53 protein-coding genes (1 of these 53 cut by a window edge) are annotated in these 56,108 nt (G+C 72.1%); 30 read left to right on the top strand and 23 right to left on the bottom strand.

What is annotated here, in order from left to right:
• Nucleotides 1–161 precede the first annotated feature (161 nt).
• Nucleotides 162–584: a DUF6153 family protein gene (locus ACGFW6_RS12375; RefSeq protein ID WP_393507417.1), complete on the top strand. Its 423-nt coding sequence runs from the start codon at nucleotides 162–164 to the stop codon at nucleotides 582–584.
• Between the two features lie 110 nt (nucleotides 585–694).
• Nucleotides 695–1,324, top strand: a complete 630-nt coding sequence (locus ACGFW6_RS12370) for a DUF305 domain-containing protein (RefSeq protein ID WP_393507415.1) — start codon at nucleotides 695–697, stop codon at nucleotides 1,322–1,324.
• Here the strand turns inward: ACGFW6_RS12370 and ACGFW6_RS12365 are convergent.
• Nucleotides 1,228–3,279 carry a right-handed parallel beta-helix repeat-containing protein gene (locus ACGFW6_RS12365; RefSeq protein ID WP_393507414.1) on the bottom strand — a complete coding sequence of 684 codons (2,052 nt, stop codon included), beginning with the start codon at nucleotides 3,277–3,279 and terminating at the stop codon, nucleotides 1,228–1,230. The two genes, ACGFW6_RS12370 and ACGFW6_RS12365, sit on opposite strands and share 97 nt — an antisense overlap.
• Before the next feature lie 269 nt (nucleotides 3,280–3,548).
• Here ACGFW6_RS12365 and ACGFW6_RS12360 point away from each other — a divergent pair, with 269 nt between their 5' ends.
• The 3 genes from ACGFW6_RS12360 (at nucleotide 3,549) to ACGFW6_RS12350 (ending at nucleotide 4,725) form a co-directional block, all read left to right on the top strand.
• A complete protein-coding gene (locus tag ACGFW6_RS12360; RefSeq protein WP_393507412.1) occupies nucleotides 3,549–3,989 on the top strand; it encodes a VOC family protein in 441 nt (146 codons plus the stop codon).
• Between the two features lie 68 nt (nucleotides 3,990–4,057).
• The gene (locus ACGFW6_RS12355) at nucleotides 4,058–4,426 is read left to right on the top strand and encodes a DUF6479 family protein (RefSeq protein ID WP_393507410.1); all 369 of its coding nucleotides are present in this window, start codon (nucleotides 4,058–4,060) and stop codon (nucleotides 4,424–4,426) included.
• 110 nt (nucleotides 4,427–4,536) lie between these two features.
• Nucleotides 4,537–4,725: a hypothetical protein gene (locus ACGFW6_RS12350; protein WP_393507408.1), complete on the top strand. Its 189-nt coding sequence runs from the start codon at nucleotides 4,537–4,539 to the stop codon at nucleotides 4,723–4,725.
• Here the strand turns inward: ACGFW6_RS12350 and ACGFW6_RS12345 are convergent.
• Entirely contained in the window at nucleotides 4,685–5,092 is a 408-nt protein-coding gene (locus ACGFW6_RS12345; RefSeq protein WP_393507406.1) for a hypothetical protein, read from the bottom strand. The two genes, ACGFW6_RS12350 and ACGFW6_RS12345, sit on opposite strands and share 41 nt — an antisense overlap.
• 391 nt (nucleotides 5,093–5,483) lie before the next feature.
• Between ACGFW6_RS12345 and ACGFW6_RS12340 the strand changes: the two genes are divergently transcribed.
• The gene (locus ACGFW6_RS12340; RefSeq protein WP_393507404.1) at nucleotides 5,484–5,897 is read left to right on the top strand and encodes an FxLYD domain-containing protein; all 414 of its coding nucleotides are present in this window, start codon (nucleotides 5,484–5,486) and stop codon (nucleotides 5,895–5,897) included.
• A 64-nt stretch (nucleotides 5,898–5,961) separates the two neighbouring features.
• On the opposite strand, the gene ACGFW6_RS12335 is transcribed toward ACGFW6_RS12340, so the two are convergent.
• The 7 genes from ACGFW6_RS12335 to ACGFW6_RS12305 all read right to left on the bottom strand — a co-directional run bounded on the left by ACGFW6_RS12335 (nucleotide 5,962) and on the right by ACGFW6_RS12305 (nucleotide 11,623).
• On the bottom strand, nucleotides 5,962–6,744 hold the full coding sequence (locus ACGFW6_RS12335; RefSeq protein WP_393507402.1) for an ABC transporter permease: 783 nt from the start codon (nucleotides 6,742–6,744) through the stop codon (nucleotides 5,962–5,964).
• On the bottom strand, nucleotides 6,741–7,727 hold the full coding sequence (locus ACGFW6_RS12330) for an ATP-binding cassette domain-containing protein (RefSeq protein ID WP_393507837.1): 987 nt from the start codon (nucleotides 7,725–7,727) through the stop codon (nucleotides 6,741–6,743). Before ACGFW6_RS12330 ends, ACGFW6_RS12335 begins: the two co-directional genes overlap by 4 nt.
• A gap of 154 nt (nucleotides 7,728–7,881) precedes the next feature.
• Entirely contained in the window at nucleotides 7,882–8,724 is an 843-nt protein-coding gene (locus ACGFW6_RS12325) for a DUF4097 domain-containing protein (RefSeq protein ID WP_393507400.1), read from the bottom strand.
• Nucleotides 8,725–8,805: 81 nt separating this feature from the next.
• A complete protein-coding gene (locus ACGFW6_RS12320; protein ID WP_393507398.1) occupies nucleotides 8,806–9,324 on the bottom strand; it encodes a toxin-antitoxin system HicB family antitoxin in 519 nt (172 codons plus the stop codon).
• A gap of 218 nt (nucleotides 9,325–9,542) precedes the next feature.
• Complete coding sequence (locus ACGFW6_RS12315; RefSeq protein ID WP_393507396.1) at nucleotides 9,543–10,349, bottom strand: carboxypeptidase regulatory-like domain-containing protein; 807 nt, start codon at nucleotides 10,347–10,349, stop codon at nucleotides 9,543–9,545.
• Nucleotides 10,350–10,509: 160 nt separating this feature from the next.
• Nucleotides 10,510–10,806: a hypothetical protein gene (locus tag ACGFW6_RS12310; protein WP_393507394.1), complete on the bottom strand. Its 297-nt coding sequence runs from the start codon at nucleotides 10,804–10,806 to the stop codon at nucleotides 10,510–10,512.
• 118 nt (nucleotides 10,807–10,924) lie between these two features.
• The gene (locus tag ACGFW6_RS12305) at nucleotides 10,925–11,623 is read right to left on the bottom strand and encodes a TetR/AcrR family transcriptional regulator C-terminal domain-containing protein (RefSeq protein ID WP_393507392.1); all 699 of its coding nucleotides are present in this window, start codon (nucleotides 11,621–11,623) and stop codon (nucleotides 10,925–10,927) included.
• Between the two features lie 154 nt (nucleotides 11,624–11,777).
• Between ACGFW6_RS12305 and ACGFW6_RS12300 the strand changes: the two genes are divergently transcribed.
• The 3 genes from ACGFW6_RS12300 to ACGFW6_RS12290 all read left to right on the top strand — a co-directional run bounded on the left by ACGFW6_RS12300 (nucleotide 11,778) and on the right by ACGFW6_RS12290 (nucleotide 14,399).
• On the top strand, nucleotides 11,778–12,713 hold the full coding sequence (locus ACGFW6_RS12300; RefSeq protein WP_393507390.1) for an ATP-binding cassette domain-containing protein: 936 nt from the start codon (nucleotides 11,778–11,780) through the stop codon (nucleotides 12,711–12,713).
• Between the two features lie 47 nt (nucleotides 12,714–12,760).
• Entirely contained in the window at nucleotides 12,761–13,570 is an 810-nt protein-coding gene (locus ACGFW6_RS12295) for an ABC transporter permease (protein ID WP_393507388.1), read from the top strand.
• A gap of 178 nt (nucleotides 13,571–13,748) precedes the next feature.
• Complete coding sequence (locus tag ACGFW6_RS12290; protein WP_393507835.1) at nucleotides 13,749–14,399, top strand: DUF4142 domain-containing protein; 651 nt, start codon at nucleotides 13,749–13,751, stop codon at nucleotides 14,397–14,399.
• A gap of 11 nt (nucleotides 14,400–14,410) precedes the next feature.
• Here ACGFW6_RS12290 and ACGFW6_RS12285 read toward each other — a convergent pair whose 3' ends face one another.
• Complete coding sequence (locus ACGFW6_RS12285) at nucleotides 14,411–16,075, bottom strand: glycoside hydrolase family 13 protein (protein WP_393507386.1); 1,665 nt, start codon at nucleotides 16,073–16,075, stop codon at nucleotides 14,411–14,413.
• A 248-nt stretch (nucleotides 16,076–16,323) separates the two neighbouring features.
• Here ACGFW6_RS12285 and ACGFW6_RS12280 point away from each other — a divergent pair, with 248 nt between their 5' ends.
• Complete coding sequence (locus ACGFW6_RS12280; RefSeq protein WP_393507384.1) at nucleotides 16,324–17,256, top strand: LAETG motif-containing sortase-dependent surface protein; 933 nt, start codon at nucleotides 16,324–16,326, stop codon at nucleotides 17,254–17,256.
• Nucleotides 17,257–17,319: 63 nt separating this feature from the next.
• Here ACGFW6_RS12280 and ACGFW6_RS12275 read toward each other — a convergent pair whose 3' ends face one another.
• The 7 genes from ACGFW6_RS12275 to ACGFW6_RS12245 form a co-directional block, all read right to left on the bottom strand.
• Entirely contained in the window at nucleotides 17,320–18,225 is a 906-nt protein-coding gene (locus ACGFW6_RS12275; RefSeq protein ID WP_393507382.1) for a hypothetical protein, read from the bottom strand.
• The gene (locus tag ACGFW6_RS12270; RefSeq protein WP_393507380.1) at nucleotides 18,222–19,136 is read right to left on the bottom strand and encodes an ABC transporter ATP-binding protein; all 915 of its coding nucleotides are present in this window, start codon (nucleotides 19,134–19,136) and stop codon (nucleotides 18,222–18,224) included. Before ACGFW6_RS12270 ends, ACGFW6_RS12275 begins: the two co-directional genes overlap by 4 nt.
• 38 nt (nucleotides 19,137–19,174) lie before the next feature.
• Nucleotides 19,175–19,447, bottom strand: coding sequence for a hypothetical protein (locus ACGFW6_RS12265; protein ID WP_393507378.1), 273 nt, complete (start codon nucleotides 19,445–19,447; stop codon nucleotides 19,175–19,177).
• Between the two features lie 82 nt (nucleotides 19,448–19,529).
• Nucleotides 19,530–19,961 (bottom strand): hypothetical protein, encoded by a 432-nt coding sequence (locus tag ACGFW6_RS12260; RefSeq protein ID WP_393507376.1) that lies wholly within the window; start codon nucleotides 19,959–19,961, stop codon nucleotides 19,530–19,532.
• A 411-nt stretch (nucleotides 19,962–20,372) separates the two neighbouring features.
• Nucleotides 20,373–21,344 carry a nucleoside hydrolase gene (locus ACGFW6_RS12255; protein WP_393507375.1) on the bottom strand — a complete coding sequence of 324 codons (972 nt, stop codon included), beginning with the start codon at nucleotides 21,342–21,344 and terminating at the stop codon, nucleotides 20,373–20,375.
• Nucleotides 21,345–21,482: 138 nt separating this feature from the next.
• Nucleotides 21,483–22,709, bottom strand: a complete 1,227-nt coding sequence (thrS, locus tag ACGFW6_RS12250) for a threonine--tRNA ligase (protein WP_393507373.1) — start codon at nucleotides 22,707–22,709, stop codon at nucleotides 21,483–21,485.
• Between the two features lie 294 nt (nucleotides 22,710–23,003).
• Entirely contained in the window at nucleotides 23,004–23,192 is a 189-nt protein-coding gene (locus tag ACGFW6_RS12245; RefSeq protein WP_393507371.1) for a hypothetical protein, read from the bottom strand.
• A 98-nt stretch (nucleotides 23,193–23,290) separates the two neighbouring features.
• On the opposite strand from ACGFW6_RS12245, the gene ACGFW6_RS12240 reads away from it, so the two are divergent.
• The 5 genes from ACGFW6_RS12240 (at nucleotide 23,291) to ACGFW6_RS12220 (ending at nucleotide 28,121) form a co-directional block, all read left to right on the top strand.
• Nucleotides 23,291–24,640 carry a tetratricopeptide repeat protein gene (locus tag ACGFW6_RS12240; protein ID WP_393507369.1) on the top strand — a complete coding sequence of 450 codons (1,350 nt, stop codon included), beginning with the start codon at nucleotides 23,291–23,293 and terminating at the stop codon, nucleotides 24,638–24,640.
• Nucleotides 24,641–24,878: 238 nt separating this feature from the next.
• Nucleotides 24,879–25,883, top strand: a complete 1,005-nt coding sequence (locus ACGFW6_RS12235) for a permease (protein ID WP_393507367.1) — start codon at nucleotides 24,879–24,881, stop codon at nucleotides 25,881–25,883.
• On the top strand, nucleotides 25,880–26,686 hold the full coding sequence (locus ACGFW6_RS12230; protein WP_393507833.1) for a TIGR03943 family putative permease subunit: 807 nt from the start codon (nucleotides 25,880–25,882) through the stop codon (nucleotides 26,684–26,686). Before ACGFW6_RS12235 ends, ACGFW6_RS12230 begins: the two co-directional genes overlap by 4 nt.
• 381 nt (nucleotides 26,687–27,067) lie before the next feature.
• Nucleotides 27,068–27,799 carry a GAF and ANTAR domain-containing protein gene (locus ACGFW6_RS12225; RefSeq protein WP_393507365.1) on the top strand — a complete coding sequence of 244 codons (732 nt, stop codon included), beginning with the start codon at nucleotides 27,068–27,070 and terminating at the stop codon, nucleotides 27,797–27,799.
• Between the two features lie 43 nt (nucleotides 27,800–27,842).
• A complete protein-coding gene (locus tag ACGFW6_RS12220) occupies nucleotides 27,843–28,121 on the top strand; it encodes a ribosomal protein L7/L12 (RefSeq protein ID WP_393507363.1) in 279 nt (92 codons plus the stop codon).
• Here ACGFW6_RS12220 and ACGFW6_RS12215 read toward each other — a convergent pair.
• Nucleotides 28,118–28,891 (bottom strand): hypothetical protein, encoded by a 774-nt coding sequence (locus tag ACGFW6_RS12215; protein ID WP_393507361.1) that lies wholly within the window; start codon nucleotides 28,889–28,891, stop codon nucleotides 28,118–28,120. The genes ACGFW6_RS12220 and ACGFW6_RS12215 overlap by 4 nt on opposite strands.
• A gap of 313 nt (nucleotides 28,892–29,204) precedes the next feature.
• On the opposite strand from ACGFW6_RS12215, the gene ACGFW6_RS12210 reads away from it, so the two are divergent.
• Nucleotides 29,205–31,202 (top strand): Ig-like domain repeat protein, encoded by a 1,998-nt coding sequence (locus ACGFW6_RS12210; RefSeq protein ID WP_393507359.1) that lies wholly within the window; start codon nucleotides 29,205–29,207, stop codon nucleotides 31,200–31,202.
• Nucleotides 31,203–31,206: 4 nt separating this feature from the next.
• Here ACGFW6_RS12210 and ACGFW6_RS12205 read toward each other — a convergent pair whose 3' ends face one another.
• Together ACGFW6_RS12205 and ACGFW6_RS12200 are read right to left on the bottom strand one after the other, a co-directional pair.
• Nucleotides 31,207–32,526 carry a hypothetical protein gene (locus ACGFW6_RS12205; protein ID WP_393507358.1) on the bottom strand — a complete coding sequence of 440 codons (1,320 nt, stop codon included), beginning with the start codon at nucleotides 32,524–32,526 and terminating at the stop codon, nucleotides 31,207–31,209.
• A gap of 70 nt (nucleotides 32,527–32,596) precedes the next feature.
• Entirely contained in the window at nucleotides 32,597–33,799 is a 1,203-nt protein-coding gene (locus ACGFW6_RS12200) for a PP2C family protein-serine/threonine phosphatase (RefSeq protein WP_393507356.1), read from the bottom strand.
• Nucleotides 33,800–33,945: 146 nt separating this feature from the next.
• On the opposite strand from ACGFW6_RS12200, the gene ACGFW6_RS12195 reads away from it, so the two are divergent.
• Nucleotides 33,946–34,392 (top strand): hypothetical protein, encoded by a 447-nt coding sequence (locus ACGFW6_RS12195; protein ID WP_393507354.1) that lies wholly within the window; start codon nucleotides 33,946–33,948, stop codon nucleotides 34,390–34,392.
• A gap of 207 nt (nucleotides 34,393–34,599) precedes the next feature.
• Entirely contained in the window at nucleotides 34,600–35,517 is a 918-nt protein-coding gene (locus ACGFW6_RS12190) for a hypothetical protein (protein WP_393507352.1), read from the top strand.
• Here the strand turns inward: ACGFW6_RS12190 and ACGFW6_RS12185 are convergent.
• Nucleotides 35,432–36,751 carry a PLP-dependent aminotransferase family protein gene (locus ACGFW6_RS12185; protein ID WP_393507350.1) on the bottom strand — a complete coding sequence of 440 codons (1,320 nt, stop codon included), beginning with the start codon at nucleotides 36,749–36,751 and terminating at the stop codon, nucleotides 35,432–35,434. The two genes, ACGFW6_RS12190 and ACGFW6_RS12185, sit on opposite strands and share 86 nt — an antisense overlap.
• A 76-nt stretch (nucleotides 36,752–36,827) precedes the next feature.
• Between ACGFW6_RS12185 and ACGFW6_RS12180 the strand changes: the two genes are divergently transcribed.
• From ACGFW6_RS12180 to ACGFW6_RS12170, 3 genes are read left to right on the top strand one after another with little or no spacing between them, the layout of a single operon-like run.
• Nucleotides 36,828–37,640, top strand: coding sequence for an alpha/beta fold hydrolase (locus tag ACGFW6_RS12180; RefSeq protein ID WP_393507348.1), 813 nt, complete (start codon nucleotides 36,828–36,830; stop codon nucleotides 37,638–37,640).
• Nucleotides 37,641–37,682: 42 nt separating this feature from the next.
• Entirely contained in the window at nucleotides 37,683–38,684 is a 1,002-nt protein-coding gene (locus ACGFW6_RS12175; protein ID WP_393507346.1) for an endonuclease/exonuclease/phosphatase family protein, read from the top strand.
• 29 nt (nucleotides 38,685–38,713) lie between these two features.
• Nucleotides 38,714–40,657 carry an FUSC family protein gene (locus ACGFW6_RS12170; RefSeq protein ID WP_393507344.1) on the top strand — a complete coding sequence of 648 codons (1,944 nt, stop codon included), beginning with the start codon at nucleotides 38,714–38,716 and terminating at the stop codon, nucleotides 40,655–40,657.
• 104 nt (nucleotides 40,658–40,761) lie between these two features.
• Here the strand turns inward: ACGFW6_RS12170 and snpA are convergent, their stop codons facing one another.
• A complete protein-coding gene (gene snpA, locus ACGFW6_RS12165) occupies nucleotides 40,762–41,409 on the bottom strand; it encodes a snapalysin (RefSeq protein ID WP_393507831.1) in 648 nt (215 codons plus the stop codon).
• 178 nt (nucleotides 41,410–41,587) lie between these two features.
• Between snpA and ACGFW6_RS12160 the strand changes: the two genes are divergently transcribed.
• Nucleotides 41,588–42,532, top strand: a complete 945-nt coding sequence (locus ACGFW6_RS12160; RefSeq protein ID WP_393507342.1) for a LysR substrate-binding domain-containing protein — start codon at nucleotides 41,588–41,590, stop codon at nucleotides 42,530–42,532.
• Nucleotides 42,533–42,542: 10 nt separating this feature from the next.
• Here the strand turns inward: ACGFW6_RS12160 and ACGFW6_RS12155 are convergent, their stop codons facing one another.
• The gene (locus tag ACGFW6_RS12155) at nucleotides 42,543–44,624 is read right to left on the bottom strand and encodes a PhoX family protein (protein ID WP_393507340.1); all 2,082 of its coding nucleotides are present in this window, start codon (nucleotides 44,622–44,624) and stop codon (nucleotides 42,543–42,545) included.
• Between the two features lie 276 nt (nucleotides 44,625–44,900).
• Here ACGFW6_RS12155 and ACGFW6_RS12150 point away from each other — a divergent pair, with 276 nt between their 5' ends.
• The 8 genes from ACGFW6_RS12150 to ACGFW6_RS12115 form a co-directional block, all read left to right on the top strand.
• Entirely contained in the window at nucleotides 44,901–46,607 is a 1,707-nt protein-coding gene (locus ACGFW6_RS12150) for a VWA domain-containing protein (protein ID WP_393507338.1), read from the top strand.
• 132 nt (nucleotides 46,608–46,739) lie between these two features.
• Entirely contained in the window at nucleotides 46,740–48,455 is a 1,716-nt protein-coding gene (gene metG / locus ACGFW6_RS12145; protein WP_393507336.1) for a methionine--tRNA ligase, read from the top strand.
• Nucleotides 48,456–48,497: 42 nt separating this feature from the next.
• Nucleotides 48,498–50,066 carry a methionine--tRNA ligase gene (gene metG / locus ACGFW6_RS12140; RefSeq protein ID WP_393507334.1) on the top strand — a complete coding sequence of 523 codons (1,569 nt, stop codon included), beginning with the start codon at nucleotides 48,498–48,500 and terminating at the stop codon, nucleotides 50,064–50,066.
• A gap of 117 nt (nucleotides 50,067–50,183) precedes the next feature.
• The gene (locus ACGFW6_RS12135) at nucleotides 50,184–50,660 is read left to right on the top strand and encodes a hypothetical protein (RefSeq protein ID WP_393507332.1); all 477 of its coding nucleotides are present in this window, start codon (nucleotides 50,184–50,186) and stop codon (nucleotides 50,658–50,660) included.
• Between the two features lie 85 nt (nucleotides 50,661–50,745).
• A complete protein-coding gene (locus tag ACGFW6_RS12130; RefSeq protein WP_030950219.1) occupies nucleotides 50,746–51,111 on the top strand; it encodes a PH domain-containing protein in 366 nt (121 codons plus the stop codon).
• A 61-nt stretch (nucleotides 51,112–51,172) separates the two neighbouring features.
• Nucleotides 51,173–51,871, top strand: coding sequence for a nucleotidyl transferase AbiEii/AbiGii toxin family protein (locus tag ACGFW6_RS12125; RefSeq protein WP_393507330.1), 699 nt, complete (start codon nucleotides 51,173–51,175; stop codon nucleotides 51,869–51,871).
• A gap of 103 nt (nucleotides 51,872–51,974) precedes the next feature.
• Entirely contained in the window at nucleotides 51,975–55,178 is a 3,204-nt protein-coding gene (locus tag ACGFW6_RS12120; RefSeq protein WP_393507328.1) for an FG-GAP repeat domain-containing protein, read from the top strand.
• A 111-nt stretch (nucleotides 55,179–55,289) separates the two neighbouring features.
• Nucleotides 55,290–56,108: the 5' portion of an FG-GAP repeat protein gene (locus ACGFW6_RS12115; protein ID WP_393507326.1), read on the top strand. The gene runs 591 nt beyond the window's last position; 819 of the gene's 1,410 nt are visible here — the first part of the coding sequence; its start codon is at nucleotides 55,290–55,292; its stop codon lies off the right edge, out of view.

Here is a 56,108-nt window from a genome sequence, read left to right as displayed (position 1 = left end):
TCGGTCCGCCGGTACTGCCGTGTCCGGCGGGCTGGGTGACGGGTCGAGCGGAGAGACGAGGCAGCGGTGAGGCAGGTTGTAAAGAAATGGCAAAGTCGCGGAACGGCCGTCTCCCTGCGGCCTGATGAGTCTTCCGTACGCGGCGTCCGTACGATGAGGGCGTGACAGCCCGTGCGCCGCATCTCCGTGCGCCGCGGCTCCCGATCCCGGGACCGTGGCGCGCGCTTGTGCTGCTCGGGCTACTCGCGGGGCTGTTCGGCATGCACGGACTCGCGCCCGGCGGCGTCGTCGCGCCGCACTCCTCACCGGGGCACGGGCACGCCCGCGCCATGAGCGGCAGTACGACGGCCATGCCCGAGGAGTCCGTCTGCCACGGCGACGGCACGAACGGCGGACACGCCCGGCACGCCGACCCGGCCTGCGCCTCCGGTGCCGTCGGCACCGGTCCCTCGCTTCCGGCCCTGCTGCCCGACCCGGCCGGGACCTGCGTCCCGGGCGCCCTCGACCGCCGCTCCCCCGCCGCGGTGCCGGACGGCGAACGCGCGCCTCCCTCACTGGCCGAACTGCAGATCCTGCGGACCTAGGACAAGGCCGAGCCGTCCCCCGCCACCGACGCGGCGTACGGCGCTCAGCCATGTCCGTGCCACGCCCCGCCGAGGGCGCGGCAGCTCACGTATCCGCAGGAGTTCTCAGCATGAACAGCACGCCCACCCTCGTCCGCCGGACGGCCCTGGCCGTCACGGCCGTCGCCGCCGCCCTCGTCCTCGCCGCGTGCGGCGGAGACGGCGGCACCTCGGACGACGCCTCCGAGGCGTCCGCGTCCTCCGCGAGCGCCGGCGCGCACAACGCCCAGGACGTCACCTTCGCGCAGGGCATGATCCCGCACCACCAGCAGGCGCTGCAGATGGCCGTAATGGCCGCCGAGCGCGCCTCGTCCGCCCAGGTCAAGGACCTCGCCGAACAGATCCGCAAGGCCCAGGACCCGGAGATCAGGACCATGTCCGGCTGGCTGAGGTCCTGGGGCGAGGACGTGCCGTCGGCCGCGCCCGGCATGGGCCACTCCGGTCACTCCGGTGGCTCCGGGACGGCCGGGATGATGGACGCGAACGACATGGACGAGCTCATGAAGGCGTCCGGCAGGGCCTTCGACACCCTGTTCCTCACCCTCATGGTCGAACACCACGAGGGCGCCGTGGAGATGGCCAGGACCGAGAAGGCCGAGGGCCGCTACGGCCCGGCGACCGAGCTCGCCGACGCCGTCGTCACCGCCCAGAGCGCCGAGATCGAGGACATGAACAAGCTGCTCGGCAGGACCGGCGGCTGAACCCCCGGCGACCGCCGGTACGCCTCCCCCGGCCCCGCCCGGTCCACGACCGCCGCGCACGCCGGACGGGCCGCGCAGTCCGCGCCGGGGTCGGCCGGCGTCAGCAGGGTGTTGCCCCCGAACTCCAGGTTCTTCGGGTCGCCGCAGTCCGGTGCGGGCGGCCAGCCGCCCGGGTAGGCGCGACGGGGCAGCCAGTCGGGGACGGTGTCGTCCCAGAAGTTGCCGTGGAAGCGGACGTCGCGCACGGGCCTGTCGCCCCAGTCCTCGCTGCATCCGCTGATCGAGGCCCGGTAGCCGTGGACGGCGTTGCCGCGCACGCTGATCCACCGGCTGCTGTCGTCGGTGTAGATGCCGACGTTCCAGGTGCCGTAGGCGCTGTCCGAGACCGCGTTGCCGCTGACGAGCGCGCCGTCCGCGTACGACGTGCCCTGCTCGCCGCGCAGGTAGATGCCGCCGCCGTCGGCCAGCAGCCGGTTGGTCGCGAAGACCCGGTTGCCGACGATGCGGTTGCCGCTCATCAGGCCGCGTACGTCCTCGGCGGGGCCGGAGAGGATGCCGGTGTAGGGCAGGTGGTCGACCTGGTTGTGCGCGATGGTCGTCTGCCGACTGCCGCCGTCCCAGATGCCGGAGGAGGCGTGGTGGTCCGCGCCGGTGCGGTGGACCCGGTTGTTGCTGACGCGGTTGCCGCGGCTCGGGCCCCGGGTGTCCGGCGGCAGGACGCCGAGCGCGATGCCGCCGTCGGAGATGTCGGTGAAGAGGTTGCCGTCCACCACGTTGTGCGCGCTGTACCCGGAGAACCGGAGCCCCTGGGCGCCGAGATGGACGAACCGGTTGCCCTGGAAGGTGATGCGTTCGGCGCCGTGGAAGGCGACGTTCCCGGGCACGGTGAGCAGCCGGAGCGCGTCGCCCTTGCCCGGCCGCAGGTACATGCTCCACGCGGCGGCGAATCCGGCGGGCTCGCTGGGCGCCGTCCAGCCGGCGTACGCGAACGTCAGCCCCTTGAAGGCGATGTCGTGGACCGGCCGGTCCGCGCTGCCGCTCCCGCCGACCAGCGTCCGGAGCACGGGCGCCGTCACGTCCGTGCGCCGCATGTCCTCGCCGGGCCGCGGCCGGTACAGCAGCCGGTGGTGCCCCGGGCGGGAGCGGTCGAGGTACCAACTCCCGTTCCGGTCGAGGAAGCCGGGGGAGTTCTCCACGTCGGACGGCAGGGCGAGCAGCTCCGGCCCGTACAGGTCGCGGGCCATCCTCCAGCACGGCTGGTCCATCGTGATCGTCGATCCGCCACCGGGGCCGCGCGAGATGTCCGCGACGCCGCAGCGGCCCTCCAGGTAGTCGAACCGGAAGCGCAGTTCCATGTCGCGGGGCGTCCGCCAGGTGCGCGGGACGGCACTGGTGGTGGTGAGGCCGGTGCCGGTCACCTTCAGGGTGCCGGGGATCCCGTCGCCGAGGCTCGCCCGGTCGGCCCGCCTGCCCGCCACGTAGAGCTGCCGGGTCTCCAGCGCGCCGACGTCCGCCCGCCACACGCCCCGGCGCCGCGGGTCGGGCCGCCAGCCCCCGATCTCCCGGCCGCCGCTGAGGGTCACCGGTTCCTGGCGTGCCGTGCCCTGGCCGTACGCCTGGTAGACCACCCGGTGACCGCCCCCGCCGGAGTCGCCGGCCGCCTCCGACATCCGCAGCGGCGCCGTCAGCCGGTACGTCCCGCCCCGCAGGTTCACCACGATGTCCGAGGTCATCGTGGCCGTGCGGGCCCGCACGGCCTGCTGGGCCCGCGCCGGCGTCGCGAACGGCCGCTCGTACGTCCCCGGCCATCCGTCGCTCCCCCACGGCGCCACGTACAGCTGCCGCGGTGCCGTCCGCGCGTGCTCCGCCGGCACCGCGGACGAGGCCGGCCAGGTCCCCCCGGACAGCACCACCACCATCACCGACACGACCGCCCCGACCCGCAGGTCCCCCATGCTCCCGCTCCTCCCGTTCGCCGGACGGGTCCATGGTGGGGCGAGGGCGTCCGGGCGCGCGTCGGCCGATCGTCGCTCATGCCGCCTCTTTGGTCGCTGCCGCGTCCTACGGAGGTTTCGCCCGCCACCCCCGGCGCCCCGCCCGCCCGGGACCTCATGTCCGCCCGATGCCGGGGGTCGAGGAGGGGCCCGCGGGAATCGTCTTCCTGCACGGCCGGGTTGACCAAGGGCGACCGTCGAGGAGTCGCAGCGTCGAAGAGGAGCCGCTCATGTCCGATTCCGCAAGCCCGGCCGAACGTCCCGCCCGCGTCCACGAGCTCCGCCTGGTCGTCACGGCCGCCGACTACGACGAGGCGCTGCGCTTCTACCGGGACGAGCTGGGCCTCCCGGAGCGCGCCGCGTTCTCCTCGCCCGACGGCCGGGTGACGATCCTGGAGGCGGGCCGGGCCACGCTGGAGCTGACCGACCCCGGCCACGCCGACTTCATCGACGAGGTGGAGGTCGGCCGCCGGGTGGCCGGTCACATCAGGGTCGCCTTCCAGGTGGACGACTCCCCGGCCACCACCGCACGGCTGGCGGCGGCCGGGGCCGAGGTCCTCGCGGAGCCCACCCGCACGCCGTGGAACTCCCTCAACTCCCGCCTCGAAGCGCCCGGCGCCCTTCAGCTGACGTTGTTCACGGAGCTGGGGGAGCCGGAGGAACGCGCGTAGATCCGCCGGGACACGGAACCGTTCGTTCCTCGGGGAGCCTTTACGTCCGTTTCGGTGATAATTGGGGCATGAGTACGACGACGTTTGAAATAGCGGCCACGTCGAGCGAAGTACTCAACGTGATCGCCGCCTTCGTTGGTGGAATGGTCATCGCCGGCGCACTGGTCTGGGCCGTGCAGTTCGGCATGCGGGTCCGTGACCGGGAGCTGCCACGGCCCACTCCGGAGGAACAGTCACATCTGCCCGACACCGGACCGGTCCGTGAGCTCCGGGAGGTGCGCGAGCCCGACGAGGTCCCGCACGCGGAAGGCAGAGAACGCCTGCTGCCGCACGACCTGCACCATGCGGGGAGCAGACGCAGCGAGGACCAGCACCGCAAACGCTGGCTGCCCGGCAAGAGCGGGTCCTTCGGCGGCGGCGGGATCGGACACGCCTGAGCCGTCGTACCGCTGATCGCCCGAGGAGCCGGAGGGCCCGGAATTCGGGCGACGGGAGCCACGTCCCGATGCCACCCTGTCCTCACACGGACAGGGTGGCTGGGGGTTGATTGAGCAGGCGACGCTTCGTGGCCAGGGGTGTGCCCGGCGGCTATCGCATCTGGGACAACCACGGCCGCCGGTTCTGGGGCGACCTCTACGAACTCTGCCCCGACGACCTGCTGACCGAGCTGAACGGCCGCAAGGACCCGGCCAGGATCAGCGCGCTGCTGAAGCGTTACCGCGCCCTGAGGCGCTAGCCGTACCGGAGGCGTCCGGGGCCAGGGCGAGGGCGAGGATCACGAAGAAGTCGATGCCCACCATGACCACCGACCAGACCGGGGTGTACGGCAGGAACAGGAAGTGGGCGACCATGCTCAGGGACGCCAGGAAGATACCGGTGATCCGCGCCCACCAGGCGCCCTGAAGGACGCCGGCGCCGACACCGACGGCGAGGACGCCGAGACCGAGCAGGATCCAGCCCCAGGCCGTGAGGTTGGCCTTGAAGACGTAGTCGCCGATCCGGGCGTACACGTCGTCCTGGGCGATGGCGGAGATGCCCTGGAGGATGGCGAGGAGCCCGTTCACCAGCAGCAGCACACCGGCGAAGACGAGTGCGCCGGTCATTCCGCCGGAGCTGGGGGCGCCCCCGGGCGCGGTGCCCGGCGCGGTGCCGGCTGCGGCGGAGGGCCAGGTCGCCCGGGACGTGTCCGATCCACCGGGTCCGCCCGCCGTCCCGGTTCCCGGAGGGCTATGGGCGGCATCGCTCGCATGCGACTGCGACTGCTGCTGGCTCATGGCTGCCGTACCCCACTTCTCGCGTGTTCCGCGGTCGGGTTCTGCGATCGGTACGACGATCGGCGGCCCGGGGCGCGCCCACCACGGGGGAGACGCCGATCGGGTGAGGTCCGGAGTGCGAAGGGGGCCGCGCGGATCTTCACTGGAAGGACCGGAACGCACCCTTGGAGCCCGCATGCCCGCTCACCGCCCCCGCCGGAGAACGACCACGCCCCTCCTGATGACCGCCGTCCTCGCGGTCTCCGCGCTGACCTCCTGCTCGGACGACGACACGCCCGCCTCGGTGGCCAGCAAGGCGGCGTCGGCCTACGCCTCGGCGACGGCGGAGGCGGGCCGCCGGCTCGACGACATCAAGGGCGGCATCGACGCCAAGAGCTCGGTGCGGCTGGGCGACCCCTCGACCGACTCCGACGGCCGGGCGACGGTGGAGGTCACCGCGCAGAACACGACCGACTCGACGAAGTCCTTCGCCGTCCAGGTCAACTTCAAGGACGAGAACGGCAATCTGCTCGACGCGTCCGTGGTGACGGTGTCGGACGTCGCGGCGAACGAGTCGGGCAGGGGGACCGCCCGCAGCACCCGCGACCTGAGCGGGGACGTACGGGCGGAGGTGGAGCGGGCGGTGCGCTACTAGCCGCCTCCGGGCACGGGTACGGCTCCGGGTTCGCACCCGGAGCCGGAGTTGTGGGTATGTCCGTTCAGCGCTTGGTGGTGCTGCTGAACAGCGAGCGCGACCAGAGGTAGCCGACGAGGGCGATGCCGGCGCACCAGGCGAGCGAGATCCAGCCGCTGTCGCCGATCTCCGAGCCGGAGAGCAGACCCCGCAGCGTCTCGGTCATCGGCGTGAACGGCTGGTTCTCCGCGAACCAGCGCAGGCCCGGGGCCATCGAGCCGGCCGGTACGAAGGCGGAGCCGAGGAACGGCAGGAACTGGATGAGCAGCGGCTTGTTGCTCGCCGACTCGACCGTCTTGGAGATCAGCCCGAGCGCCGCCGACAGCCAGGCCACCGCGAACGCGATGGCGGTGACCAGTCCCGCGGCCGCGAGCCACTCGACGGGGCTCGCGTCCGGGCGGAAGCCGAGCGCGAGCGCCACGACCACCACCAGGACCAGGCTGACCACCGTCGTCAGGACGCTGCCGACGACATGCCCCGTCATGAACGAGGAGCGCGTGATGTTCATGGTGCGGAAGCGGTTGATGATGCCTTCGGTCATGTCCTGGCAGACCGCGATCGAGGTGGACATGGCACCGGCCGCGACGCCCATGATGATGATGCCGGGCGTCAGATACTCCAGATACGCGTCCCGGCCGCCGCCCATGCCGGCGCCGATCGAGTCCCCGAAGGCGTACACGAACAGCAGCAGCATCAGCAGGGGCATCATGACCGGGCCCAGGGACACGGCGGGATAGCGCAGCGCGTGCTTGAGGTTGCGCCGCAGCATCGTCCTGGAGTCGTGCACGGCGTGGGCGAGGGTGCTCATCGCAGGGTCTCCTTCATGTGGAGCGGGGTGCCGGAGGTGCCGTCGCCGGTCAGGGCGAGGAACACGTCGTCCAGGTCGGGGGTGTGCACGGAGAAGTCGGCGGCCCGGATGCCGGCGGCGTCCAGCCGGTCGAGGAGGACGCGCAGCGCGTCGAGGCCGCCGTCGCCGGCCACGCGCAGGGCGAGGTTCTCGTCGTCGCGGGCGGCGCCGGGGAAGGCGGCGCCCGCACGCTCGTACGCGTCGGGCTCGGTGAACCGCAGGCGGACGTGGCTGCCGGGGATCCGCGCCTTGAGTTCGTCGGCGGTGCCCTCGGCGACGATCCGGCCGCCGTCGAGGACGGCGATCCGGTCGGCCAACTGGTCGGCCTCCTCCAGGTACTGGGTGGTGAGGAAGACGGTGACACCGCCGGCGACCAGCGAGCGCACCGTGTCCCACATGGTGCGGCGGCTGCGCGGGTCGAGTCCGGTCGTCGGCTCGTCCAGGAAGATCACCTGCGGGTCGCCGACCAGGGTCATGGCGAGGTCGAGGCGGCGGCGCATACCGCCGGAGAAGGTCGCGGCCCGCTTCCGCGCGACGTCCGCGATCTCGAACCGCTCCAGCAACTCCCTGGTGCGCGCCCTGCCTTCGCTCCGGCCCAGACGCAGCAGGTCGGCCATGAGGAGGAGGTTCTCCTCGGCGGTGAGCAGGTCGTCGAGCGCGGCGAACTGCCCGGTGACGCCGATCGCGGCCCGTACCCCGTCCGGTGACGTGGCGACGTCGTGCCCGGCCACCTGGGCCTGGCCGCCGTCGGCGGCGATGAGGGTGGACAGGATCTGCACCGTGGTGGTCTTGCCGGCGCCGTTCGGGCCGAGCAGCGCGAACACGGAACCGGCGGGGATGCGCAGGTCGATGCCGTCGAGGACGGTCTTGTCGCCGTACGACTTGCGCAGGCCGATGGTGGAGACGGCGGCGGGCGTGTCGCCGCCCCGCCTGGGCGTGGGCATGACAGATGAAGGCATGGAGCCCTCCCGTTGAAGGCTGAAGGGGGTCTGGAAACGCGGCGGTCGGCGAGGCCCGGGTTCAGGCGCGGGCGCGGCGGACGTAGAGCGAGGCCCGGGTTCAGGCGCGGGCGCGGCGGACGTAGAGCGAGGCCCGGGTTCAGGCGCGGGCGCGGCGGACGTCGATGTTGCCCCAGCGGGTCCGCGCCCGGACCTGGACGGTGTCCTCGCTCGCCTCAGGGGCCTCGGAGGCGGTGAGCGTGTTGCGCACCTGCCCGCGCTCGGAGCTGACGTCGAGCCAGGCGGCGGTGCCCTCGCGGACGCCGACCTCGATGAGTCCGTAGGCGGTCTCCAACTGGACCGTGCCACGGGCGACTTCGGCGATCCGCAGGCCACCGTGGGCCGTGGTGGCGGTGACCGAGCTCTCGGCGCGGGCGATGTCGATGTCGCCGTGGGCCCCGCTGACCCGCAGCTCGCCGAGCGCGGCGCCGACGGTCGTGGTGCCGTGCGAGTTCTTCAGTACGGCGCTGCCGTCGATGGTGCCGACGCGCAGGCTGCCGGAGCTGGAGGTGATCTCGGCGTCGCCCTCGACCCGGTCGACCCGGATCGAGCTGTGCGAGGCGGTCAGGTGCAGCGGTCCGGTCACATCGAAGCGGATGTCACCGCCCGAGCCCTTCACCCGGACCTCGCCGAGCCGGCCCTCGCCGAGCACCTGGGTCCAGGAGCCGTTCATGTCGACGCGCGAACCCGTGGGCAGTTCGACCGTCACGTCGACGGCGCCGGAGGGCCCGATGAAGCGGCGCTCCTTCGTCCTGACGGTCAGGACGCCGTTCGCGTAGGAGACCTCGGTCTGCTCGGCGGCCTGCACGTCCTTGTCCCGCTTGGGGCTGGCGGGCCGTACCTCGACCACGGTGTCGGGGCGGTCGCCCGCCGTGAAGCGGATGGCGCCGGCGCCCACGTGCGCCGTGACGGAGATCGGCTCGGGAGTGTCGAAAGAAGGCATGGCTGTACCGTCCTCGTGAGTCCTTGGGACGTCCCCGCAGGTGGGACGTGGTGTGGTGGTGGCGCTGTTCGCTCAGGGGGGCTAGCGCACCCAGCCCGTGAAGCTCTGTCCGACGGTGCGGGTGCGCTGCGGGGTACGGGGCTGCGTGCCGCCGTCCACCGCCGCCGACACGGCCCGCACCAGCCACGCGTTGACCGACAGGCCCTCGCGGCTCGCGGCCTCTTCCGCACGCGCCTTGAGGTGGGCCGGCAGCCGCAGATTGACGCGGGCGGTGCCCCCCTCGTCGGCGTCGGCCGGAGCCGGGTGGGCGAGGGCTTCGGCGGGCGCGGCCGGCTCCACGGGGGCGGCGCTGTCGGCGGGCGGCAGCGTCACCAGGAAGTCGGGGTCGAGACCACGCAGTCGTACGTCGACCGAGCCGGGGGCGAGTTCACGGGTGATCTCGTCCATCGCGGCGGAGAGCACGTTGAGCAGGGTGAGCCGGGTCGCCGACTCCAGCGGAGCGGTGAGCCGCTCGGCCAGCTCTCGGGCGTCTTCCCCGCCGGCTTCGGCGGCCACCGCGAGTTCCCGGCGGAGGGTGTCGACATACGGGGTGAGGTCCATGACGCCATCATGGCACCACAATGGCGCCACCCGCAAGCCCGACTGGCACCGGACGTGCGCCACACACGCGACACACCTCTCCGACCTGCGGAAAGGCCGGAGAAAAGGCCGACACCATCACGGCGCCGGACGCACATGAGCCGCACTCGACACCCCACATGACGCCGAGATGGCACCGGATGGCACCACCTCGGCACCACCGATCACCACGGCGGCACCTACAGCCGCCCGCCCCCGCCGTCCGACACCGTGTCGTGCTGCTGCTCCTGCGCGGACCCGCTCACCATGATGTCGATCTGCTCGCTCATCGCGCTGGCCCCGTTCAGGGTGGCCGTCGCCTGGAGCCGGCCCGCCCCGGCCGGGAGCGCGATGCCGGGCACGCAGGACCAGAGGCCGCTCGGTGCCGCGGTCGTCGCGCAGACCTCCTCCTCCAGCGCGTCACGGACCGTGACCTGGGCGCCCGGGTAGGCCGTGCCCGAGGCTTCCGGCGACGCGCTCAGCGGTACGCCCGAGGCGGGGCGGGACAGCGTGGGGGCGGGCAGTCCGACCGTCACGGAGCAGCTGCCGCGCCGGCGCACGGTGCCCTCGGCGTCCCTGAGGGCGAGGGTGCAGTCGGGAAGGCGGGTGCCGGGTTCGGCGTCCGGGGGAAGGGACAGGACGAAGGGAAAGGTGTGCCCCTTCCACGTCGACACCGCCGCCCCCACGAAGGTGTACGTCCCGCTGCTGCCGCCCTCGGCCACCGCGCCCCGGTACCCGGGCCCGGCGAACGGCACGCCCGTCACCCGCGCACCCGCCGGCGCCGTCAAGGTCAGCACCGATCCCTCGCCGAGCGGCTCGCCGTCATAACCGCCGACCTCGACGACACCCTTGTGCCCGGGCTCGATGACCGCGGAGGCCCACAGGCCCCGGTCGTCCGGCCCGGCCGGACGCTCACCGCCGTACGCCGTCGCCGGCCCGGCCATCGCGCCCGCCACCGCGAGCGACCCGAGCAGCGTCGTCTTCCAGGACCTGCGGCACCAGCTCATCGTCGGTGGAGCTCCTCACACACCTCGGCGGCACCCCACCCTCACCCGCGATTCTCACGGCCACCTCCCACGATCACACGCGCTGTTCGGCCGTCCGGGCCGACGGAACGCAGAGCACCACCCGTCCGGGCGCGGAGTGGACGCGGGATCACCCAGCCGGTCAGCCGTCCGTCCCCGTCTCCGCCGCCGCGCCCGGATGCCGTGCCGCCGCCTTCACGTCCGCTTCCGTCTGGCTGCGGGCGACGCCCTGTTCCGCGGCGTGGGCCGTGACGGCCGACTGCACCGCCTCGGCGAGGGTGCGCCAGGTGCGCCAGGCGGCTTCGTAGGTCTCGGTCCGAGACGGGGACCAGGGGGTGCGGGTGGGCGGGCCGTACTCGTCCCGGAGTTCCGCCACCCGGCCGCGGGCCCGGTCCGCCGCCCGCTGCATCGCGACCAGTTCGTCGAAGGTGCGTGCCACGCGTCCGGATCCTCGGGCAGCCGGCCGGCGGCGCCCGGCGCGCCACACCGGCCGCGAGCGCCGCGCGGCCGGATCTCACTCGGACGGAGCCGGCCCCGTGGCGCCCGCCCGCGGCTGCTCAGACCGAGCCGGAGCACGCCGTGAGCCGGGCCTGCAAGCCGTCGAGGATCGTCTCCACGCCGAACGCGAAGACCTCGTCGACCTGTTCCGCGAAGGTCTGCCCCCGCTGCGCCTGCGCCTCCATGCTGGCGCCCAGTCGCGGGTACTTCGCCGCCAGGGCGTTGATCTGCGCGACGGCCTCGGCCTCCTTCTCCGGCTGCGCGGCCGCTTCCTGCGACGCCCGTTCCTTGATCTCGGCGACCTCGGTCCCGCTCATGAACGCCAGTCCCGTCACGAACATGAACGGGGTGCTCACGGCCCAGTCGAGGTCCGCGTCCCGGAACCCGGCGGCCTCGAAGGTCTCGTACGCGCACTCCTGGAAGCGGGCCATGCCCTCACCGGCGGCGTAGTAGGTGGTGATCACCCGCACCAGCCACCGGTGCCGGTCGCACAGCCCGCGCACGGCGTGCATGAGCTCGCGCGCCGCCGGCCGCCATCCGACGGCCGCGACGTCCGGCAGCCGGACCTCGCTCCACACCTCGTCGGCCGCGAGGATCAGCAGGTTCTCCTTGTTGCCGACGTGCCAGTACATCGCCGTAGCCGCCGAGCCCAGCTTCTGTCCGAGCTTGCGCATGCTCAGACCGTCGGTGCCCTCGGCGTCCAGCAGCTCGATCGCCGCCCGGACGATCTGTTCTCGGTTCAGGGTCTCTCGCGCCATGGGACAAGCCTAACCGCCACTTGCACACCGTAAAAGTTTCTCGCCGAAAGGACTTGCACACCGTGCAAGTCTGGTTTTACGGTGTTCAAGTCTTCGAGTTGCACACCGTTCAAGTCACGGGACCGCAGCACCGTCCACGTCACCGGGGAGAGTCATGACCGCCATCCACGCAGAGGGCCTGCGCAAGTCGTACGGGGAGAAGCTGGTGCTCGACGGGATCGATCTGCGGATCCCCGAGGCGTCGGTCTTCGCCCTGCTCGGCCCCAACGGCGCCGGCAAGACCACCACCGTCCAGATCCTGTCCACGCTCATCTCCGCCGACGGCGGCGAGGCCCGCGTCGCCGGGCACGACCTCACCCGGCAGGCCGACGACGTGCGCCGCTCGATCGGCGTCACCGGTCAGTTCGCCGCGATCGACGGGCTGCTGACCGCCGAGGAGAACCTCCTGCTGATGGCGGACCTGCACCACCTGAGCCGGCGCGAGGGCCGCCGCCGGGCCGTCGACCTGCTGGAGCGGTTCGACCTGGCGGCGGAGGCGAAGAAGACCGCCGCCACCTTCTCCGGCGGTATGCGCCGCAAGCTGGACCTCGCGATGACCCTGGTCGGCGAGCCGCGGGTCATCTTCCTCGACGAGCCGACGACCGGCCTCGACCCGCGCAGCCGCCGCATGCTGTGGGAGCTGATCCGCGGCCTGGTCGAGGACCGCGGCATCACGATCTTCCTCACCACGCAGTACCTGGAGGAGGCCGACCAACTCGCCGACCGGATCGCCGTGCTGAACGGCGGCCGGATCGTCGCCGAGGGCACCGCCGAGGAGCTCAAGCGCCGCATTCCCGGCAGCCACATCCGCCTCCGGTTCGCAGACGAGCGTCGACTGGACGCCGCCGCCGCGGTGTTCGACGTCGCCCAGCGCGACCCCGAGAACCTCGCCCTGAACGTGCCGGGCGACGGCACCCCCGCGACCGTGCGGGCCGTCCTGGACCTGCTGGAGACCGCCGGCGTCGAGGCCGAGTCCCTCACCGTCCACACGCCCGACCTGGACGACGTCTTCCTCGCCCTGACGGAGACCCGCGCGCCCGCCGCCGCCTGACCGTCACCCCACCCGACCTGTTCCGACCTGCCCCGAGAGGACCCTCGATGGCCACCGCTTCCGCCCCCGCCGCCCCCGCCCGCTCCTACGCCTTCCGCGACTCCATGACGATGCTGCGGCGCAGCCTCAAGCACATGCAGCGCTACCCGTCCCTGACGGTCCAGATCGTCACGCTGCCCGTGCTGATGCTGCTGCTGTTCGTGTACGTCTTCGGCGGCGCGATCGGCGAGGGAATCGGCGTCGGCGACCGGGACGCCTACATCAACTACCTCGTCCCCGGCATCATCGTGATGGCGGTGACCTCCGGCACGATCACCACCGCCATCTCCGTGTGCACCGACATGACCGAAGGCATCATCAACCGCTTCCGCACCATGGCGATCTCACGCAGTTCGGTGCTCACGGGCCATGTGCTCGGCAACATGGTCCAGGTCGTGGCCATCCTCGCCCTGGTGACCGCGGTGGCGTACGCGATCGGCTTCCGCCCGGACGCGACGGCCGTCGAATGGGCCGCCGCCCTCGGCCTGCTGATGCTCCTGGCCTTCGGCCTGAGCTGGCTGTCGGCCGCGATGGGCCTGAACTCCAAGACCGTCGAGGCCGCGAGCAACGCCCCGATGCCGCTGATCTACCTGCCCTTCCTCAGCAGCGCCTTCGTCACCCCCGACTCGATGCCCACCGGACTGCGCTGGTTCGCCGAGTACCAGCCCTTCTCCCCCATCAACGAGACCCTGCGCGGCCTGCTCCTCGGCACCGGCATCGGCAACGACGCCTGGATCGCGGTGGCCTGGTGCGTGGGCCTCGCCCTCGTCGGCTTCCTGTGGTCGCGGGCGACGTTCCGCAAGGTCGCCGAGCGCTGAGCCGCCCGGCCGGCGCTTTACGGAGCCGATGCCAAGCCAAAAGGTTTCCCGTGCCCCACGATCCGTACCTCCGTACGACGAACACGGCCCGTCCCCTTACCCGGGGGCGGGCCCTCGGGCTGATCGGGCAGGAGGCAGCACCGTGCGTATCTCGCGGCACATGACCGGAACTCTCTTCGTGGGCGGCGCCCTGAGTCTCACGCTCGCCGCGCTCGCCTACCCGTCGATGCTCGGCTTCAGCACCGTCTCCAGTTCCGCGGACCATGTCATCGCCCAGACCGCTACGGGGCCGCTGACGGAGGCCGACCGGGACTTCGTGGTGAAGGTGCGGGCGGCCGGGCTGTGGGAGTACCCGGTGGGCAAGCTGGCGCTGCGGAAGGGGACGACGCAGGCGGTACGCACGGCGGGGCAGCACCTGGTCGACGGGCACGCCGCGCTGGACGCCACCGACCGGCGGGTCGCCGCGCGGCTGAACATCACCGTGCCCAACCAGGCCAGCCCTCAGCAGCAGGGGTTCGTCGCCACGCTCGAAGGCGACACCGGCAAGCAGTTCGACAGCGACATGGCGAACATCCTGCGCACCACGCACGGCCAGATCTTCACCACGGTCGCGAAGATCCGGGCGACGACCAGGAACTCCCTGGTCCGGCAGTTGGCGGACCAGGCCAACGACACCGTGCTCGACCACATCGCGGTCATGGAGAAGACGGGGCTGGTCGACTTCGACCAGGTCCTGTTCCAGGAGACGACCCCGCCGAAGCTCCCGGCCGACCAGGTGACCCCGCCCCCTCCGGCGCCGGGCGAGCCACAGGTGACGCTCACGCCGTGACGCCTGCCGGCCTACGCCAGCCAGACCGCCGTGTCCGGGGCCAGCAGCCCGCCTTCGAGCGGACCGCTGGCGAGCAGCACCTCACCCGGCGGCAACCGGACCGGCGTACCGGAGAGGTTGGCCACGCAGCGCCAGCCCGCCGAGCGCGCGAAGTGCAGGACGCCGGGCGGGGCGTCCGGCGCCCACGTCAGGTCCTCGCCGTCCAGCAGCTTGCGGCGCAGGCGCAGGGCCCGGCGGTACAGCTCCAGGGTGGAGCCCTCCACGCCGTCCTGGGCCTCGACGGCGTACGCCGCGAAACCCGACGGCTGCGGCAGCCAGGAACCGCCCGCGCCGAAGCCGTACGACGGTCCGGTCGTCGTCCACGGCAGCGGCACCCGGCAGCCGTCGCGGCCCTTGCGCACCCGGCCCGTCTGTTCCCAGATCGGGTCCTGGAGGACCTCGAAGGGCAGGTCGGCGACCTCGGGCAGGCCGAGTTCCTCGCCCTGGTAGACGTACGACGAACCCGGCAGCGCCAGCATGAGGAGGGTCGCGGCGCGGGCGCGGCGCAGGCCCGCCGCCTCGTCGACGGCCGGGGCGTGCCCGCCGGACAGCAGCCAGGCGTTGTCGTCGGTGCCGGGCGGGAGCATCAGCCGTGAGGTGTGGCGTACGACGTCGTGGTTGGACAGCACCCAGGTGGCGGAGGCGCCTGCCGCGCGGGCCGTGGCCAGGGAGTCGGTGATGATCTGCTGGAGCTCGTCCGCGTCCCACCCGCCCTGCAGATACTCGAAGTTGAAGGCCTGGCCGAGTTCGTCGGGGCGGGCGTACAGCGCGCGGCGGGAGCTCGGGTTCACCCACGCCTCGGCGACGGCCATGCGGGGCGGGCGGTAGGAGTCGAGGATCTTGCGCCAGTCGCGGTAGATCTCGTGGACCTCGTCGCGGTCGTAGAAGGGGTGCGTCCCGGGCGGAAGGTCCGCAAGGGCGTCCTCGCGGCTCAGATCGGGCGCGCCCAGGTCGCGCAGCGGCTCCCTCAGGTCCTTGGCGAGGGCGTGGGCCACGTCGACGCGGAAGCCGTCGACGCCGCGGTCGGACCAGAAGCGCAGGGTGGTGCGGAAGTCGGCGCGCACCTCCTCGTGCTCCCAGTTGAGGTCGGGCTGCTGCGGGGTGAACAGGTGGAGGTACCACTGGCCGTCGGGGACGCGGCGCCAGGCGCTGCCGCCGAAGACGGACTGCCAGTCGCTGGGCGGGAGTTCGCCGTGCGGGCCGCGGCCGTCGCGGAAGACGTAGCGCTCGCGCGCGGCGGAGCCGGGGCCGGCGCGCAGGGCCTCCTGGAACCAGACGTGCTGGTGCGAGGTGTGGTTGGGGACCAGGTCGACCATCACCTTCAGACCGAGGCGGTGGGCCTCGGTGACCATCGCGTCGAAGTCGTCGAGGGTGCCCAGGCGCGGGTCGACGTCGCGGTAGTCGGCGACGTCGTAGCCGCCGTCGGCCAGCTCGGAGGGGTAGAAGGGGCTCAGCCACAGGGCGTCCACGCCGAGGGCGGCCAGGTGGGTGAGGCGCTCGGCGACGCCCTTGAGGTCGCCGAGACCGTCACCGTCGCCGTCGGCGAAACTGCGGGGGTAGACCTGGTAGATGACGGCCTGGCGCCACCAGTCGGGGTTGCTGGACGAGAGGTCGGGCGTGGTGGTGCGGACGGTCACGCGGTCTCCTCGGGGTTGTACGGGCGACAGTGAGAACTCTGTCCAGTTGGCCGGAAAAGCGAACACCGCGAAGAGCGGATCGGATCATTCCGAGCGTGACGGAATTGTGATTGCCCTTTGAACTTCCCTTGCGTCACCGCAGGTTGACAGCGTTCTTCCGTCGCCCGACGATGTGCTCACGCTGTGGCGCATGTGACCAATGAGCCCAGTGTTTCTTCTTCGACCACTCACCCCTTGAGGGGATACGCATGTCCATAGCGAGACGTGTCATCGCGCGACGCCTGCTGGGGACGGGTGCCGCGTCGCTCGCCCTGTGCGCGGCCACCGTCGCCTCCGCTTCCGGCGCCTGGGCCCACGGGTCGCACGGCGGTGACGGCTGGAAGTCCGGCGGCACGTACCGGCCCGGCACCGGTGCCGGCACGGAGACGGCCACCGACCGCTGCCAGTTCTCGCTCGACGGCACGAACTTCTACGACTCGGTCAAGGTCGACGACCAGAACCTGAAGGTCACCGACGACGGCAAGGCGCACATCACGGTACGGGCCGCCGCCGACGCGACGACCTGCACGGCCTCGCTCGCCTCCTACCTCGCCCACGGCGCGACCTTCGCGACCTCCGGTGAGCAGGTCTTCGTCGACTTCGACACCGTCACGGTCAAGCCGGGCGGCACCGACAGCCTCGACATCGCCGTGCCGGACGCGGGCTGCTTCGCGCAGATCGACCTGTACCGCGGTGCGGTCAAGTTCGACGGCAAGCTCGACGCGAACGACGGCTTCGAGCACGGTGACCTGCCCAAGGGCCCGGACCGCCCGGTCATCAAGGACAAGCTGATCGCGGCCTGGAACGGCGGCACGAAGGACTGCACGACCGAGCCGCCGGCGACCGAGGAGCCCCCGACCACCCCGCCGGCCGAGCCGTCGGAGCCGGCCACCGACGAGCCGTCGACCCCGGCCGAGGAGACGACCCCGCCGGCCTCGGACACCCCCTCCACCGAACCCCCGTCCCCGCAGCCCTCCGACTCCCCGTCGGCCCCCGCCCCGTCCCCCAACGGCGACGACGACCTCGCCCGGACGGGCGGCAGCAGCGCGACCGGCCCGATCGCCATCGGCGCGATCGTCCTGGTCGCGGGCGGCGCCGCCTTCGTGGTGGCCTCCAAGCGCCGCCGCACGACCAACTCCTGACCAACGACACGAGCAGGGGCCCGGGGGTGATCCCCGGGCCCCTGCCGTATGCAACGGACGGCCTCAGCCGGTCGGCGCCTCGCGGCGTACGTACGCCCAGTATCCGGCCGCCGTCAGGGCCGCCGTGTAGAGCAGGAAAACCACCAGAGCCACCGGGGCCGACAGATCAGACCCGACCATGGCCTCGGCCAACGAACGCTCATCACCGGTGAACGCCGACGCGTCGGTGAGCATCGCGCGGCCGGCCGCGAAGGGCAGCCACTCGCCCACACCGTCCAGCCCGGGAACGTACCCCAGCAGCAGTCCGACCAGCCGTTCGCCGAGCAGGGGCCACAGACACAGCACCACCACCGGCAGTGTTCGGTTACGCATCAGCGCCACCAGCGCCATGCACAGCAGCGCCCAGCACCCCATCCACAGCACGAATCGGAGCACGGGCACAAGAACAGCGCTCCACGAAGGCTGCGGTGCACCCGCCACGGCGAGGACGACCGCCGCCGACACCCCACCCACCACGGCACTCGTCGCCGCCACACCGGCGCCGACCAAGAACCCGACCACGCTCTTCGCGGCGTAGGCGGTCCGCGGGCCGTTGACGGCGAGCCATGTCGTGCGCGCCGCGCCCCGCACCAGGTCCGTGGAGACCGGGCCCGTGCCGAGGATCAGCACGAGGAAGCACAGCATGGGGATCTGGGTGGTCATCGGCGCCCAGGCCAGCACGTCGCCGATCGAGGCCGCGCTCATCGCGCGTGTCCTGTCCAGGTCGAACAGCAGGCCCGGGCCGGTGAGCAGGCTCAGCGCAGCCACCACGGACAGAAGGACCCATGTCGACCGCAGCGCGGTGAGGTGGCGCCACTCGTAGCGGCAGGCGTTACGCAGCGCTTCGCCGGCCGGAACCTTCCGCGGCTCGAAGGAAGAGGACAGCGGTCCACCGGCAGCCGGTGGGGTGTGTGACAGGTGTGCGGTCACGAGATCCTGAACTCCTCTTCCGCGATGGACAGGTAGAAGTCCTCCAGCGACGGTGTGTCCTCGGACAGCCAGTGCAGTGCCACCCCGCCCTCGGCCGCGAGGGTGGCGATCCGGATCCGGTCCAGCCCCGTGATGTGCGCGCTCGGCCCGCCCGCGGGTTCCAGCCGCCCGCCCTGCTCCTCCACCAGGCGCGTCAGCTCCGTGAGATCCGGGGTCTGCACCGTCACCACGCTCCGGCTGCCTGCCCGGGACAGCAGCTCAGCGATCGGCGAGGCGGCCACGACCCGGCCGCGCGACAACACGACCACCCGGTCCGCGAGCTGCTCCATCTCTCCCAGCAGATGGCTGGAGACCATGACCGCTCTGCCTTGATCGGCCTGATCCCTCAGGAACTCCCGCAGCCAGCGGATCGCATGAGGGTCGAGGCCGTTGGCGGGCTCGTCGAGAATGAGCACCGGCGGATCGCCGAGCAGCGCCTGCGCGATACCCACGCGCTGGGCCATTCCCAGAGACAGCTCGGACAGTCTCAGCCCGGCCGCCTGCGTGAGGCCCACCAGTTCCAGCAGGTCGTCGACGCGCCCGTCCGACGCACCACACCCCGCGGCCACCATCCGCAGATGCGAGCGCACCCGGTGCTTGGGGTGACCGGCGATGCCGCCCAGGACCGCGCCCACGACGTGGCCCGGGGAACCCCAGGCGCCCAGCGGGCGGCCGAGGAAGTACGTGGTGCCCGCACCGCGGGCGAGGCCCAGCATCAGGCGGATGGTGGTGGTCTTGCCCGCGCCGTTGGCGCCGACAAAGCCGGTGACCTCGCCGGCGCACAGTGCCAGCGAAACGTCGTCGAGAACCGTTCTGCTGCCGAACGAGCGTCTCAGGTTCCGCGCTTCGACCAGTACGTCGCCTTTCGGCACGGTGTTCCTCTCGGGGCAAGTGCTCGGGACCGGGTTCCTCAGGACCAGGGAAAACCTTTGTTGATGCTGAAGAGCACGGTGAACAGCACCATCGCTCCCATCGGGACGATCACGAACGAGTCGGGTCGCTCGCGCCGGACGGCGCCCCAGACTAGGGCGATGATCGGCCCTGTGAGCCCGGCGGCCATCAGAGCCCAGCCCGCATCGTTGTTTCCGACCACGTGGAACGCGATGAACGCTGCCGTGATGAAGCAGAAGGGCGAGGCCCACAGGTTCTTGAGGGCGGATGACATTTCGGTGGTGGAGGCCATGGGTGTTTCCTCGCGATCGGCCGGGGCGGGTGCCCGGGCACCGGCTCGTCTCTCGGGCCGGTACCCGGGCATCACTTCTTGTTTAGAACAGGCTGTTGATGTAGCTCCACAGCGCGTACTGCACCTCACCGCCGGCGGCGACCCAGGCGATCCTGACCGGGTGGTACCAGGCCAGGCCGTTCATGTAGGAACGGAACTTGCCCCAGCCGCCCTTGGCGGCCTTGACCGCGTCGTCGTAGAGCTTGCCGCCGTGCCGCTTCAGCAGGTTGTACAGCGCCTTCACGGCACTGCTGGCGGCGCCACGGGTCTGGGCCCTGGATGCCTTGCCGTCGGCCACGGCGCGCACCGACTGCGCTTCCTTCGCGCTCAGTTCGGCCTTGACGGCCGGGTTGGCGAGAAACGTGCGTGCCTGGGCCGCGGACAGGCTCACCTCGGCGGTGGCCGCGGTCCGTGCGTGGTTGGCCTCCGAGGCCTGCGCCAGACCGGCACCGGCACCGAGCGTCACGGCAGCCATAGCCGAAACCGCCGCCATACGCAATGTATTGCGGGTCATGTAGAATCTCCCTTGCGTTCAATCGCAAGGGGAGGAAGCCCGTGCGGGCGACCTGAACAGGCGTGGAAACCGAAAAGGGTCCCCCCGGACTTCTTCCCCCGATTACTTCTTTGCGGACACGCCGAAAAAAGCCCCATGAGCGGCCGGTGAAGCCACATCCACGGGTGCTGAATTACGGGTCCTTGCGTCTCAACCTCGCTGGTCAGGGCGGGTGTTCGACGCGGTCAGAACGTAACACAGCCTTAGGCCACTTGGCCAGAAAGCGTGTTTACACATGGAGGACTCGCAAAGTTCCTCGCCCATTCTATTTAATCGGCAACCATTTCTGGCGAAACGAAATGGCGGCGAAATGGCGCCGGAATGGAGCGGGCGTCAGGCACGCTCCACTGTCGACAGGTACAGCTTTGTGAAGCGGTCGACGTCGACGTCCAGGGCGACATCGACCAGGGCCTGTTCGCGGGGGCCGCTGTGGAGTTCTGATTCGCCGGGGCGGGGGCGGCGGTCGACGAGGGTCTGGCCCCGGGTGGGGCCGGGGGCGAGGGAGACCTCCACCGGGAGGAGGCGGGTCGTGATGCCCGCCGGGTCGACCACCGCGCAGACCGCGCCCGCGTCACCGATGCCGCCCGCCTCGGGGTCGGTGGTGATGTCCGGCGCGGACGGGCGGTGGGCCAGGAGTTCGCCGGCGAGGCGGGTGCCCGGCTCGGGGTTCTCGCGCAGACGCCGTACGTCCGCGCCCGGGACCACGACCCGCTGGAAGACGTCCAGGCCGTACATGGTGATCGGCACCCCCGCGGTGAGCAGGATCGCCGCCGCCTCCGGGTCGTGCCACACGTTGAACTCCGCGACCGGCGTGGCGTTTCCGCAGGCCACCGCGCCGCCCATGAAGACGATCCGCTCGATGTTGCGGGTGACCTCGGGGTGCGTGCGCAGCAGCAGGGCGATGTTGGTGAGCGGCGCCGTGGGGATCAGGGTCACCGGATGCGGGGACGCGAGGATCTCGCGGCGCAGCAGCGTCACCGCGTCCACGTCGGCCGGGCGCCGCCGCGGGGCCGGCAGACCGAGGTCGCCCATCCCGTCCTCGCCGTGCACGTGCCGCGCCGAGCGCGAGAACTCGATCAGCGGGCGGTCGGCGCCCCGGCCCACGGGGATCTCCGGGGCACCGGCCTGCTCCAGCACGGTCAGGGTGTTGAGTACGACGCCGTCCACGTCGGTGTTGCCGGCCACGCAGGTGACCGCGCGCAGGTCGAGCCCCGGATGGCGTACCGCGAACAACAGCGCCAGGGCGTCGTCCACGCCCGTGTCGCAGTCGATGATCACCGGAATCGGCCGGTCGTCGTTCGGCACGAGTGGCTCCCCTCGTCACGGGTGCGGTGGCGACCGCACGTGAGCGACCTTACGGTGTCGTACAGGTGGAGTGCGTCGTCGTATGGCGCCGCCGCGCGGGCACGTGTGCGCGGCGCCATACGGCGTCTTTCCCCCGCTCTACGGCCCCTCCCACAGCTCGCCGCCGCGTGCCGCCACCCGGGCCGCGATCCGGGCGATCAGCTCCTTCGCCGGTACGGCCCCGGGCCTGCGCCCGTCCCTCAGCCGTACGGCCACGAGGTCGCCGTCCGCCGCCGCCTCCCGCTCACCGATGACCGCCACGTACGGCACATGGCGTGCCCCGCGCACTCGGGCGCCCAGGGTGCCCTGCTCGGGACCGGCCGATTCCGCCCGCAGACCCATTCGGCGGGCTCGGCCCAGAATCTTTTGCGCCTGCTCGACCTGCGCCTCCGCCACCGGCAGGATCAGCAGCTGCACGGGCGCCAGCCAGGCCGGAAACGCGCCACCGTGCTGCTCCAGCAGGTGAGCGACGGCCCGCTCCACGCTGCCGATGACGCTGCGGTGGACCATGACCGGCCGGTGCTTCGCGCCGTCGGGCCCGATGTAGTGCAGGTCGAAGCGTTCGGGCTGGTGGAAGTCGATCTGAACGGTCGACAGGGTCGCCTCGCGGCCCGCCGGATCGGCGATCTGCACGTCGATCTTGGGGCCGTAGAACGCCGCCTCGCCCTCGGCGGCCTCGTACGGGATCCCGGAGCCGTCGAGAACCTCCCGCAGCAGGCCGGTGGCCCGCTCCCACAGCCCGGCGTCGGCGACGTACTTGCCTCCCGCGCCGGGCAGGGAGAGACGGTGGCGCACGGCCCTGATCCCCAGATCGGCGTAGGCACGCGCGATGAGTTCCAGCGCCGCAGCGGCCTCGGCCACCGCCTGGTCCGGGGTGCAGAAGACATGGGCGTCGTTGAGGTGGATCGCGCGCACGCGGGTGAGGCCGCCGAGGACGCCGGACAGCTCCGAGCGGTACATCCCGCCCAGCTCGGCCATGCGCAGGGGCAGTTCGCGGTAGCTGTGGGCTCTGGAGCGGTAGATCAGGGCGTGGTGCGGGCACAGGCTGGGACGCAGGACGACCTGCTCGGCGCCCAGCTCCATCGGCGGGAACATGTCGTCGCTGTAGTGCGCCCAGTGTCCGGAGATCTCGTACAGCTCCCGCTTTCCGAGCACCGGCGAGTACACGTGCCGGTAGCCCGCCTCGCGCTCCACGTCCCGGATGTACTCCTCCAGTACGTGCCGGACGATCGCCCCGTCCGGGAGCCAGTACGGCAGGCCCGCGCCCATCAGGGGATCGGTGTCGAAGAGGTCGAGTTCACGGCCGAGGCGGCGGTGGTCGTGCATGGCTGCTCCTCCAGGTGAGAGGACGAGCACCCACGACGAAGCCCCGGGGCACTCGCCCCGGGGCTTCGGAATCGCTCAGCTGTCAGCGCGGCGCCGGGACGGGGTCCGGCGTCGTCGTGAGAGACGGATTCGCGCGCTGCATGGGCCGACGGTAACAGGGGCGGGCGCGAGATCGCGGTGATTTTCACGGTTCCCGTCACCACTGCGACGAACACCCCGACCTCTTCTGCAGCGAGACCTGCGACCAGGGCACATGACGGCCAATCCTGTTGTGATCAGGGGCCGTTCGGTCGGTTACGCTCGCCTACAGGCCGAGGCCTCGCCGTCGCCGCGGAGGCATACACCGCCATCGTGGCGTTCGTCGCCGAGGGCTGACGCCCGGGCCGGGCCCGCGTTGGCCGCCAGGATCAGCGTCGCCACGGCGACCAGCGCGGCAGCGACGCCTCGGGTGTACCGCTCGGTGGTGCTGGTGCGTTCCTGCACGGCGACCTCGCAACAGCTACGGGTTAAGCACGTTTAATACGCGGTTTAACCTAAGGTCGTCGGACTCGAACGGCAAGAGGTGCAGGGGGAGTTGACTCATGTCGGACCGTGACGACCCGGGGACGATCGGGCGAAGAGTGCAGCAGCTGCGGGCCGACCGCGGGCTGACGCAGAAGCAGCTGGCCGAGCCGGCGTACACCCCCGCCTACATCTCCACCCTGGAGGCCGGCCGGGTGCGCGCCTCCGACGACGCGCTGCGGCACATCGCCGAGCGCCTCGGCGTCGCGTTCGAGGAGCTGGCCACCGGCCGGGCCGCGCACCTCGTCACGGACCTGCGGCTGAGGCTGACCGAGGCGCAGCGGATCCTCGCCACCGGCGACACCGAGGCCGCGGCCGAGCAGTACACCGCGCTGCTCGCGGAGGCGGAGGGCAACGGGTTCGCCGAGGAGCGGGCGGCGGCGCTGCTCGGGCTCGGTGAGTGCGGGATCGACGCCGGTGAACTCACCGCCGCGCGGCATCACTTCGAGCAGGCGGAACAGGTCCTCGCGGAGGCCGGCGCGCCCCTGCCGGCCCGCGTCCCGGCCCTGCGCGGACGGGCCGTGTCGCACTACCTGACCGGTGAACTCCGTTACGCGGTCTACCTGCTGGAGTCCACGCTCGACGAGCTCAACCGCGGCGGTCTGCACGACCCGGACGCCCTGCTGCTGCTCTACGCCAGCGTCATCGGCCCGTACATGGACATGGGCGCCCACGCCCGGGCCGCCCAGGCCGCCGAGTACGCCCTCGCACTCGCCCCGCAGGCCGGCGATCCCGCGCTGGTCGCGCGGATGCACCGGTCCGTCGCCCGCACCCTGCTCGCCGAGGGGCGTATCGCCGAGGCCGACGCCTCTCTGGCCAAGGCGGCCGAGCTGTACCGGCAGCTCCAGATCCGTACCGAACTCGCGAACTGCCACTGGATGCGCGGCTACGTCTACGCCCAGAACGGCGACCTGGAGCGCGCCGAGACCGAGATGCGCGAGGCGCAGACGATGCTCACCGCCCAGCGCGCCGCGCTGTACACCAGCCAGGTCGCCGTCGAACTCGCCGACGTGCTGCACCGGCGCGGCAAGTCGGATGAGGCCGCCGCCCTGCTGCACGAGGTGCTCAGCGACCTCAGCGACGAGCGGGGCGCCCTGCACGCGGCCGCCGCCCACCGGCTGCTGGGGATCATCGCCGAGGACGCCCGGGACACCGATGCGGCCGAGGAGCACTACGTCCGCGCCCTGAGCCTGCTGGAGCGCGCGGGAGCGGCCGGTGACCTGGCCGACCTGTGCCGGCTGCTCGGCGACCTGCTGCGCCGCACCGGCCGGGTGGAGGCGGCGCTCGACGCGTACCGCACGGGGCTCGGGCACCGTACGGCACCGGGCACCACCACCCTGGGACCCGCCCCCGCACAGCCTCCTCTCTGAGGCCTCCGGCCCCCCGGCAGCCTGCATCCTCACGACCCCGCCCGCTGCCACGGCCTGAAGGGGCGCGCTGAACGGCGCGATCGCCCCCTCCGCAGACGGCCAACGGCCCGCCCCGGCATCCACCACCACCGCCGGCCACGCCACATCCCACAGCCGGCACCACGGGGAACCCCAGCCCGTCCACAGCCCTCACCGGTTAGCCTTCGCGGAGCTATTCGAACAGGTGGGGACGGGCACGGTGGAGAACCAACGGACCGTGGTCGACGGGCTGCGGCTCGTCGTGCGCACGCTGGTGTACGCCGTGCTCGGCGGCGCCGCGCTCGTCGCCATCGCCACGGTCGTCTCCGTCCTCGGGCCGCTGCTCGCCCTCGACCTCTACACCCCGCCCGTCGCCGCCTGGTGGACCGTCTTCACGGCCATCGCGGTGCAGGGCGTGCCCTTCCTGCTGCTCGGCACGGTCGTCTCGGCGGCGATCGGGGCGTTCGTACCGGAGAAGGTGTTCAGCCGGCTGCTGCCGCGCAACCAGGCCCTCGCCGTGCCCGTCGCCGGGGCCGCCGGTGTCGTCCTGCCGGGCTGCGAGTGCGCGTCCGTGCCGGTGGCAGGGAGTCTGATGCGGCGCGGGGTGGCCCCGGCCGCCGCGCTCGCCTTCCTGCTCTCCGCGCCCGCCATCAACCCGGTCGTGCTCGTCGCCACCTCCGTCGCCTTTCCCGGGCAGCCGCGGATGGTTCTCGCCCGGCTGATCGCCTCGCTGGTCACGGCCGTGGTGATGGGCTGGCTGTGGGCGCGGTTCGGGCGCGCGGAGTGGCTGCGTCCGCCGAAGCGGCACGGCGAGCCCCACGTCGGCGGGGTGCGCGCCTTCGTCGCCGGGCTCCAGCACGACTTCCTGCACGCGGGCGGCTTCCTCGTGCTCGGCGCGGCGGCCGCGGCGACCTTCAACATCGTGGTGCCACGGTCCGTGCTGGATCTCTTCACCGGGTCGGTGTGGCTGTCGGTGCTGCTGCTCGCCCTGCTGGCGGTCGTGCTGTGCGTGTGCAGCGAGGCCGACGCGTTCGTCGCCGCGTCGCTCAGCGGCTTCTCGCCGACCGCGCGGCTGGCGTTCATGGTGGTCGGGCCGATGGTGGACCTGAAGCTGATCGCCCTCCAGGCGGGCACCTTCGGACGGTCCTTCGCGCTGCGGTTCTCGTCCGCGACGTGGGTGGTGGCCGTGGTGACCAGCGGGCTGGTGGGGTGGTGGCTGCTGTGAGGCGGTTCGGGCCGGCTGTGCTGCTGCTCCTGACGGGGGCGGCGGTGCTGCGGATCTCGCTGTTCAGCGAGCTGTACCTGCGATATGTGCAGGTGGGGCTACGGCCATACCTGGTCGCGTCCGGGGTGGTGCTGGTGGTGCTGGGGGTGGCGGCGGCGGTCGCGAGGCGACCGGAACAAGAACCGCACGCCGAGCAGGGCCGGCACGCAGAGCACGGCGAACACGCCGGCCGCGATCAGCAACGCGAGCACGACGAGCACGACGATTGCGACGACGATTCCCGCGCCCACGATCAGCATGGCGGTCACCATAGCCCCCGCGTCGCCTGGCTCCTCACCCTCCCCGCCCTCGCCCTCCTGCTCTTCCCGCCGCCCGCCCTCGGCTCCTACAGCGCCGAGCGCGAGGCGGCGGAGCGGGCGGCGCAGGGGGTCGGGCGCTTCGAGGCGTTGCCTGCCGGGGATCCGGTGGAGCTGACGCTCGCCGAGTTCAGCTCCCGGGCGATCTACGACAGCGGGCGCTCGCTGTCGGGCCGTACGGTGCGGCTGACCGGTTTCGTCACCCGGGACGACGACGGCACCTGGTACGTCACCCGCCTTCTTGTCGCCTGCTGCGCCGCCGATGCCACCACCAGCAAGGTCGAGGTCCGGGGCGGGGGTGCTCCGCCGGCCGACGCGTGGGTCACGGTCGTCGGGACGTGGCATCCCGAGGGGCGGCTCGGCACGGATGCGGCTTGGCCGGCTGTGGTGGATGCCGGGTCCGTGCGGCGGGTCGGGCAGCCGACTGATCCGTATGAGAAGCGGTGAGGGTGGGGCGGGGCGGCGGGGCGGTGCGGTCGGTCGTTGTCTGCGGGTGCGTGGGGGTTATCGCGCAGTTCCCCGCGCCCCTGTAGGGCGGGGCCGTCGATCGTCTTCTGCGGGTGCGTGGGGGTTATCGCGCAGTTCCCCGCGCCCCTGTAAGGCGGGGCTGTCGGTCGTTGTCTGCGGGTGCGTGGGGGTTATCGCGCCGTTCCCCGCGCCCCTATAGGGCGGTGCGGTCGATCGTCTTCTGCGGGTGGGTGCGGGGTGATCGCGCCGTTCCCCGCCCCCGTAAGGCCGGGCGGGTGGGTGGGTTTTGTGTGGGGGGTTGCGGGTAGTCGGGCGGGGTTGGAGGCGAGATGCCGGCCGCGCTCGAGCGAGGAGGCTGCCGTGCGGCCCGAGGACGAGCGAGAGCGGGGCTGGGAAGCGGCGGACGCCGTCGCCGAGGGCGTGCGCGGTGCGGGGCCGGGTGAGGTACCGGGGCGGCTGTGCGACGTGGCCGTGGAGCTGCTGCCCGTCAGCGGCGCGAGTGTGTCCCTGCACAGTGACGGACTGCCCGTGCAGCTCGGCGCGAGCAGCGCGCAGGCGGCGTATGTCACTGAGATCCAGGCCACGTTGGGCGACGGACCCTGCCAGTCGGCGGCGGAGAGCCGCCTACCCGTACTGGCCCGTGACCTGACGGCCGGACAGGACGTGCTGCGCTGGCCGGTCTTCGCCCAGCAGGCCACGGCCGCCGGAGTGCGGGCGGTGTACTCGATGCCGCTGGGCAACGACGCCGTGTGCGTGGGCACGCTCGACCTCTACCGCGAGTCCCCCGGCGACCTCACCGACCGGGACCTGCTCACGGCACGGACGGTCGCCGGACTGATGACGGTGGCGCTGATGGCGCTGCCGCACATGGAGGAGGCCGGCGAGCCGGGCGCCGAACGGTGGCTGAGCGGCCTCGCCACCGACCATGACCGGGTCTACCAGGCCACCGGCATGATCATGGCCCAGCTGCACATCGGCACGGACGAGGCGCTGGCCCGGCTGCGCGCGCACGCGTTCTCGCACGGCCGTACGGCACTGGACACGGCGCGGGACGTGCTGAGGCACCGGCTGCGGTTCGACGACGAGTTCTAGGGAGGACGTCCGGGAACCCAGGGCCCCCATAGGATCGTCGACCATGGAAATAGCGGGTCTCTTCTGCATCCTCGTCGGCGTCCTGGCGGTCATGGGCGTCCAGAGCCGGATCTCCCTTGCCGACAAGCGCGTCGCCCGGGTCGAGCGCAAACTCGATCTGGTCATCGATCACTTGGGGCTGCGCGAGCCGGTCGACCCGCGCATGGACGAGGTCGTCGCGCTGCTGCGGGGCGACAAGAAGATCCAGGCGATCAAGGTCTACCGGGAGATCACCGGGGCGGGCCTGAAGGAGGCGAAGGACGCCGTCGAGCGCATGGCCTAGACGTCCTGCCGGCCCTGTTTCCTGACCTCCGCCAGACGGTGGGCGCCGAGTTCGACGGCCGCCCAGGTGGCGTCGGCCGGTACCTCGGCGAGGCCGCCGTTGGTGACGGTGATCGCGTCGTCGCCGACCCGGACGGCGGCGAGGTGCAGGGTGAGCGTGGGCGCGTCGTCGGCCTCGGAGACACCGCGCAGGACGATCCGCAGACCCTGCCGGGCCTCCCCGACCTGAGGCATCTCGGCCTTGCCGACCTCCACCTCGAGGTGCCCGCCGCGCGCGGTCGCCGTGAACTGTCCGCACGCGTCCGGCAGGGTGCCGAGCCACGCCAGCGTCGCGTCGACGTCCTCGGGCCGGTGGGCCACGATCCGGTAGCGGAGCTGGGCCTCGTCCCAGGGGTCGTCCAGCGCCGTCGAGGCCCGGGTGCGGGCGTCCGGTCCGAACAGGTCCTCCGCGTACAGGACGTCGAGCAGCCGCCGGCACTCGGCCGAGTCGGTGGTCGCCTTCAGCATGGTGTCCCGCCAGGTCGCGAACCCCTCGGTGGGCGTCCAGGGTTCGCCGAGGTCGGCCTCGGTGATCAGCGCCGCCCGCGCCTGGCCCTCGGTGAGCGTCGGCGCGGCCGCGGGGGCCCGCGTCCCGCCGCTGGGTGCCGCCGGGGAGGCGGGCCCGGCCGTGGCCGCCCGCTGCGGCCACGAGACGGAGCACGCGGACACGGTCAGCAACGCGCCCGCGAAGAGCGCCGGGGCGATGACGGCACGGGCCGAGGGACGGGGCATCGCAGGGCCTCCTGAGCTGGTGTCGAGGACGCGCCCAAGATCGGCACGTCTTCATAAGGCACCACCCCGGCAGGACGACCACCAGCGCGCCGAGCCGTCCGGGTGACGTTCCGGCGCCGCCCGGAGGAACGCCCGGGTCCCGGGATCAGGGCCCCGAGGGGCGGTTCCCGGCCGTTCTCACCCGTCTCTTACGGCCCCCTTCACCTCGTTGTCGGTGACATGACCTAGCCTTCGATCACTCAGGCGGCACGCGTGCCCGATTCCCGCCGCGGCCGCCCTCCTTTTCTTTTCGTTCCGGGGGGTTCGAAGAACCGTGCGCAGACGCACTCTCCCTACCGCGACGGCACTCGCGGTCCTGTTCAGCTCGGTCGCGCTGGTCGCGGCCGGTGCCGGGTCGGCGGCCGCCGACGCCGGCGTCCCCGTGCCCCTGAAGTCGACCGGCGACATCGTCGTCGACGGGGCCCACCAGCGGGTCTTCATCAGCGACCCGACCGCCGGCCAGGTCGTCGTCACGAACTACGCCGGCACCGTCGTCGGCACCGTCGGTTCGCTGCCCGGTGTCCGCGGGCTGGAGCTGTCGCCCGACTCGGGCACCGTGTACGCGGCCGTCGGCGACGCCGACGCGATCGTGGCCATCGACACGGCGACGGCGACGGAGGCCCACCGCTGGTCCACCGGCACGGCCGCTCCCCGGTACGTGGCCCTGACCGGCGGCAAGGTCTGGTTCAGCTACGGATCCGGCGGTGACGGCAACATCGGCTCGCTCGACCTGAGCGGCCCCGACCCGGTCCTCGCCCTCGGCCAGGACACCGGCCGTACCTTCTACGACGCCCCGATCCTGGACGCCTCCGCGGGCGCCCCGGGCACGCTGGTCGCGGGCGCGCCGGGCCAGAGCCCGGTCGAACTCGCCGTGTACGACGTCTCGTCGGGCACCGCCAGCCGCAGCGCGTACGCCTTCGACCCGGGGAACACCGGCGGCGGCAACCTCGCCGACCTCGCGGTCACGCCCGACGGCAAGGACGTGATCACCGCCAGCGGCGCCCCGTACTACCAGGCGGTCTACAAGCTGTCCGACCTGTCGGCGGACGGCAAGTACGTCACCAACACCTACCCGAACGCGGTGGACATCGCCCCGAACGGCGACGTCGCGGCCGGCACCTTCTCCTGGTACGACCCGGACGTGCACGTCTTCAAGCAGGGCGTGTCGACCCCGGTCAAGCAGTACGACTTCCCCAACACCGGCAACAGCAGCGGCTCCGACACCCTCGCCGCGCGCGGCCTGGCATGGGCGCCGGACGAGAGCAAGCTGTTCGCGGTGTCGCTGAACGACAGCGACGTGTACTCGCTGCGCATCTTCGACGCCCCGACGAAGTCGCCCGTCACCCTCACGGCGAACGCCCCGGCGACGGCGACCCGCGCCAAGCCGCTGACGGTGACCGGCTCGCTGACCTCGTCGGCCGCGTTCCCGACCGGGACCAAGGTCTCCGTCACCCGCACCGACGACGAGTCCCCGGCGGGCAAGGCGCTGGGCACGGCGACGGTCGCGGCCGACGGCTCGTACACCTTCACCGACACCCCGCCGGCCGGCGGCAAGGTGACGTACACGGTCTCCTACGCGGGCGACGCGGACCACGCGGGGGCCACCGCCACGCGCTCGGTCACGGTCGCCAGGTCGGCGACCACGTTGACGCTGAACAACAACCTGAAGGTGTACGCCTACAACAGCAGCGTCACCTTCACCGCGCACCTGGGCACCACCTACAAGAACCGCACGGTGGAGATCTGGGCCGACCCCTACGGCTCCGACAAGCCCAACGCGCTCGTCAAGAAGGGCACGGTCGACTCGGGCGGCAACCTCACGGCGACCGTGCGGCTGACCCGGGACGCCAAGATCAGCGCGAAGTTCACGGGCGACACGCGGTACGCGGCGAAGACGACGACCAACACCGTCTACACGAAGGTGAGCGTCTCCTCCTCGCTGAGCGGCGCCTACAAGACGGCCACGGCCTGGAACGAGAAGTACTCCTACTTCCGGCAGTCCAAGGACCCGGTCTACAACACGGCGATGACGATGTACCCGGGCCGCACGTACCAGTTCCAGATCCAGCAGTTCTACAGCAGCGCCTGGCACACGACGGCCACGGAGTACTTCGCCCTCGACCGCTACGGCAAGGACTCGGTCCTGCTGGACGACAACCCGCCCACGGGCGTCCGGTTCCGGATCCGCTCGTCCTACATCGACACGGCGTCGGGCGACAACGTCAACGCGACGACGTACGGCTCCTGGAAGTACTTCACCTTCACCCGCTGAGCCTTCACCCGCTGACCTGCAACTCCCGCAGTCGGCGGTGGATGTTCTCCAGGGCGCCCCGGCGGCGCCCTGGAACCCTCCCCCGCAACTCGGCCAGGGCGGACCCCAGTTCACGCGCGAGCACGGTGTCGCGGATCTGGCCCCACTGGTGGTGCGCCCGGTCCACCGCGGCTTCCACCGCGGGCGTGTCCGGGGTCTGCCCCGCGCCGAGCCGGGCGGAGGCGACCGTCAGCCAGGTACGGCAGCTGCGCACCGGGTCCCCCGCCAGCATCGCCAGGTCCGCCCGGACCTCGCTCCAGTGCAGGGCCTCCGGCGAGGCGGGCCCGTGCGCCCGCATGGCCCCGTGCTCCTCCAGGGCCGCCAACGCGTCGGCGTCGTCGTGCTGCCCCGACTGCACGGCCGCGGTGATCGCGGCATGGGGATCGACCGGCACGGGACGCCGCGTGGGGCGGGGCGGCGGGCCCGGCACGGAGGTCAGCACGAGCGTCGGCGGGGTGCCGGTCAGGCGGGCCGGTTCGGGGCTCGGCACCGACGCCGGCACGGCCTGCGCCGCGAGCACCGGGGCCGCCGCGGGCACGGCCGGTGCCGCGGGCACGACGGAGGCCGCCGGTACGACGGAGGCCGCGGGCACGGCGGGTGCCGTGGCCGGTACCGGGTTCGGGACGTAGGGCGGCACGGACGCCTGCGCGGGGCCCTGTGCCGTCAGCACGATGTCGGTGCCCACACCGGCCTCCGGCGAGATCCGCGCGAGAGCCTGCTGGTGCAACTGGTCCAGGGGCGGGCGGTGTCCGCTGCGCAGCAGGGTCGCGACCGCCTTCATGTACGCCGGGCCCGCCACCGTACGGCGGTTGGGCGGCGGCGCGATCCGGCCGTACACGGCGCTGGTGCGCCCCGAGTCGAGGGGGTTGGCCAGCAGCCACTCCCAGGTCTCCGCATCCGCGTGCAGATCGACGACGAGCGAGGTCGAACCCGGTGCGCGCAGGCGCAGTTCCTCACGGAACCAGTGCCAGGGGAACCCGGTGTAGCGGACGGACGCCGGGGTCGAGCGGGCCAGCGCGAGGTGCGGCAGGTGCTGGCGCCGGTCCAGCTGGAGCTGCCCGGCGACGAACACGGTGAGCGGCCCGGGCGCGGCCGCGGCGGCGCGCAGCCGGGTGAGGACGGCCTGCGGCTCCAGCGGGTCGGCGAGTTCGACGACGTTGGCGGTGTCGGTGCCCGAGAGCACCGGGGGCGGCACCGCGGCCAGGACGGGAAGCACGGAGGCGGCGTCCACCAGACAGCCCTTGCCCACCGGTGAGGCGGCGAGCAGCAGCACGGTTCCGGGCATCGGTCCCTCCCCATCCCCCGTCGATCACGTACGGCAGCACCGTAACCGCTGCGGGTGCAAAGAAGGGATCTCAGCCCTGCAAACGTCCATTTCCGTCCCCATTCCCCCCACCTTTCCCGGCATCCGCACGCCGCCGCACCGCGAACACCGTGGTGTCGTCGGCGAGATGCCCTCCGCAGTGCAGCAACGTGCGCTCCCGCACGAACGCGACCAGCCGCTGGGGCCGTGCGAGGCCCGGGTCGGCGGCGACGGCCTCGGTGACGTCGGCGGCCAGCGGATAGAAGGTGCCGTCGCCGTCCCGGGCCTCGGTCACGCCGTCCGTGGTCAGCAGCAGGGTCTCGCCGGGGAGCAGGGGTACGCGCAGCACGGGCGGCGACTCACCGCGGGGGTCGAGTCCGGCCATGCCGAGGGGCAGGCCGTGGCCGGGCGGCAGGTGCCGTACGCCGTCGGGGCCGACGACGAGCGGGGGGTCGTGGCCGAGAACGACCGCGACCACGGCCTCCGGCTCCCGTTCGGGGAAGCCGATCAGGACGGCGGTGGCGAACCGGTCGCGCTCCTCCCGGCCGAGGGCCTCCCGCATGAGGATGTGCCGCTCCAGCCGCTCCTCCAGGCGCAGGGCGACCGCCGCCAGGTCCGGCTCGTGGTATCCGGCCTCGCGGAACGTGCCGAGCAGGGCGGCCGCCACCTCCACCGCGCCCAGGCCCTTGCCCTGGACGTCGCCGAGGATGACGCGGGTGCCGTACAGGCCGATCTGGATGTCGTAGAAGTCGCCGCCGACCCTGGCCTCGCTGTCGGCGGCGAGATAGACGGCCGCGTGCTCCAGGCCGCCCCAGCCCGGCGGCAGCGGCCGCAGCACGGTGCGGCGGATGGTGGCGGCGACGTCCTGGATGTGCCCCATGCGCCGCTCGCCGCGCACCCGGACCACGCAGGCCGCCGTGGCAAGGACACCACCGATGCCGGCGAGGACGAGGTCGGGCAGTCCGGCCTGGTACTCGTGCGGCAGGACGGCGTCCGCGGCGACGTACACGGCGGGTGCGAGGACCGCGAAGACGGCCGTCCCCCAGACCCCGCAGATGGCGGCGGCGATACCGGGCACCAGCACGATCCAGGACAGGATCCGGAAGTCGGCCGTGGTCCGGAAGTCGACGGCCACGATCCCGACGAGCAGCAGCAGCGGCGGCAGCCAGGCGACGCTGCGGCCCCGCACGCGCAGCAGACCCTGCCGGGGTGCATCACCCTTCAGGCCGGATGCACCGTCGCTGACGGCCCTCATGCGCCTCAGACAAGCACGCCGTTCAACGCGCCGCATCCGGGTACCCGGGCCCGCACCGGCGAGTTCGGCGAGCACGCCGACTTGCCGTCCGACCGCTCCCGGGTGTGCCCTTGATGGCGGGGGCGAGGAGAGAGAGGAGTGCTCTCATGGCTCACGCGGCACCCACGCCCGGCGCACGGACCCCGGCGGCGCTCACCCCGCTGCCCGACGTCTTCAGCGCACGGACCCACCGCATCGCGGGCATCGTGACACCGGTGGTCCTCGGGCTCATCTACGGCTACTGGGCCGCGGCGAACCGGCGCTCCGGCGGCGAGATCACGGGCTGGAACCTGCTCTTCGGCTTCGTCACCGCGGCCGTGTTCATGATCGTCTACGTCGGCGTCCGCGCCCTCGCCCCGCACATGCGGCGCGAGCTGCACGCCATCGTGTGGGCGGCCTTCGTGGGCGCCGCGTTCGGATTCCTGTACAGCCAGGCCGGCGCGGCCCTCATCAGGTCCTGCGTGATGGGGGCGGTGATCGGCGCGGTCACGTTCGCGGTGATGTTCTACCGCTACTACACGCACGAGGACGCCGCGGGCCACCGCATCGGCTGAGCCGCGCACGGGCCGGCCCCGGCCGCCCGCCGACGGCGCGGCGGTGCCGGGGCCGGACCGTTTCCCCTTCATCCACCCACAACCCGGTCCTCTCCTCTGCTCCATGAGACACCCGTTCGGGTGAACCCTCCACCGGAGAGCGGTGCCGTGCGGCCGTATGCAGGCATCCGCCTGGCGCACCCGCCCCGGTGACCCTTGCCTGAAGGTGTGCCCACCCGTGTCCGGAACGCCCTGTCGGCAGCGCTGATCGCCCTGTCGTGCCTGCTCGTGCCGTTCGGCGCGCTGGCGGCCTGGGTGACCTACGGGCTGGCGGACGCCGGCCGCTATGTCACGGCGATGGCGCCGCTCGCCGCGGATCCGGCCGTGCAGGGCGCGGTCGCGGACACCGTCGAGGCCGGGATCCTGGACGAGGTCGACGACCGGCTGAAGGCGTCACCGGAGGCTCCCGGTACCGCCGGCGTGCGGCCCTTCGTGGACGACGCGGTGCGCTCGTTCACCCGGACCGAGGCTTTCCACACGGCGTGGGACGCGGGCAACCGGGCGGTCCACGACGCCGTGCTGCGGGCCCTGCGGGACGACAGCGAGCGCGCGGTCACCGTGGATCTGGCCCCGATCACCGCGCAGGTCAAGCGCCGGCTCACCGACGACCACGTCCCGCTCGCCCGGCACATCCCGGTCGAGCACACCGAGGTCCCCGTCCTCCCGGCGGACGAACTGGCGCGGCTCAGGAAGGGGTACGACGTGCTCGAAGTCGCCGGATTCTGGCTGCCGGTCTCGGCCGCGGTCCTCGCCGGGACCGGGATCGCCGTCGCCGCGTGCCGCCGTCGCGCGGTCACCGCGACCGCCCTGGGCACGGCGCTCGGCGGCGCGTTCCTCGCGCTCGCGGTGGCGATCGGCCGCCGGCTCACCCTCGCCGACGTCCCGGAGGCCGCGCACCGGCCGGCCGCCGGCGCGATCTACGACGCCCTGACGCAGACGCTGCGCACGGTGTCGTGGCTGCTGGTCGTCGTGGGTCTGGCGGTGGCCCTGGTGTGCCGGTTCACGGGGTTCCTCGCGCAACGCCGGCAAGCGTCCGCAGTGCCCGCCGCAGATCCGGCTCAGGAGCCGACGCGAGCCCGAGTCTGACGGCGTCCGGGGTGCGGTGCGGGTCGACGGCGAAGGCGGGGCCCGGCGTCACCGCGATGCCGTGCGCGGCCGCGGCGGCCGTGAAGGTGTCCGCACGCCACGGCGCGGGCAGCTCCCACCAGGCGAAATAGGCGCGCGGATCGGACCGTACGGCGAAGTCCCGCAGTTCCTCGGCCACCACCCGCTGTCTGCGCGCCGCGTCGGTCCGCTTCGCCTCGACCAGCCGCCGCACGGTGCCCTCCTCGATCCACCGCACGGCCGCCTCCAGCGCGAACCGCCCGGCGCTCCAGCCACCGGAGCGCACGGCCGCCGCCACCGCGTCGACGCGCCCCTCCGGGACGGCGACGAAGCCGGCGGTGAGCCCGGGGGCGACGCGCTTGGAGAGGCCGTCGACGACGTGGGTGAGGCCGGGCGCGTGCGCGGCGAGGGGGTCGTCGTCGGTGAGGAAGGACCAGATCCGGTCCTCGACGACGGGGATGCCCAGGTCGAGCACGGTGCGGGCGAGCAGGCGGCGGCGCTCGGGGCCGGTCGTCAGCGAGGTCGGGTTGTGCAGGGTGGGCTGGAGGTAGAGCGCGGCCAGGGGAGCGGTGCGGTGGGCGGCGGCGACGGACTCGGGGCGCGGGCCCTCCTCGTCCGTGGCGAGCGGCACCAGGGTGATGCCGAGCCGGGCGGCGATGTCCTTGACCACCGGGTACGTCAGCGCCTCGACGCCGACCCGGCCACCGGGCCGGACCAGGGAGGCGAGGGTGGCGGCGACGGCCTGGCGGGCGTTGCCGGTGAACAGGATCCGCCCGGGAACGGGGTGCCAGTCGGGTGTGGCGAGCAGCGCGGCCGCCGCCGCGCGCGCCGCGGGGGTGCCGTCGGCGGGAGACGGGCGCAGCGCCTCGGTGAGGACGTCGGGGCGCTGGAGCGGTGCGAGGGCGGGGGCGAGCAGCTCCGACTGGCCCGGCGCGCAGGGGTAGTTGAGCTCCAGGTTGACCGGCGCCGCGGTCGCGGCCTCGACGAGGGCCCGGCCGGTGGCCTCGGGGGCGGCGCGGACGAAGGTGCCGCGGCCGACCTCGCCGACGACCAGTCCGCGCCGGACGAGTTCGGCGTACACCCGCCCCGCCGTCGATCCGGCGATCCCGCGCCGGCGGGCGAACACCCGCTGCGGGGGCAGCCGTTCGCCGGGCCTCAGCCGTCCGGCGGTGATCTCGTCGGCGATGCGGTCGGCGATGCGCCGGTAGTCGTCCACGTGCCCTCCCCTGACATTGCACCGAGAGCAAAGATCTTATTGCACCGAGGAGTTGGGGCGATCTAGGGTCGTTCACATGACCCCTTTCCTCGCATACGAGGACAGAGGCGCCGATAGCGCGTCGGTTCCTCTCGTCCTCGTCCACGGCCATCCCTTCGACCGCACGATGTGGGCCCGGCAGCTCGAGACGTTCTCCGCCGCCCGCCGGGTCGTCGCCCCCGACCTGCGCGGCTACGGCGCCTCCCCGGTCGTCCCGGGCGTCACCCCGCTGTCCGGCTTCGCCGCGGACATCGAGGCCCTGCTCGACGAGCTGAAGGTGGAGACCTTCGTCCTGGGGGGCCTGTCGATGGGCGGCCAGATCGTCATGGAGTGCTACGCCCGCTTCCCCGAACGCGTCCGGGGACTGGTCCTGGCCGACACCTTCCCGGCGGCCGAGACCGAGGAGGGCAAGCGGGTGCGCGGCGCCATGGCGGACCGGCTGCTGCGCGAGGGCATGCGCGGGTACGCCGACGAGGTGCTGGAGAAGATGGTCGCGCCGTACGCGTCCGCCGAGGTCAAGGCCCACGTCCACCGCATGATGACGGCGACCCCGCCCGAGGGCGCGGCGGCGGCCCTGCGCGGCCGTGCCGAACGCCCCGACTACCGCGAGCTGCTGACCCGGGTCACGGTCCCCGCCCTGGTCGTGGTGGGCGCCGACGACACCTACACCCCGGTGGCGGACGCCGAGGCCATGCACAGGGCCCTCCCGCACTCGACCCTCCGGGTGATCGAGGGGGCGGCACACATGCCGAACCTGGAGCGGCCTGAGGAGTTCGACGAGGCGCTGGCGGCGTTCCTGGAGCAGGTCGACGGCTCCACGCAACCTTCGCCCCACGGGCCCCGTCTTTGAGGGAGGATTCGGGCATCGCACCCGCGAGCGGAAGGCCGGGACTTGGACACTGCGGCTGCCCAGTGGACGGCACGACCGGAGGGCGGTCCCGCACGGCGGGGCGGCCGGCGGTTCGGTGCCTGGGTGGCCGGGCTGCTGTTCCTGCCGGTCAGCGTGGTCGTCGGCTGCCGGGTCGCCGACAGCGACGGCGTCACCCCGGTCCCGCAGTTCCTCGCGTTCCTGCCGTGGCTGCTCGTGCCCGCCGGCTTCGGGCTGCTGCTCGCGCTGCTGGCGCGCTGGTGGTTCGGCGTCGTGTGGGCCCTCGCGCTGCTGGGCGCGCTGGCCTGGTTCATCGAGCCGTACGGCAGGACGACCCGGGCGGGCGGACCCCCGCTCGTCTCCTTCCGGGTGCTGACCTCGAACGTCGAGTTCGGGCAGGCGACGGACGCCCTCGTCGCCGACGTCCGCCGAGCGAAGCCGGACATCGTGTTCGTCCAGGAATGCGAGTTCACCTGCGACGACACGCTCAAGAAGGCGCTCGGCGGCGACTACCCGCACCGGGCCGCCCAGGTGGCCGGCGGTTCCAAGGGCTCCGTCGTCCTCAGCCGTTTCCCGCTCGACCCCGCCGAAGGCGTCGACGGCGCCATGGCCATGCCGGGCGCCGTCGCCGACATACGCGGGCACGCCGTACGGCTCCAGCTCGCGCACCCCATGCCGCCGCTGCCCGGCCGGACCGACCTGTGGCGGCGGGAGCTCGGCGAGCTGCGGGACTTCGCCGCCGAGGACCACCGCACGCCCCTCGTCGTCGCCGGGGACTTCAACGCCTCCCAGGACCACGCCGCCTTCCGCCGGATCCTGGACACCGGCCTGCAGGACGCCGCCCGGCTCGACGGCCACGACCGCACGCCCACCTGGCCGGCCCGCACGACGCCCGCGTTCGGCGTGCAGATCGACCATGTGCTGCTCTCCGACGACTTCTCCGTGCGCGCCGTCCGCTTCCTCGACCTGACCGACACCGATCATCGCGCCGTTGTCGCGGACCTCACGCTTCACCAGGGCCGATGAGCTGAAGACGGGTGCCCATAATGGGCCGCATGCCCCGCGAGCTCCCCATCGGCCTCACACCCCCCGACTGGCTCGTGCGGAACCTGCGGGCCCAGCCCGCCCCCGTCAACTGGGCGGCCGTGGTCCGGGCGGCCGTCGCGATCGCCCTGCCGCTGGCCATCGGCCTCGCCGTCGACCGCCCCTTCTACGGCGCCCTCGCCTCCATGGGCGCCCTCAACGGCGTCATCAGCGACACCGCGGCCGCCTACCGGGTCCGCATCCCCACCATCGCCATCCCGCAGCTCTTCGGCGCCGTCGGCGTCACCGTCGGCGCCCTGGTGTACGGCCGCGGCTGGGTCGCCGTCGCCGCCGTCACCGGGGTCGCCCTGGTCTCCGGGATGATCTCGACGATCGGTGCGGTCGCCTCCGCGTCGGGCCTGGTGCTGCTGCTGACGTGCGTGGTCGGCGCGGGCCTGCCGATGCCGGGCGAGTGGTGGCTGGCGCCGCTGCTGATGTCCGGCGGCGGACTGCTCGTCCTGGCCCTCGCGCTGCTCGCCTGGCCGCTCAGGTCGGGGGTGCCGGAACGGGCCGCCGTCGCGGACACCTACCGCACGGTCGCCCAGCTGCTGACGGCCGTCGGCGGCGGCACCCAGACCTACGACGACGCCCGGCACGCCGTCACCCAGTCCCTGAACCAGTCGTACGACACCGTCCTCGCCCATCGCGCCCGCCACCACGGCCGCAGCCCCGAACTCGCGCGGCTGCTCGCCCAGTTGAACGCCATCACCCCCGTCGTCGAGGCCGCGCCCGCCGCCCACCTCGGCGGCACCCGGCTGCCGCCCGAGATCCCCGAGGCGGTACGGCATCTCGCCTCCGCGGTGGAGACCGGGTACACCGGCCCCACCGGGCTGAAGCCGGCCGCCCCGGCCACCGAGGCCACCCGGGCCGTCGACCACGCCCTGCGGTACGCCGCCGAGGTCGTCGCCACCCCCGACGTCGACCCCCGCGGCATCGACGACCGTCTGGGCCGGCCGGCCGCGCTGAGCATCCGGGCCGCGCGCGCCGCCCGCAACGTCGCCCTGTCCGCTGCCTCCTGGCGCTACGGCCTGCGCCTGGCCCTGTGCATCGGCATCGCCCAGGTCCTGGTGTCGATCATCGCCGTCCCCCGTTCCTACTGGGTCGCCCTGACCATCACCTTCGTCCTCAAGCCCGACTTCGGCTCCGTCTTCTCCCGGGCGCTGCTGCGGGCCCTCGGCACGGTCGCCGGGCTGGTCATCGCGGCGGCGGTGCTGGCGGAGGTGCCGCGCGGCTGGTGGGACGTGCCGGTGCTGCTGGTCCTCGCGCCGCTGGTCCCGGCCCTCACACCGCGCGGGTACGGCTATCAGACGGCCGCCATCACGCCGGTGATCCTGCTGCTGTCCGACGTCCTGAACCGCCAGGGCACCGGGCTGCTGCTGCCGCGTCTGGTCGACTCCCTGATGGGGTGCGCGATCGCCCTGGTCGCCGGGTACCTGCTGTGGCCGGAGAGCTGGCACACCCGTGTCGGCGACCGGCTCGCGAGGGCGGTGGAGGACACGGCCCGCTATGTGGAGGCCGTGTTCGGTCCGGACGCCGTCGACCCGCCGGCCCGCGCCCGGATGCGCCGCGGCCTCTACCGCGACCTCTCCGCCGTCCGCACGGAGTTCCAGCGCGCCCTGACCGAACCGCCGCCCACCGGACGCCGGGCGGCCGCCTGGTGGCCGCTGGTCGTGGCCGTGGAACGGATCGTGGACGCGACGACGGCGGCACGGGTCCGGGTCCGCCACGGAGCGGCCCCGCCGTCCTCCGCCGAGGTCACCCAGGTCGCCCGCCAGCTGCGGGAGCTGGCGGAGGGCGTACGGGAGGCCGAGACCCTCTACGAGGTCCGCACGGACCTCACGGGCCCTGCGGGAAGCGTCCTGGAACCGCTGAGGCAAGAGGTGGCGGCGGCACGCGCCATCACGTCCCCGCGCTGAATCCGACCTCTGAAGCCCCGGGCTCTTGGGCGTACCCAAAGGCCGGCGCGGCCGCCCCGTGCAGGAGGGCGACCGCGCCATGTGGGGGGTGGGTCTGGTCTTGCCTAGCGGTTGGCCTTGTGCAGGGCCTTGTCCATCGCGGCGGCGAACCCGTTGGCCCACAGCTGCTCGACCTTGGCTTGCTCGTTGGCGTCCGGCTGGGAGTTGGTGCAGGACGGGCCGGGGCCGCCGCCCGACATCAGCTCACTGCACGGACCCTCGTAGTGGTCCGGCAGGCCGAGGACGTGTCCCGTCTCGTGCGCCGTGACGCGGGTGGAGTCGTACTCCTGGTTCTGCTGGTAGTCCAGGAAGATGTAGCCGCCGCCGTGTCCGTCGGTCGAGGCGTACGAGCCGCGCGGGTCGTTGCCCTCGCGGTACGTGAAGTCGGCGTTCGAGCCCTGCTGGAGCTGGACGTTGGACACCGAGCTGTTCCATATCTGGGTGCTGCGGGCTATCTGCGCGCTGAACGTCGGAGCGCCCGAGGCGTCGTAGGTGACGGTGACGGCGGCGGCGCTCGGGTTCGCGGCACGCTTCTCGGCGACCGACTTCAGGACGGCCTGGAAGAAGGCATTGCTGGCGTCGGAGTCCGAGGACCGGGCGACGAAGCCGGCGTGGTCGGGGGCGGCCGAAGCCGGAGCGACCGTGCCGAAGCCGAGAGCCGCCACACCGAGACCGACCGCGACCGCTGAACGGGCGGACAGGGAAAAGGACATACGCATCGATGACTCCTAGGTGGGGGGTGAGTCGTCAAGGCGAGTGTCTGCTCCTGTGTGGCCGCTGTGATGATGGCAATCGGTGATAGCACTGCCCTATCAGGACCCCAATTAGCAGCGTTCCACGGTGATTTGTGCGGCTGGTGAAAGCTTTGATTCCGTTTTAATGTCCCAGGGCATGGAGCTCGAGGTGAGACACCTCCGCGCGCTGTGCGCCATAGCCGACACCGGCAGTCTGCACCGGGCCGCCCGCGAGCTGGGTGTCGCTCAGCCGTCGCTCAGCACACAACTGCGCCGGATCGAGCAGGAGCTGGGTGGTGCGCTGTTCCTGCGCGCGCGAACCGGCTGCCGTCCCACGCCCCTGGGCCGGCTGGTGCTCAGCCGTGCCAGGCCGCTGATGGCCGATATGCGCGCCCTGGTCGCCGAGGCGCGAGCCGCCGCGGTGGGCGGCCCCGAGCTGCGCGTCGGCTCGACCGCGAGCAAGGCTCTGGCGGGCTGGCTGCGCCGGCTGCGCGGACAGGGCCAGGACCCGACCCTCCACATGAACGTCTCCCCCAACGCCCTGCTGCGCATGGTCGCCGAGGGCCAGCTCGACGTCGCCTTCGTGCACGAGGTCGAGGGCTCCCCCCTGCGCATCCCGCCCGAGCTGCGGCTGCGCGTGCTGATGGAGCGCGAGCCGCAGTTCGTGTCGCTGCCGACCGACCACCCGGCCACGGCGAAGTCCGAGGTCAGCCTGCGTGACCTGGCCGACGACCGGTGGATGGTCGACCCGACGGTCGACGGGGAGTGGGACGCCGTGCAGCGGATGTTCCGCGCGGCCGGCGTCAACCCGCACGTCCTGCACGGCGACTACTACACGGCCGACGCCCTGGTCGCCACCGGCGAGGTCGTCGCCGTCTGCCAGCCCACCCACGCCGACAGCCCCACGATGGCGGTACGGCGCCTGCGCGGCGACCCGCTCGGCGTACGCCTGCTCCTCGCGGCCCGTACGGAGACGGACCTCGACGGGGTGTATCCCGCGCTGGCGGAGGCGTACTGGGAGGCGGCGCGGCAGGCGCCCGCGTACCGGGAGTGGCTGGAACACGACGACGAACCGATGCCGCCGGTCCCAGCACTCCCGTAAAGCCACCGGCTCAGACGCCGATGTCGCAGCCGTCCTTGCGCCAGACGGCCACGACGGCCGGCCGGTTGATCTTGCCGGCACCGTCGGGCCAGGCGCTCAGCGGCTTCTCGGCCGTCGCGCCGTCGATCTCGCCCGGGTGCTGCACGGCGACGAGCACGCGGCGGTCCTGGATGACCGGGCCGCAGGTCTCCGCGCCGTTCGGCATCGTCAGGAACTGCTTCAGCTCACCACGGCGCTCACCGCGGGTCGCGACGCCGAAGAGACCGTCGTGGTTGCCGAGGGCGTTGCCGTCCGTGGAGATCCACAGGTTGCCGTGGGAGTCGAAGGCGACGTTGTCCGGGCAGGAGATCGGGGAGACGTCGTCCTTCGGGAACCCGGCGAAGTAGGTGGCCGGGTCGTTCGGGTCGCCCGCGACCAGGAACAGCTTCCAGGCGAACTTCTTGCTGTCGGCGCAGTTCCAGCGCTCGGTCAGCTCCAGGATCTGGCCGTGCTTGTTGGCGTTGCGCGGGTTGGCCTCGTCCGCCTTGGCGTTCGAGCCGACACCGCGGTTGCTGTTGTTCGTGAGGGCGACGTACACCTTGCCGGTGTGCGGGTTGGGCTCGATGTCCTCGGGGCGGTCCATCTTGGTGGCGCCGACCTTGTCACCGGCGAGGCGCGTGAAGACGAACACCTCCTCGGCGCTCATGCCCTCGACGTGCGAGACGGCACCCTTCGCCGTCGCCGTGGCCAGCGGGATCCACTCACCACTGCCGTCGAACTCGCCGTCGGCCGGGAGCTTCCCCGTCCCGTCGATCTCGATGGCCGGGGAGTCGCCGGTGAGCTTGGCGACGTAGAGCGTGCCCTCGTCGAGCAGCGAGAGGTTGTGCTCCCGCACAGCGCGCGAGCTGCCCTTCTTCATCCGCTTGCTGCCGACGAACTTGTAGAAGTAGTCGAAGCGCTCGTCGTCACCGGTGTAGACGACGGGACGGCCGTCGTCGGTCAGCCGCACGGTCGCACCCTCGTGCTTGACGCGGCCCAGCGCGGTGCGCTTGCGGGGCTTGGCGGTGGGGTCGTACGGGTCGAGCTCGACGACGTACCCGAAGCGGTGCGGCTCGTTGGGCTCCTGGGCCACGTCGAAGCGCTTGTCGAAACGCTCCCACTTGCGCTCGGTGGCGCCGGTTCCGATCCCGTAGCGCTTGTCCGTCGCGCGGGTGGCGTTGGCGAAGTACTGGTTGAAGTTCTCCTCGCCGTGCAGCGTGGTGCCCCACGGGGTGACGCCGCCGGAGCAGTTGTTCAGGGTGCCGAGGACCTTGGTGCCGGTCGGGTCGGCGGAGGTCTTCAGCAGGTCGGAGCCGGCGGCCGGACCGGTGACCTTGAACTCGCTGGTCGCGGTCACGCGGCGGTTGAGCGGGTGACGGGGCACGGGCGTGAGCTTCCCGGACCGCCGGTCGCCCTCGACGACGACGGCGGTCAGGCCGTGGGCCGCCCAGGCGACCTCGACCTGCTGCTTCGTCGGGTTGGCGGCGTCGTAACCACGGAACATGAGCACCTCGTCGGTGTACTCGTGGTTGGCGACGAGGATCTGGCGGTTGTGCTCGCCCGGCAGCGGCAGCAGGGCGAGGAAGTCGTTGTTGTAGCCGAACTGCTTCGACTGCGACTCGGCGGTCTGGTTGTCCGGGTCGAACGCGGGCGCGCCGCGCAGGATGGGCTCGCCCCAGCGGATGACGACGTTCTGCGCGTAGCCGTCCGGGATGGTCACGGTGTCGGCGGTGTTCGGCGCGACGGGCTCGAAACGCAGGCCGCGGGCGCCGCGGGAGGCGTGCCGGGTGCTGGTCGCGGCGCCGGCGGCGGCCGTCTCGGCGGCGCTCGCCTTCGGGGCGGCGACGGTGGCGGTGGCGCCGACCGCGGAGGCCGCGGTGACGACGGCCGCGGCACGCATCACCGTACGGCGGCTGAGGGCGTCGGCGATGACATCACCGACATACGGGTTGGTAGTGGTGTTCGGCACCTCGTGGAAACAGGCGTCGCCACACCGGAAGCGGCAGGTCAGGGCTGCTCTGCCACCATGATGCGAGTCATTGTTGACGCTGACGATCGGCAACTGAATACGCATGGCTCTTGGTACTCCCCTTGCTTCCCCTTGAATGCAGCGTGGGGGACGGTAGGGGCACGTTTGTGCGGGAGCGGGGCGTTTGAATGAACGAAGGGTGAACCAGGGGTGGATGTACGGCGGTTGGCGTGCCGCCGTTGATCGACCCGATGTCGCCCTTGACCGTCGGGACCCCTTCGTGCCCGCCCCTCCCCAAGATCGCCATCCGGGGCCGCTAACCTTACGTGTCCGTCCTGGCCAGGGATCTACGGGCATCAACTCACGCGAAGGGTTGCGCACATGGGCATTCTCACTCTCCTGCGGAACGCATTCGGCCGGTCACGCAAGGGGCGTACCGCCGAAGCAGAGGGTGCGACGACGCCTTCGCCGGAACCCCGGCCGACGGTCCCGTCCCCGTCCCCGGAGCCCCAGCCGACCGTGACCGCCCAGGTCCCGGAGCCGCGCAGCGCGGACCGCCCGGCCCCGGAGGCCACTGCGAGCGCCGAGCCGCAGACCAAGCCGGCCGATCAGGACGTTCAGGACGTTCAGGACGACGAACACGAGCTGGTCTCGGCAGCCTTCGACAACGTGACGGTCCCGAAGCCGGCGGAGCCGACGGAGCCGACGGCCGAGGAGGCGACGGCCGAGGAAGCGACGGCCGAGGAGCCGACGGCCGAGGAGGCGACGGCCGAGGAGGCGACGCCGGTCACCGAGGAGCCGAAGGCCACCGCTGAGGAGCCGAAGGCCGCTGAGGAGACGCCGGTCGCGGAAGAGCCGGCGGCTGTCGAGGAGCCGGTTGCCGAGGAGCCGGCGGCGGTGGAGCCGGCTGCGGTGGAGCCGGTCGCCGAGGAGGCGCCGGTCACTGAGGAGCCCGTCTCGGAGGCGCCCGCCGCTGAGGAGACGACGGCTGAGGAGACGACGGCTGAGGAGCCGGTCACCGAGACCCCCGTCGCCGAAGAGGCCATCGCCGAAGAGGCCGCCGTCGAGGAGACCCCGGTCACCGCGGAGCCGGCCGTGCAGGAGCCGGCGGCTGAGGAGCCCGCCGCCGAGGAGCCCGAGCCCGTCGCCGTGGTCGAGACGGAGACGGCCGCTGAGCCCGAGACGTCCGCCGAGGTCACGCCCGACGCCGAGCCCGAGCCCGTCGCGGCGCCCGAGCAGGTCTCGAAGCCCGAGCCGGCCACCGCCGAGACCGCCCCCGAGCCGGTCACCCCCGAGCCGGTCGTCGAGGCCGCTCCGGTCGAGACCGCTCCGGTCGAGGCCGTCGAAGGCGACGGAGTCGCGGCCGCCGACGGCGAGGACGCCGCACAGGGGCCACTCGCAGCCGACGACGAGAGCCGCACGGGTGGTGCGGGTGGGAACAAGAACGCCGAAGGCGAAGCCGAGGCCGCGGCCACCCCACCCGCCGTCGCCCTCGCAAAGGCCGGCCTCACCACCGCCCGCGCCAAGGTCTACCTCGTCCTCGACCGCTCCGCGAGCATGCGCCCGTACTACAAGGACGGCTCCGCCCAGGCCCTCGCCGACCAGACCCTCGCCCTCGCCGAGCACCTGGACCCCGACGCCCCCGACACCTCCGTACACGTCGTCTTCTTCTCCACCGAGGTCGACGGCACCACCGACCTCACCCCCACCTCCTCCGAGACCGCGATCGACGACGCGCACGCCGGCCTCGGCCGCATGGGCCGCACCAGCTACCACGCCGCCGTGGAAGCCGTCCTCGCCCACTACGACAAGAACGCCACCCCCGGCGCCCCCGCCCTCGTCGTCTTCCAGACCGACGGCGCCCCCGACGCCAAGACCCCGGCCACCCACGCCCTCACCGAAGCCGCGAAGAGCCACCCCTCGGTGTTCTTCTCCTTCATCGCGTTCGGCGACCACGACAACAAGGCGTTCGACTACCTCCGCAAGCTGAAGACCGACAACACGGCCTTCTTCCACGCGGGCCCGACCCCCCTGGAGCTCACGGACGCGGAACTCTACGACGGCGTACTGATCGACTGGCGCCCGTAGCACCCGTAGATCACCCGGGCCGCCCTTTCCCGCCCCTCAAAACGGGAAGCGGGCGGCCCACCCGTGTCGGCTACGATTTCAAGGTTCGCAAAGAACCAAGAACCCCGAATTCCGACCTGGGAGCAGCCCCCGATGGCTCGACACCTCATCACCAGCGCCCTTCCGTACATCAACGGAATCAAGCACCTGGGCAACATGGTGGGGTCCATGCTCCCGGCGGACGTGTACTCCCGGTACCTCCGCCAGCGCGGCCACGACGTCCTCTACATCTGCGCCACCGACGAGCACGGCACCCCCGCCGAGCTGGCCGCGAAGGAGCAGGGCATCCCGGTCGCGGACTTCTGCGCGCAGGCACACGAGGCGCAGAAGGCGGTCTACGACGGCTTCGCGCTGGCCTTCGACTACTTCGGCCGCAGCTCCAGCCCGCAGAACGTCGAGATCACCCAGCACTTCGCCCGCAAGCTGCACGAGAACGGCTTCATCGAGGAACGGGCGATCCGCCAGGTCTACAGCCCGGCCGACGGCCGCTTCCTCCCGGACCGCTACGTCGAGGGCACCTGCCCCCACTGCGGCTACGACAAGGCCCGCGGCGACCAGTGCGAGAACTGCACCCGCGTCCTGGACCCGACGGACCTGATCAACCCGCGCTCGGCGATCTCCGGCTCCACGGACCTGGAGGTCCGCGAGACCAAGCACCTCTTCCTCCTGCAGTCCAAGCTGCAGAACGAGGTCGAGGAGTGGGTCACGCGCCACGACGGCGTCTGGCCGCACCTGGCCTCCTCCATCGCCCACAAGTGGCTGACCGAGGGCCTGCACGACCGCGCGATCACCCGTGACCTGGACTGGGGCGTGCCCGTCCCGGCGGACACCTGGCCGGAGCTGGCGGCCGAGGGCAAGGTCTTCTACGTCTGGTTCGACGCCCCGATCGAGTACATCGGCGCGACGAAGGAGTGGTCGGACCAGGACCCGGAGAACCGCGACTGGAAGTCGTGGTGGTACGAGGCCGACGACACCGTCCGCTACACCGAGTTCATGGCCAAGGACAACGTCCCCTTCCACACCGTGATGTTCCCGGCCACCGAGCTCGGCATCCGCGAGCCGTGGAAGAAGGTCGACTTCGTCAAGGCCTTCAACTGGCTGACGTACTACGGCGGAAAGTTCTCCACCTCCCAGAAGCGCGGTGTCTTCACCGACCAGGCCCTGGAGATCCTGCCCGCCGACTACTGGCGCTACTTCCTGATCGCCAACGCCCCCGAGTCGGACGACTCCTCCTTCACCTGGGAGCACTTCACGGCCACGGTGAACAAGGACCTGGCCGACACCCTCGGCAACTTCGTCAACCGCGTCCTGTCCTTCTCCAAGAAGCGCTTCGGCGAGGAGGTCCCGGCGGGCGGCGAGCCCGGTGAGGCGGAGGCGAAGCTCGGCGAGCAGATCGCCGAGCTCCTCGCCGAGTACGAGTCGCAGATGGAGGCGCTCCAGTTCCGCAAGGCGGCGGCCGCCCTGCGCGCCCTGTGGTCGGCCGGCAACTCCTACCTGGAGGAGAAGGCGCCCTGGCTGGAGATCAAGACCGACAAGGACGGCGCGGCCCTCACCCTGCGCACGGCGATGAACCTGATCCACCTCTACGCGGTGGTCTCGGAGCCCTTCATCCCGTCGTCGTCGGCAGCCATGCGCCAGGCGTTCGCACTCGCGGACGACACGGCGACCTGGGTGAGCGCGGACGAGGCCCGCTCCCTCACGGCCGTCCCCGTCGGCACCCCCTTCACCGTCCCGCCGGTCCTCTTCGCCAAGCTCACGGACGAGGACCTGGAGGCATACAAGGAGCGCTTCGGCGGCGAGCCGGCGTAAAAGCAGGTGAGGGCCGTCGTCGGCCTGTGATGGAGTGAGGTCATGACGTACTACGTCACGACCCCCATCTACTACGTCAACGACGCCCCGCACCTGGGCCACGCCTACACCACCCTCGCGGCCGACGTCCTCGCCCGCTGGCACCGCATGCGCGGCGAGGACGTCTGGTTCCTGACGGGCACGGACGAGCACGGGCAGAAGATCCTGCGCACCGCGCAGGCGCACGGCGTCGGCCCCGAGGAGTGGGCCGACCGGCTCGTCCACGAGTCCTGGCAGCCCCTGTGGGAGCACCTGGAGATCGCCAACGACGACTTCATCCGCACCACGCAGCAGCGGCACACCGACCGGGTGCGGGAGTTCGTCCAGGATCTCCACGACCGGGGCGAGATCTACAAGGACAGCTACGAAGGGCCGTACTGCGTCGGCTGCGAGGAGTTCAAGCTCCCCGGCGAACTGCTCGACGGCGAGGGCGAGTACGCGGGACAGAAGCTCTGCCCGATCCACAAGAAGCCGGTGGAGCTGCTGAAGGAGGAGAACTACTTCTTCAAGCTCAGCGCCTACACCGACCGGCTGCTCGCCCACTACGAGGCCCACCCGGACTTCATCCAGCCCGAGTCCGCGCGCAACGAGGTCGTGAACTTCGTACGGCAGGGCCTCCAGGACCTGTCCATCTCGCGCTCGACGTTCGACTGGGGCGTCCCGGTGCCCTGGGACGAGCGGCACGTCATCTACGTCTGGGTCGACGCGCTGCTGAACTACGCCACCGCCGTCGGCTACAACGAGAACCCGGAGAAGTTCGCCTCGACCTTCCCGGCCGACGTCCACCTCGTCGGCAAGGACATCCTCCGCTTCCACGCGGTCATCTGGCCGGCGATGCTGATGGCGAACGGCCTCCCGCTGCCCGGCAGGATCGCGGCCAACGGCTGGCTGCTGGTCGGCGGCGAGAAGATGAGCAAGTCCAACCTGACCGGCATCAAGCCGCAGGACCTGACCGCGCACTTCGGCGTGGACGCGTACCGCTGGTACTTCCTGCGCGCGATCACCTTCGGCCAGGACGGCTCGTTCTCCTGGGAGGACTTCTCCGCCCGCTACACCAGCGAGCTGGCGAACGACTACGGCAACCTCGCCTCCCGGGTGGCGGCCATGGTCGGCACGTACTGCGGCGGCGAACTGCCGGCCGCGACGGCCGCCGGAGAGGCCGAGCGGGCGGTCCGGGAAGGGCTGGCGAAGGCCGCCGCGGAGGCCGACCGCCGGATCGGCGAGGAGCTGGACTTCCAGGGCGGCATCCTGGCCGTCCTCGACTTCGTGAAGCAGGTCAACGGCTATCTCACCGCGCAGCAGCCGTGGAAGGTCGCGAAGGACGAATCCGAGCAGGGCCGGGCCCGGCTGGCCACCGTCCTGTACACCGCCGCGGAGTCCCTCCGGGCCGTCGCCGTCCTGCTGAACCCGGTCATGCCCGACACCTCCCGCAAGCTCTGGGACTCCCTCGGCGCCGGGGCGTCCCTGGGCGCCCTCGAGGACCAGCGGATCCAGGAGGCCGGCGAGTGGGGCAGGCTCCCGGCCGGCACCACGGTCACGAAGGGTGCGGTCCTCTTCCCACGGCTGTCGTGAATTTCTTGACCGATCCGTGGCCAACTCGGGGACATCACGCGGATGTTGTCCATCCTGTTGGCATCGATCCCACCCCGGGGGCACCATGTCCCCCCGCACGACCGTATGGTTTCCGCCATGGCAGTCCCTGAGGTCATCCCGATCGCGTACGAGCCGCACGGCCGTACCGAGGCGATCGGCTTTTACGAGGACGGGCAGTTCATGGGGTCGGTGACCTACGCCTTCCCCAAGGGCTTCGAACTCGACTCCGGCTGGGAAGAGCACAAACGCCTCTACGCGGTCCTGCACACCTTCGATCCCGAGGGCCGGTACCGCGACTCGGAGATCTGGTGTGCCGGCACCTGGGCCGAGCAGCAGCGCGCCCCGCAGGGTGCCGAATCGCCGCTGGCGCGTGCCCGCGTCCATCTCGCGACCCTGCTGCGCAGTCTGCCCCGGCGGACGTACAAGGACATCGCGATACGACCCTTCCAGCTGACCGTGGACGGCGTGCTGTTCGGCCTGGTCACCGGCGAGGACGACGAGGAGGCGTGGGCCGAGCTCCATCCCGACAACCTGGGCTTCGGCGCGCCCTGGGACGGTTCGTACGACACCTGATCGTTTACCCCTCTATGCCTGGACCCCTCCCAGGCGCTATACATTGCGAAGATCATGTAGAGCCATCAAGTGGGGGGATCCATTCATGGCGCTCTTCGGTAACGCGCACACCATCGACTCGGGTCAGGCGCAGCAGGACTTCGCCCGGCTGCTGGGTCACGGTGAGCAGGTGCACGCCGCCTACCTGCTGATACGCGACACCATCCTGTTCACCGACCGCCGCCTGATCCTGGTCGACAAGCAGGGCATCACCGGCAAGAAGGTGGAGTACCACTCCATCCCGTACCGCAGCATCACGCACTTCGCCGTCGAGACCGCCGGCACCTTCGACCTCGACGCCGAGCTGAAGATCTGGGTCTCGGGGACGCCGACGCCGATCGAGAAGACGTTCACCAAGGGCGTCGACATCTACGAGGTGCAGGCGATCCTTACGCAGTTCGTGGCGAAGTAGCCCGCGCATCCGGCCCCGCCGTGGTCAGCCGACCCGGCGGGGCCGCCATAATCGGCGCACGATGATCCCGTTGCGCCACCACCTGCTGACCGACGTCCTCACGATCGGCGCCCCTTACCCACTCGTGCTGGCCGGCTGGTACGCGGTCCGGGCCCATGGCCTGATCCCGCAGGTGTCGCCGGAGGCATCCGTCGAAGGGCCGCTGGAAGTGGCCACCGAGAGCCCCGAGCCGATGGACCGGGTCGCGGCGGTCCTGCGCACGGGCCTGACGGAACGCGGCTGGCTGGTGCGCCCCCTGGAGATCGATCCGCTGTCCGCCCGCCTCCTGGTCACCGGTGTGGCAGGCGCGGAGGAACAGCCGGTCGACGTGCTGAAGGAGACCCTCTGGCAGCGGCCCGTCCGGACCGACCTGGGCCCCGCTCTCTCCGTGGAGGACCTCATCGGCACCAAGGTCCGCGCGCTGGCCGACCGGGGCACCGCCCGCGACCTGACCGACGTCTACGTCGCCGCCGCCCACTGGAGCTTCCCCGACCTGGAGGAACAGGGCCGCCGGCACGCCTGGGACGAGTTCGACCCGGCCGACCTGCAGTCCCGTCTGGAGGCGACGGAGATGCTGGACGACCGTGAGTTCACCGCCCGGGGCCTGGACGCGGAGTCGGTGCCCGAGCTGCGCCGATGGGTGCGGGCGTGGGCGGACGACATCGCGGAGCGGCTGCTGGAGGAGGAAGCACTCAGCCCGCCGGCGGACGCGGACGAGTGACGAGGCTCCGGTGCGGCCCGCTCGTTTCCGGCCGCACAACCCATTGGTAACATCCGCGCACTTGTGCGGGGGCAGGGGGCCCTCGCAGGGGAGGGAAACTCACGTGGGCAGACACGCCCCGAGACGAGCGGGCCGCGGCACGCTCGTCTCCACGCTGGCCGTGGCGGTCGCGGCCGGATCGATCACCCTGTTCTCCGGCACGGAGGACACCGGCGCGCAGGCGGCCACGACCGCGGCGGCCGCGACCACCGAGATCGTGCTGGACGACCCGAACAGCGAGACCCGGCGCACCGACCGGCTGCTCGCGGCGGGCGAGACGGGCTTCCTGCACCGGCAGGCGGGGGTCACCGGCCTGCTCTGGACGGACTACGACGACGGCTCCACCGTCGGCGTCGAGGGCACGTCGGGGCTCTACACGCCGACCACCACCAGTTGCTACGACATCCAGACCCGGTGCGCCACGGGCGTGTTCGGGCAGGGCGCCGACACCGTCGCGCTGCCGCACCGCACGTACGGCGACCCGGTGTACCTGTGGAGCCCGGACGGCGGTCCGCTGCGAACCGTGGACCTGAGCCAGTCGGCCGACCGGGTGGGAACGTACGGCGAGACCACGGTCACCGTCGAGTACAACGGCGTCGTCGACGGCGAGCAGCTGGACGGCCATGTCCTGCACCTCGTCGACCTCGTCGACGGACAGCAGCGTGACCGCGTCGTCACCGGCTATCCGGCCGACACCTACTGGGAGTGGAACAACGCGCGCACCGGCGACCGGAACGGCGCTCTGCTGACCCACCCCGTCCACGACGAGTACGGCGAGGTCCAGTCCTACACCGTCGGCTACCTGGACTTCGCCACCGCGCGGTTCACGCCGGTCTTCACCGGCCTCGACTCCCTGCCGGAGCCGGTCCTCAGCGACGACCGGGTGGGCTGGTACACGGAGGCCGGCGGTCTGCACCTCAAGCCGCGCGCCGATCTCGGGGCCGAGGAGACGGTCCCGGTGGCCGGCGCGGCGACCAATGTGTCCCCCAAGCCCGTGCCGACCCTGGTGGGGGACTGGGCGGTCCTCACCAGCGGCTCCGGCGTCAAGGCCGTCTCCCTGACCGCCGGCACCACGAAGACCCTGCTCACCGCCGCGTACGGCACCCCGCTGGCCACTCCCGACGGCGGCACCCTCGTCACCGGCGGCACCACCGCGTCCGACTGGTGGGTGCAGCGCGTGGGCCTCGGCGCCGACGGCACCCCGCAGGTGCGGAAGCTGGTCAAGGTCGCCCCGTACGAGAACGCCAAGACCGGCGTCGCGCTCAGCCGGGGCAACCTGCGGGTCGCGGAGGACAACCCCAGGAACGCCAACAGCGACACCACGTCCGTGCGCGGGATCGCCACGAACGGCAGCACCGCACTGACCGCGTCCGCCGCCGCCGAGGGCGACCAGGTCTCCACCAAGTGCCCGTACCCGAACACCGCCTGCTCCGCGCTGTGGGGCAACAGCACCGCGGAGCCCGAGGACGTCTTCCTCAACACCTTCTACAACGGCGACGAGGGCGGCACCGGTCTGGAGAACGAGGACCAGCTGGTCTCCCTCCACGACGGGTGGTCCGGCTACACGCTGTCCTACGGCACCACCGGCGGCGCGATCGTCGACGTCTCCGACGGCTACGCGATCTACAACTCGGGTGGCTCGACGCCCGCGCAGTACGTCGGCGAGTTCGGGTACAGCCAGATCCTGAAGCGGTCGGTCCGGGCCGCCGGGCTCAACGGCTCCACCCTGTGGAGCGCGACGACGACCCCGGGCCGGCTGACCTCGTACGACCTGGTCACCAGGAAGACCCTCGCCACCGTGGACGTCCCGGGCCTGGGCTGTGTGCCGAGCGAGCTGCAGGCGGCGGGCCGCTGGGTGTACTGGACGTGCGGGACCGCCTCGGCCGGCGTCTACGACACCAGGGCCAGGACCTCCCGGCCGGTCGCCCCGGGTGACGTGCTGCTCGGCGACGGCTTCACCGTCCGTCACGACCACGAGGCCGACCGGCTCGTCCTGACGGACGCGGCCACCGGCACGACGCGCGTGGTCGCCTCGGGTCTGCCCGACTCCGGGCTCCCCGTGGACCGTCGCTACCGGTGGACGGTCGACGAGTACACGGGCCTGGTCGCCTGGTTCGACAGGTTCGAGCAGACCCACCTCGCCACCACCGGCGTCACCCCGTCCGCGGTGACGGCCTTCCGCACGGAGGCCACCAGCTACGCGGGCCCGTCGATGCCCTGGACCGGCGAGTGGCTGCTGTCCCGGCCCATCACCTCCTGGTCCCTGACCGTCACCTCGGTCCAGAGCGGCGCGAACGGCAGGGCCACCCGCACGCTCACCGGCGGCGCCACCCCGGCGATGGTGTCGGCGTCCTGGAACGGCAAGACGTCGAGCGGGGCGTACTTCCCCACCGGCGGATTCACATGGACGCTGAAGGCGACGGGCCTCGGCACCACATCGCCGGTCACGGTGACGTCCGGTGAGGGCTATCTGGAGCGGGGCTCGGCAGTCCGCCACGACTTCGTCAGCCCCGACGGGGCCGACGGCCGCGGTGACCTGCTCACCCTGAACTCCTCCGGCGGCCTGACCTTCCACAGCGGCACCGGCACCGGCAAGTTCGGCGACAAGTACACCGGCACCGGCTGGCCCACCACCGTCACGGCCGTCCCCTTCGGCGACCTGAGCGGCGACCGCTGCAACGACGTCCTCGTGCGCTACAGCACCGGCGCCCTGCGGCTGTACAAGCCGGGCTGCGGCGCGGCGGTCAAGCCGTCGACGTCGTACACCACCCTGGCGAGCAGCGGCTGGACCCAGTACAACGCGCTCACCTCACCGGGTGACGTCAGCGGCGACGGCCGCCCGGACCTGATCGTCCGCCATGCCTCCACCGGCACGGTCTACCTCTACAAGGGCACCAGCGACGGCAAGCTCGCCTCCCGGGTGAAGCTCTACGACAGCTGGAAGGGCTACAAGAAGATCGTCGGCGTCGGCGACATCACCGACGACGGCAGGCCCGACCTCCTCGCCCAGGACACGGCGAACACCCTCTGGCGCTACGACGGCAAGGGCGACGGCACCTTCGCCGCCCGCGTGAAGGTGTTCACCGACTGGGGCGGCAACTACAACGTCGTCGTCGGCGTCGGCGACATCACCGACGACGGCCGCCCGGACATCGTCTCCCGCGACACCAGCGGCAACGCGTGGCGCAACAGCGGCGACGGCAAGGGGTCGTTCGGCTCGCGGACCCAGATCGCCAGCGGCTGGAGCGGCTACAAGTCCCTTTCCTAGCAGCGCGATCGATCCTCGTCGAGGCGCCCGGAGACCGATGTCACCGGGCGCCTTTACACTTCCCGCGTGATGTCGGCGCACAGGGGGTGCGCCTGGGGTGGAGGGACTCACATGGGCAGATGGGGCGCGTCCGCGTTCGTCGTCATCGGTCTGATCGGGGGGACGCTGGTACCGGCCGTCCCGGCGGCCGCCGTGCACGGGGCCGTCCCCGGTGACTTCAACGGCGACGGCTTCCGCGACGCCGTGCTTCCCGCGCCGGGCGCGAACGTCTCCGGCAAGGAGGCGGCCGGTGCCGTCGTCGTGCTGTACGGCTCGGCCTCCGGTCTGTCGGCGACCCGCCGCAAGACCCTCACGCAGAACACCTCCGGGATCCCGGGCACGAGCGAGGCGTACGACCGGTTCGGTGCCGCCACCGCCACGGCCGACCTGAACCGGGACGGGTATGCCGACCTGGTGGTGGGGTCGCCGTACGAGGACACCTCGAAGGGGACGGACTCCGGCGCGGTCACGGTCCTGTGGGGCAGCGGCAGCGGTCTGACGAGTGGGACGGACCTGCCGTCGCCGTCGAACTCCCCGCACTACTACGGGCGGGATGTCGCCGCGCTCAGCACCGGAGCGGGTACCAGGACGCGGGTGGCGGTCGCCGGCTACGACGGGGCCGTGCACTTCGCGGGGCCGTTCACCCGCGCCGGCGGCTTCGGCTCCCGCACGCTGAACATGGACACCGGCTCCCTGGAGTCCGTCGCGCTGGGCGACTTCGACGGAGACGCCGTGCCCGACCCGGCCGTCGTCACCTCCCGCCAGAGCGACCTGACCGGCGGCCTGGTGCACACCAGGTTCTCCTACGGGGAGGAACTCCAGGGCAACGGCCTCATCGCCGCCACCGGCGACGTCAACGGCGACGGCTACGGCGACCTCGTGGCCGGCGAC

Source organism: Streptomyces sp. Y7 (assembly GCF_043195415.1).
Taxonomy (GTDB): domain Bacteria; phylum Actinomycetota; class Actinomycetes; order Streptomycetales; family Streptomycetaceae; genus Streptomyces.
The sequence above is the reverse complement of the archived record's forward strand: the minus strand, read 5'-3'. Positions and strand labels throughout refer to the sequence as shown.

Bases quoted from the DNA above. Each gene is read 5' to 3' on its own strand.
- ACGFW6_RS12280 (WP_393507384.1), top strand. From the start codon at position 16,324: ATGTCCATAGCGAGACGTGTCATCGCGCGACGCCTGCTGGGGACGGGT.
- ACGFW6_RS12125 (WP_393507330.1), top strand. From the start codon at position 51,173: ATGATCCCGTTGCGCCACCACCTGCTGACCGACGTCCTCACGATCGGC.
- metG (WP_393507334.1), top strand. From the start codon at position 48,498: ATGACGTACTACGTCACGACCCCCATCTACTACGTCAACGACGCCCCG.
- ACGFW6_RS12265 (WP_393507378.1), bottom strand. From the start codon at position 19,447: ATGGCCTCCACCACCGAAATGTCATCCGCCCTCAAGAACCTGTGGGCC.
- thrS (WP_393507373.1), bottom strand. From the start codon at position 22,709: ATGCACGACCACCGCCGCCTCGGCCGTGAACTCGACCTCTTCGACACC.
- ACGFW6_RS12200 (WP_393507356.1), bottom strand. From the start codon at position 33,799: ATGAGGGCCGTCAGCGACGGTGCATCCGGCCTGAAGGGTGATGCACCC.
- ACGFW6_RS12160 (WP_393507342.1), top strand. From the start codon at position 41,588: ATGGAGCTCGAGGTGAGACACCTCCGCGCGCTGTGCGCCATAGCCGAC.
- ACGFW6_RS12305 (WP_393507392.1), bottom strand. From the start codon at position 11,623: ATGGCGCGAGAGACCCTGAACCGAGAACAGATCGTCCGGGCGGCGATC.
- snpA (WP_393507831.1), bottom strand. From the start codon at position 41,409: ATGTCCTTTTCCCTGTCCGCCCGTTCAGCGGTCGCGGTCGGTCTCGGT.
- ACGFW6_RS12315 (WP_393507396.1), bottom strand. From the start codon at position 10,349: ATGAGCTGGTGCCGCAGGTCCTGGAAGACGACGCTGCTCGGGTCGCTC.
- ACGFW6_RS12195 (WP_393507354.1), top strand. From the start codon at position 33,946: ATGGCTCACGCGGCACCCACGCCCGGCGCACGGACCCCGGCGGCGCTC.
- ACGFW6_RS12325 (WP_393507400.1), bottom strand. From the start codon at position 8,724: ATGCCTTCTTTCGACACTCCCGAGCCGATCTCCGTCACGGCGCACGTG.
- ACGFW6_RS12170 (WP_393507344.1), top strand. From the start codon at position 38,714: ATGCCCCGCGAGCTCCCCATCGGCCTCACACCCCCCGACTGGCTCGTG.
- ACGFW6_RS12130 (WP_030950219.1), top strand. From the start codon at position 50,746: ATGGCGCTCTTCGGTAACGCGCACACCATCGACTCGGGTCAGGCGCAG.
- ACGFW6_RS12150 (WP_393507338.1), top strand. From the start codon at position 44,901: ATGGGCATTCTCACTCTCCTGCGGAACGCATTCGGCCGGTCACGCAAG.
- metG (WP_393507336.1), top strand. From the start codon at position 46,740: ATGGCTCGACACCTCATCACCAGCGCCCTTCCGTACATCAACGGAATC.
- ACGFW6_RS12360 (WP_393507412.1), top strand. From the start codon at position 3,549: ATGTCCGATTCCGCAAGCCCGGCCGAACGTCCCGCCCGCGTCCACGAG.
- ACGFW6_RS12330 (WP_393507837.1), bottom strand. From the start codon at position 7,727: ATGCCCACGCCCAGGCGGGGCGGCGACACGCCCGCCGCCGTCTCCACC.
- ACGFW6_RS12220 (WP_393507363.1), top strand. From the start codon at position 27,843: ATGGAAATAGCGGGTCTCTTCTGCATCCTCGTCGGCGTCCTGGCGGTC.
- ACGFW6_RS12260 (WP_393507376.1), bottom strand. From the start codon at position 19,961: ATGGCTGCCGTGACGCTCGGTGCCGGTGCCGGTCTGGCGCAGGCCTCG.
- ACGFW6_RS12355 (WP_393507410.1), top strand. From the start codon at position 4,058: ATGAGTACGACGACGTTTGAAATAGCGGCCACGTCGAGCGAAGTACTC.
- ACGFW6_RS12155 (WP_393507340.1), bottom strand. From the start codon at position 44,624: ATGCGTATTCAGTTGCCGATCGTCAGCGTCAACAATGACTCGCATCAT.
- ACGFW6_RS12135 (WP_393507332.1), top strand. From the start codon at position 50,184: ATGGCAGTCCCTGAGGTCATCCCGATCGCGTACGAGCCGCACGGCCGT.
- ACGFW6_RS12295 (WP_393507388.1), top strand. From the start codon at position 12,761: ATGGCCACCGCTTCCGCCCCCGCCGCCCCCGCCCGCTCCTACGCCTTC.
- ACGFW6_RS12335 (WP_393507402.1), bottom strand. From the start codon at position 6,744: ATGAGCACCCTCGCCCACGCCGTGCACGACTCCAGGACGATGCTGCGG.
- ACGFW6_RS12340 (WP_393507404.1), top strand. From the start codon at position 5,484: ATGACCGCCGTCCTCGCGGTCTCCGCGCTGACCTCCTGCTCGGACGAC.
- ACGFW6_RS12345 (WP_393507406.1), bottom strand. From the start codon at position 5,092: ATGACCGGCGCACTCGTCTTCGCCGGTGTGCTGCTGCTGGTGAACGGG.
- ACGFW6_RS12370 (WP_393507415.1), top strand. From the start codon at position 695: ATGAACAGCACGCCCACCCTCGTCCGCCGGACGGCCCTGGCCGTCACG.
- ACGFW6_RS12240 (WP_393507369.1), top strand. From the start codon at position 23,291: ATGTCGGACCGTGACGACCCGGGGACGATCGGGCGAAGAGTGCAGCAG.
- ACGFW6_RS12180 (WP_393507348.1), top strand. From the start codon at position 36,828: ATGACCCCTTTCCTCGCATACGAGGACAGAGGCGCCGATAGCGCGTCG.
- ACGFW6_RS12215 (WP_393507361.1), bottom strand. From the start codon at position 28,891: ATGCCCCGTCCCTCGGCCCGTGCCGTCATCGCCCCGGCGCTCTTCGCG.
- ACGFW6_RS12300 (WP_393507390.1), top strand. From the start codon at position 11,778: ATGACCGCCATCCACGCAGAGGGCCTGCGCAAGTCGTACGGGGAGAAG.
- ACGFW6_RS12205 (WP_393507358.1), bottom strand. From the start codon at position 32,526: ATGCCCGGAACCGTGCTGCTGCTCGCCGCCTCACCGGTGGGCAAGGGC.
- ACGFW6_RS12365 (WP_393507414.1), bottom strand. From the start codon at position 3,279: ATGGGGGACCTGCGGGTCGGGGCGGTCGTGTCGGTGATGGTGGTGGTG.
- ACGFW6_RS12320 (WP_393507398.1), bottom strand. From the start codon at position 9,324: ATGGACCTCACCCCGTATGTCGACACCCTCCGCCGGGAACTCGCGGTG.